46 protein-coding genes (2 of these 46 only partly in view) are annotated in these 57,671 nt (G+C 32.0%); 19 read left to right on the top strand and 27 right to left on the bottom strand.

All coding sequences use genetic code 11. The features are described from left to right. The 4 genes from ACKTTR_RS03695 to ACKTTR_RS03680 all read right to left on the bottom strand — a co-directional run. A protein-coding gene (locus tag ACKTTR_RS03695) for a RagB/SusD family nutrient uptake outer membrane protein (protein WP_408026581.1) crosses the window boundary here: on the bottom strand, positions 1-1,406 show its 5' portion. 91 nt of this gene lie to the left of the window's left edge; only the first 1,406 of its 1,497 coding nucleotides appear in the window; it begins with the start codon at positions 1,404-1,406; its stop codon lies beyond the left edge, outside the window. Between the two features lie 4 nt (positions 1,407-1,410). Beyond that, positions 1,411-4,521: a SusC/RagA family TonB-linked outer membrane protein gene (locus ACKTTR_RS03690; RefSeq protein ID WP_408026580.1), complete on the bottom strand. Its 3,111-nt coding sequence runs from the start codon at positions 4,519-4,521 to the stop codon at positions 1,411-1,413. Positions 4,522-4,965: 444 nt separating this feature from the next. Beyond that, positions 4,966-6,459, bottom strand: coding sequence for a RagB/SusD family nutrient uptake outer membrane protein (locus tag ACKTTR_RS03685; protein WP_408026579.1), 1,494 nt, complete (start codon positions 6,457-6,459; stop codon positions 4,966-4,968). Positions 6,460-6,471: 12 nt separating this feature from the next. Continuing rightward, positions 6,472-9,687 (bottom strand): SusC/RagA family TonB-linked outer membrane protein, encoded by a 3,216-nt coding sequence (locus ACKTTR_RS03680; protein ID WP_408026578.1) that lies wholly within the window; start codon positions 9,685-9,687, stop codon positions 6,472-6,474. 397 nt (positions 9,688-10,084) lie between these two features. Here ACKTTR_RS03680 and ACKTTR_RS03675 point away from each other — a divergent pair, with 397 nt between their 5' ends. Next, positions 10,085-10,855: a LytR/AlgR family response regulator transcription factor gene (locus ACKTTR_RS03675; protein ID WP_408026577.1), complete on the top strand. Its 771-nt coding sequence runs from the start codon at positions 10,085-10,087 to the stop codon at positions 10,853-10,855. 34 nt (positions 10,856-10,889) lie between these two features. Then, positions 10,890-11,648, top strand: coding sequence for an ABC transporter substrate-binding protein (locus ACKTTR_RS03670; RefSeq protein ID WP_408026576.1), 759 nt, complete (start codon positions 10,890-10,892; stop codon positions 11,646-11,648). Here ACKTTR_RS03670 and ACKTTR_RS03665 read toward each other — a convergent pair. The 5 genes from ACKTTR_RS03665 to ACKTTR_RS03645 form a co-directional block, all read right to left on the bottom strand. Next, the gene (locus ACKTTR_RS03665; RefSeq protein WP_240628324.1) at positions 11,631-11,846 is read right to left on the bottom strand and encodes a hypothetical protein; all 216 of its coding nucleotides are present in this window, start codon (positions 11,844-11,846) and stop codon (positions 11,631-11,633) included. The two genes, ACKTTR_RS03670 and ACKTTR_RS03665, sit on opposite strands and share 18 nt — an antisense overlap. Positions 11,847-11,994: 148 nt before the next feature. After that, complete coding sequence (locus ACKTTR_RS03660) at positions 11,995-12,702, bottom strand: DUF4197 domain-containing protein (protein WP_408026575.1); 708 nt, start codon at positions 12,700-12,702, stop codon at positions 11,995-11,997. A gap of 59 nt (positions 12,703-12,761) precedes the next feature. After that, positions 12,762-12,926: a DUF5522 domain-containing protein gene (locus tag ACKTTR_RS03655; protein WP_408026574.1), complete on the bottom strand. Its 165-nt coding sequence runs from the start codon at positions 12,924-12,926 to the stop codon at positions 12,762-12,764. Between the two features lie 82 nt (positions 12,927-13,008). Continuing rightward, on the bottom strand, positions 13,009-13,536 hold the full coding sequence (locus tag ACKTTR_RS03650) for a DUF4136 domain-containing protein (protein ID WP_408026573.1): 528 nt from the start codon (positions 13,534-13,536) through the stop codon (positions 13,009-13,011). Between the two features lie 11 nt (positions 13,537-13,547). Beyond that, on the bottom strand, positions 13,548-15,542 hold the full coding sequence (locus ACKTTR_RS03645; protein ID WP_408026572.1) for a urocanate hydratase: 1,995 nt from the start codon (positions 15,540-15,542) through the stop codon (positions 13,548-13,550). 300 nt (positions 15,543-15,842) lie between these two features. Here ACKTTR_RS03645 and ACKTTR_RS03640 point away from each other — a divergent pair, with 300 nt between their 5' ends. Further along, on the top strand, positions 15,843-16,166 hold the full coding sequence (locus ACKTTR_RS03640) for a hypothetical protein (RefSeq protein ID WP_408026571.1): 324 nt from the start codon (positions 15,843-15,845) through the stop codon (positions 16,164-16,166). A 70-nt stretch (positions 16,167-16,236) separates the two neighbouring features. Beyond that, entirely contained in the window at positions 16,237-19,662 is a 3,426-nt protein-coding gene (locus ACKTTR_RS03635; protein WP_408026570.1) for a methylmalonyl-CoA mutase family protein, read from the top strand. Positions 19,663-19,721: 59 nt separating this feature from the next. On the opposite strand, the gene ACKTTR_RS03630 is transcribed toward ACKTTR_RS03635, so the two are convergent. From ACKTTR_RS03630 to ACKTTR_RS03605, 6 genes are all read right to left on the bottom strand, one after another. After that, complete coding sequence (locus ACKTTR_RS03630) at positions 19,722-20,426, bottom strand: YqjF family protein (protein WP_408026569.1); 705 nt, start codon at positions 20,424-20,426, stop codon at positions 19,722-19,724. 90 nt (positions 20,427-20,516) lie between these two features. After that, positions 20,517-20,900 (bottom strand): hypothetical protein, encoded by a 384-nt coding sequence (locus ACKTTR_RS03625; protein WP_408026568.1) that lies wholly within the window; start codon positions 20,898-20,900, stop codon positions 20,517-20,519. Positions 20,901-20,925: 25 nt separating this feature from the next. Continuing rightward, a complete protein-coding gene (locus ACKTTR_RS03620) occupies positions 20,926-21,411 on the bottom strand; it encodes a hypothetical protein (protein WP_408026567.1) in 486 nt (161 codons plus the stop codon). Next, positions 21,380-21,763 carry a hypothetical protein gene (locus ACKTTR_RS03615; RefSeq protein ID WP_408026566.1) on the bottom strand — a complete coding sequence of 128 codons (384 nt, stop codon included), beginning with the start codon at positions 21,761-21,763 and terminating at the stop codon, positions 21,380-21,382. Before ACKTTR_RS03615 ends, ACKTTR_RS03620 begins: the two co-directional genes overlap by 32 nt. After that, positions 21,760-22,125 (bottom strand): hypothetical protein, encoded by a 366-nt coding sequence (locus tag ACKTTR_RS03610; RefSeq protein WP_408026565.1) that lies wholly within the window; start codon positions 22,123-22,125, stop codon positions 21,760-21,762. Before ACKTTR_RS03610 ends, ACKTTR_RS03615 begins: the two co-directional genes overlap by 4 nt. A 38-nt stretch (positions 22,126-22,163) precedes the next feature. Further along, positions 22,164-22,670 (bottom strand): GbsR/MarR family transcriptional regulator, encoded by a 507-nt coding sequence (locus tag ACKTTR_RS03605; protein ID WP_408026564.1) that lies wholly within the window; start codon positions 22,668-22,670, stop codon positions 22,164-22,166. 122 nt (positions 22,671-22,792) lie between these two features. Between ACKTTR_RS03605 and ACKTTR_RS03600 the strand changes: the two genes are divergently transcribed. Then, positions 22,793-23,275, top strand: coding sequence for an RNA polymerase sigma factor (locus ACKTTR_RS03600; RefSeq protein ID WP_099215997.1), 483 nt, complete (start codon positions 22,793-22,795; stop codon positions 23,273-23,275). After that, positions 23,259-23,879: a hypothetical protein gene (locus ACKTTR_RS03595; protein WP_408026563.1), complete on the top strand. Its 621-nt coding sequence runs from the start codon at positions 23,259-23,261 to the stop codon at positions 23,877-23,879. Before ACKTTR_RS03600 ends, ACKTTR_RS03595 begins: the two co-directional genes overlap by 17 nt. A gap of 25 nt (positions 23,880-23,904) precedes the next feature. On the opposite strand, the gene ACKTTR_RS03590 is transcribed toward ACKTTR_RS03595, so the two are convergent. Further along, positions 23,905-24,633, bottom strand: a complete 729-nt coding sequence (locus tag ACKTTR_RS03590) for a hypothetical protein (RefSeq protein WP_408026562.1) — start codon at positions 24,631-24,633, stop codon at positions 23,905-23,907. Positions 24,634-24,639: 6 nt separating this feature from the next. Beyond that, positions 24,640-26,742 carry a DNA helicase RecQ gene (recQ, locus tag ACKTTR_RS03585; protein ID WP_408026997.1) on the bottom strand — a complete coding sequence of 701 codons (2,103 nt, stop codon included), beginning with the start codon at positions 26,740-26,742 and terminating at the stop codon, positions 24,640-24,642. 147 nt (positions 26,743-26,889) lie between these two features. Between recQ and ACKTTR_RS03580 the strand changes: the two genes are divergently transcribed. Next, positions 26,890-27,498: a TonB-dependent receptor plug domain-containing protein gene (locus ACKTTR_RS03580; RefSeq protein ID WP_408026561.1), complete on the top strand. Its 609-nt coding sequence runs from the start codon at positions 26,890-26,892 to the stop codon at positions 27,496-27,498. Positions 27,499-27,543: 45 nt separating this feature from the next. Here ACKTTR_RS03580 and ACKTTR_RS03575 read toward each other — a convergent pair whose 3' ends face one another. From ACKTTR_RS03575 to ACKTTR_RS03540, 8 genes are all read right to left on the bottom strand, one after another. Further along, on the bottom strand, positions 27,544-30,711 hold the full coding sequence (locus ACKTTR_RS03575; RefSeq protein WP_408026560.1) for a S41 family peptidase: 3,168 nt from the start codon (positions 30,709-30,711) through the stop codon (positions 27,544-27,546). Between the two features lie 66 nt (positions 30,712-30,777). After that, complete coding sequence (gene trpA, locus ACKTTR_RS03570) at positions 30,778-31,548, bottom strand: tryptophan synthase subunit alpha (RefSeq protein ID WP_408026559.1); 771 nt, start codon at positions 31,546-31,548, stop codon at positions 30,778-30,780. 30 nt (positions 31,549-31,578) lie between these two features. Continuing rightward, positions 31,579-32,757 (bottom strand): tryptophan synthase subunit beta, encoded by a 1,179-nt coding sequence (gene trpB, locus ACKTTR_RS03565; RefSeq protein ID WP_408026558.1) that lies wholly within the window; start codon positions 32,755-32,757, stop codon positions 31,579-31,581. A 60-nt stretch (positions 32,758-32,817) separates the two neighbouring features. After that, the gene (locus ACKTTR_RS03560) at positions 32,818-33,429 is read right to left on the bottom strand and encodes a phosphoribosylanthranilate isomerase (protein WP_408026557.1); all 612 of its coding nucleotides are present in this window, start codon (positions 33,427-33,429) and stop codon (positions 32,818-32,820) included. 22 nt (positions 33,430-33,451) lie between these two features. Beyond that, on the bottom strand, positions 33,452-34,240 hold the full coding sequence (trpC, locus tag ACKTTR_RS03555) for an indole-3-glycerol phosphate synthase TrpC (protein ID WP_408026556.1): 789 nt from the start codon (positions 34,238-34,240) through the stop codon (positions 33,452-33,454). A gap of 122 nt (positions 34,241-34,362) precedes the next feature. Further along, positions 34,363-35,349, bottom strand: a complete 987-nt coding sequence (gene trpD / locus ACKTTR_RS03550) for an anthranilate phosphoribosyltransferase (protein WP_408026555.1) — start codon at positions 35,347-35,349, stop codon at positions 34,363-34,365. A 72-nt stretch (positions 35,350-35,421) separates the two neighbouring features. Beyond that, complete coding sequence (locus ACKTTR_RS03545) at positions 35,422-36,000, bottom strand: anthranilate synthase component II (RefSeq protein ID WP_408026554.1); 579 nt, start codon at positions 35,998-36,000, stop codon at positions 35,422-35,424. A gap of 83 nt (positions 36,001-36,083) precedes the next feature. After that, the gene (locus tag ACKTTR_RS03540) at positions 36,084-37,475 is read right to left on the bottom strand and encodes an anthranilate synthase component I family protein (RefSeq protein WP_408026553.1); all 1,392 of its coding nucleotides are present in this window, start codon (positions 37,473-37,475) and stop codon (positions 36,084-36,086) included. Positions 37,476-37,858: 383 nt separating this feature from the next. On the opposite strand from ACKTTR_RS03540, the gene asnB reads away from it, so the two are divergent. From asnB to ACKTTR_RS03525, 3 genes are all read left to right on the top strand, one after another. Next, positions 37,859-39,520 carry an asparagine synthase B gene (asnB, locus tag ACKTTR_RS03535; protein ID WP_408026552.1) on the top strand — a complete coding sequence of 554 codons (1,662 nt, stop codon included), beginning with the start codon at positions 37,859-37,861 and terminating at the stop codon, positions 39,518-39,520. Positions 39,521-39,755: 235 nt separating this feature from the next. Continuing rightward, positions 39,756-40,286 carry a hypothetical protein gene (locus tag ACKTTR_RS03530; RefSeq protein WP_408026551.1) on the top strand — a complete coding sequence of 177 codons (531 nt, stop codon included), beginning with the start codon at positions 39,756-39,758 and terminating at the stop codon, positions 40,284-40,286. Between the two features lie 149 nt (positions 40,287-40,435). Further along, entirely contained in the window at positions 40,436-41,530 is a 1,095-nt protein-coding gene (locus tag ACKTTR_RS03525; RefSeq protein ID WP_408026550.1) for a helix-turn-helix domain-containing protein, read from the top strand. A gap of 72 nt (positions 41,531-41,602) precedes the next feature. On the opposite strand, the gene ACKTTR_RS03520 is transcribed toward ACKTTR_RS03525, so the two are convergent. After that, on the bottom strand, positions 41,603-42,781 hold the full coding sequence (locus ACKTTR_RS03520; RefSeq protein ID WP_408026549.1) for a DUF3103 family protein: 1,179 nt from the start codon (positions 42,779-42,781) through the stop codon (positions 41,603-41,605). A 430-nt stretch (positions 42,782-43,211) separates the two neighbouring features. On the opposite strand from ACKTTR_RS03520, the gene gyrB reads away from it, so the two are divergent. From gyrB to mdh, 4 genes are all read left to right on the top strand, one after another. Further along, positions 43,212-45,149, top strand: coding sequence for a DNA topoisomerase (ATP-hydrolyzing) subunit B (gyrB, locus tag ACKTTR_RS03515; protein WP_408026548.1), 1,938 nt, complete (start codon positions 43,212-43,214; stop codon positions 45,147-45,149). A gap of 91 nt (positions 45,150-45,240) precedes the next feature. Then, positions 45,241-46,266: a DUF6588 family protein gene (locus ACKTTR_RS03510; RefSeq protein ID WP_408026547.1), complete on the top strand. Its 1,026-nt coding sequence runs from the start codon at positions 45,241-45,243 to the stop codon at positions 46,264-46,266. A gap of 121 nt (positions 46,267-46,387) precedes the next feature. Continuing rightward, positions 46,388-48,244 carry a PQQ-binding-like beta-propeller repeat protein gene (locus ACKTTR_RS03505; protein WP_408026546.1) on the top strand — a complete coding sequence of 619 codons (1,857 nt, stop codon included), beginning with the start codon at positions 46,388-46,390 and terminating at the stop codon, positions 48,242-48,244. A 147-nt stretch (positions 48,245-48,391) separates the two neighbouring features. Then, positions 48,392-49,318, top strand: coding sequence for a malate dehydrogenase (mdh, locus tag ACKTTR_RS03500; RefSeq protein ID WP_408026545.1), 927 nt, complete (start codon positions 48,392-48,394; stop codon positions 49,316-49,318). Positions 49,319-49,526: 208 nt separating this feature from the next. Here mdh and ACKTTR_RS03495 read toward each other — a convergent pair whose 3' ends face one another. Continuing rightward, positions 49,527-50,210, bottom strand: a complete 684-nt coding sequence (locus ACKTTR_RS03495; RefSeq protein WP_408026544.1) for a cell division ATP-binding protein FtsE — start codon at positions 50,208-50,210, stop codon at positions 49,527-49,529. A gap of 124 nt (positions 50,211-50,334) precedes the next feature. Here ACKTTR_RS03495 and ACKTTR_RS03490 point away from each other — a divergent pair, with 124 nt between their 5' ends. The 5 genes in view from ACKTTR_RS03490 to ACKTTR_RS03470 are tightly spaced (at most 49 nt apart) and all read left to right on the top strand, a layout consistent with a single transcriptional unit that may run on beyond the window. Next, entirely contained in the window at positions 50,335-53,355 is a 3,021-nt protein-coding gene (locus ACKTTR_RS03490) for a tetratricopeptide repeat protein (protein WP_408026543.1), read from the top strand. A 39-nt stretch (positions 53,356-53,394) separates the two neighbouring features. Further along, complete coding sequence (locus ACKTTR_RS03485; protein ID WP_408026542.1) at positions 53,395-55,176, top strand: TonB-dependent receptor; 1,782 nt, start codon at positions 53,395-53,397, stop codon at positions 55,174-55,176. 49 nt (positions 55,177-55,225) lie between these two features. Further along, positions 55,226-56,665, top strand: a complete 1,440-nt coding sequence (locus tag ACKTTR_RS03480; RefSeq protein ID WP_408026541.1) for a M20/M25/M40 family metallo-hydrolase — start codon at positions 55,226-55,228, stop codon at positions 56,663-56,665. Positions 56,666-56,668: 3 nt separating this feature from the next. Next, positions 56,669-57,028 carry a DoxX family protein gene (locus ACKTTR_RS03475; RefSeq protein WP_408026540.1) on the top strand — a complete coding sequence of 120 codons (360 nt, stop codon included), beginning with the start codon at positions 56,669-56,671 and terminating at the stop codon, positions 57,026-57,028. Further along, positions 57,028-57,671 carry the 5' end (the start) of an amidohydrolase gene (locus tag ACKTTR_RS03470; RefSeq protein ID WP_408026539.1) on the top strand. 970 nt of this gene lie beyond the right edge of the window, so 644 of the gene's 1,614 nt are visible here — the first part of the coding sequence; it begins with the start codon at positions 57,028-57,030; the stop codon falls past the right edge of the window. The genes ACKTTR_RS03475 and ACKTTR_RS03470 overlap by 1 nt, the downstream gene beginning before the upstream one ends.

The raw sequence follows: 57,671 nt of genomic DNA, 5'->3' as shown, positions 1-57,671 counted from the left end.
AACACATTGCCTGCTAAAGCTGCACTATGATTAGCCCCAGTTCTATCTAAAGGTAAATTCAGTCTTTTTAAATCTAAAAATCTGAATCCTTCTCCCCAAAGTTCTACTCTCCTATGAATCATAATCTCATCAATTAAAGCTTGCCCAGTATTAGACGATAAAGTATAATTTGGATCTCTAGTTATAATCAAATCATACAAAGTTTGTGCTGCTAACCCATCTTGATTATCTCTGGCGAGTGCTTCTGCTTCTATTAAATACATTTCGGCTGCTCGCATATGTGGTACATCAACTCTACTATCTGAAGCGCTGACAGCTAAAAACTTTTGACTTGTGTAAGGATATCTTGCATGACTAGATGAAATTGAGTATCCTGATGGAAGATCATTATGTTGACCTGTAGGATCCCATAATGTTTTTCTAACATCCGTACTAGAAATTTGATCATATAATAATGAATTAATAGACCTAGGATTTCCTCTTATTGCAGAGGAACTAAAGTTTCTTGACATATATCCACCAAAAGAACCAAATCTGTCATTTTGATCTTCAGCTATAATACTTGCCCACATGAATTCTGGGTTTGATGCAGCATTAATCTGAAAGCCATTTTTATAGGTATCAAAATCCATTAGAGTATAACCTTGTCTAGCTAAAGATGCCATATTTGCTGCTTCAGCCCACCTACCTTGTGTTAACAGTACTCTTGCCTTAATCCCTCTTGCTACTCCTTCCCCTAGATTAGATTTTTTATCTCCTCCATAGTTTAAACCATTAAGTAGGGCAATAGCATCATCTAAATCATTATTAATTTCTGTATAAACTTCTTCTACAGTATTTCTAGGTAGCTTCTCTTCTAATTCGCTTTTCTTGTAAGGAACGCCTAACTGAGAATTACCTCCTCCTATTTTATACCTTTCTCCGTATACTTGAACCAATTGATAGTGTGCCCAAGCTCTATAAACCAAGGCCTGTCCTTTAATAGCTTTCTTATCTTCATTAGATCCTTGTGCATTATCTACTCCATTTATTAGAACATTTGCATTTGCAATAATTCTATAATAAGTTCTCCAAGGAAATTCACTGTAAAAATCTGTATCACTCCTTCCTGCTGTCCACTTATAAACTCTATTAAACCACTGTTCTCTATGCACAACTTGATCTTCACCCATACAATCTAAATGTATGTAGTGTCCACCTATTCCTGCATTACCTTGAATATCATTCCATCTCTGATATAAAGATCGATGAACCCCGTTTAAAACAGCATATGCATTGGTTGTTGTTTTTACTGCTTCAGAAGCTGCTACTTCATCTGTTGGAACAGTATCTAAAAAATCATTCTCACAAGATTGACTCGTAAAAACAAAAAATCCTAATATCAATATATAAATAAATTTTTTCATTTTTTTAAAGTTTTAAGTTTAAACCAAGAGTAATAATTCTAGATGGTGTATAAACATTAGAAGTATTACCATTAAACTGTTGTTGAACATTTAATCCTTTACGAGCATTTATTGAAAATAAATTTTCAGCACTTATATACATTCTCAATCCTGCTAACCCTATACGCTCAATTGCATCAGACTTAAAGTTATATGAAAGATTAACTTGTCTTAAATTTAAAAATGAAGCATCTGTTAACCATCTATCTGATGTTCCACTCCATTGACTAGACAATGCTGCATCCATTCTTGGTACATCTGTAACATCTCCTGGTTGCTGCCATCTATTTAAAATGTCAATACTTTTTGCTGTACCATAACCTCCAGACTCCATTATTCCTGCATAATTAAGATCTAATGACTTTCCTCCTATTTGATATGTAAATAACGTCGTTAAGCTAAACCCCTTATACTTAATATCGTTTGAAAAAGAACCTGTTAAGTCTGGAATAGCTGACCCTGCATAATGAAATCTTGCATTATTAGAAAAAGGAGTGACGGCTACACCGTTTATGGTTCTTACACCTGATGCTTCTGGATCTTCAGCTACAAATAACCCTGATCCATCTGAAGGATCAACCCCATACCAATCTCTAATCCAATAATCAAAAAGACCTTTTCCTACTTTTAACTTTTTAGTCCCATTAATAATTTCTTCTTGTGGCAATTTTGTAAACTCATTTTGAAGCGTTGCTGCATTAACATTGAACGTCCAAGTAAAATCTTTTTTCTTAAAAATATCATAAGATAAGCCTACTTCAACACCTCTATTAAATAAGGTCCCTATGTTCTCTTTCTTACTATCAGCTCCATCAGAAAAAGCTACTGGTACATCAAAAATTAAGTTTTGAGATTCTTTATTATAATATTCTACAGATCCTCTAAGTCTATTAAATAACTCAAACTCAATAGCTACATCAAAATTAGCACTAGTTTCCCAAAGTAAATCTGGGGCTCCTAAACTTGATCTAATAATTCCTGGTTCACCAAGATTATTATTATCCAATGCAAACAATGCTAAATGAGGATAGTACCCTATTCCTCTGTTATTCCCTAACTCACCATACGATGCTCTAATTTTCAACAAATTAACCCACTCTACATCAGACATAAAACTTTCTCTATCCATACTCCATGATCCTCCTAACGACCAAAAAGTCCCCCATCTTTTATCTTGAGAAAATCTTGAAGATCCATCCCTTCTTACTGAAGAACTTAAGTAATACTTATTATTGTAATTATAATTAACTCTTCCAAAATAACTCTCATCATTATTCTCATCTCTTTCAGAGCTTAAGTCAGTAGTATTCACGTAATTAATCAACTCAAAATTCCCTGCTGCAATTTGTTTTGTTCTTGTTCCACTAAAATCATCAATCGCCAAACTCTGACTTTCATGACCTGCTAAAAACTCAAAATTATGTTCTTCAAAAGATACATTATAATTTAAGAGTTGATTAAACCCTATTGTCGCTGTTCTAACATATTGTTTAAAACCTAAACCATCAGGAGCTCCATCTCCTATAATTTTATTCCAGAAAAAAGTATTATATCTGTCTTGTTCTTCATAACTTAAGTTAGTTCTAAAGTTCAATCCTTCAGCTAAACGAAAATCAGCATATGTTTTCAAATTAACTGCTGTAATTTCATCAAAATCTCTATCTAATTGCCTTTCTACAACAACATGTCTTCCTGTGCTTGCTCCACTTGGTCTGTTATCTTCAATATCAAAAACCTTATCTCCATTCTCATCTAATATAAATGCTCCAGTCACAGGGTCATGAGCATATACAGGATAAATTGGCCCCATGTTTCTAGTAAACCTAAAAGGGTTTCTAAAACTATTACTACCCCCTAAATTTGATTGATTTCCTTCCGTTAAAGCTCCTGATATATTTGCTCCTAACTTTAGCCAATCCTTCGCTTGATAATTTACATTTACTCTTGCTGTTATTCTCTGGTAATCTGAATTTATTAAATACCCCTCCTCGTTTAAGTACCCTAATGATGCATAAAAATCAGCCTTATCGGATTTTCCTTGATAACTTAAATCTATGTTTCTTCTTATACCTGTTCTAGTAACAGCTCCTTCCCAATCAAAATCATTGTATAATAAACTTGCATTGGGATTTAAGTTACCATCAACTCCAACTATATTATCATTAGGAACATTAAAAGGGTTGTAACCTAGAACTCCAAAAATATTATTTGTAGCTGACTGATTAGCCACTGTTAAATCTGCAGATGTGTCAACTCCTGGTATTGCCATTGAGTTCCTTAGAGATTCCCACATAATTGGATAATATTGTTGCGCGTTTATTCTATCATACTCAGGAATAGCCCTTTCTACAATACCTGTAGAAATACTTAAATTTATCTCACCTACTTGACTTCTTCCTGTCTTTGTAGTCACCATAACAACCCCATTTGTTGCTTTGTTTCCATATAATGCTGTTGATGAAGCATCCTTTAGTATTGTAATACTCTCAATATCGTTAGTATTTATATTACTTAAATCTCCATTAATAGGAATACCATCTACAACATAAAGCGGTGCATTTGAAGCTCCAAAAGAACCAAAACCTCTTATTCTAATACTTTGACCTGAACCTGGCTGACCACTAGCAGCTGTTGCAATAACCCCCGGGGTAGCTCCTTCAATAGCTGCAGACAAATTTGCTGTTGGTCTTGTCTCTAGAGATTCAGAACTAATTTTAGCTACTGACCCTGTCAATGCCTCTTTAGAACTTGTACCATAGGCTACAACTACTACTTCGTCTAACAAGTTAGTATCCTCTTCCATTTTAATATTTAAAACAGAAATAGCACCAATCGTTCTTTCAATAGTTTTGAGTCCCACAAAGCTAAAAACAAGTATATCTCCTCGATTTGCTTTTATGGAGTATTTACCATCAAAGTCTGTTTCGGTACCTCTATTAGTACCTTTAATAATCACACTAACTCCTGGTAATCCCCCAGTTTCATCAGTTACTGTTCCTGTAACCTTTTTTTCTTGTGCTAAAACTGAAATGCTTATTAGTATAAACATTAGCATTAGATAATTTTTTAATTTCATAAATTATTTTTTAAACTTAAAATTCTCATTGCAAGAACCTTAAAATTGACATCTTATAAAAATAACAAAACACCAAGATAAATCTTAAAAAATATTTTTTTTAACAAAAAAACAATTAAAAAAACAACAAAAACACAAGAGAACAAGATAAAAAAAACAAAAAAAGCACTTATTAAACAAAATAATGCATAAAAAAAAGTCAAGGTTAATGACTCCCTGACTTTATAATTAATTCAAATAATTACACCAATGAAAACAAAGTTGGTATAAGTTGGCACAAATGTATCAAGCATAACTCTTCATTATTATAACTTTGATTTGAATTACCTTTTTTTTGAATTGAAAAACTATTACTTTAAGATGAAAAGGGCTGAGTTTTGTAAACTCAGCCCTTTCTTTTAGGGGAATGTCTATTCCTATAAGAAAATTGTTTTCCTAAAAGAATTAATTTATAAATGGATTGTTCTGAACTTCAGATTGTGGAATTTCTAGGGTAATTCTATTATCATTATACTTAATAGATTCACCTGCTAAATACACATGGTTTTCTCCTCTTGTTAATGTTTCTTTATTACGCTTTAAGGCTAAATAGCTTTTACCTTCTCCCCATAATTCTATACGAGTTTGTAAATAAATTTCATCTAAAAGGTCTTGACCAGATAAAGCATCTACGTATGCATAATCAGCTGCATCATCAAATCTTTGACCTAGTATATCTTTTAAACGGTTTTTAGCATCAGCTTCTAAACCTTCTTTTGCAGCCATTTCAGCTGATAAAAGATACATTTCGTCAACTCTCATGTAAATATAATCTGCCTCGATATTTCTTTGACCTCTAAATTGCTTGTTTACATCATAAAACTTATTTATTGGCATTAAATAGCTACCAGATACTGGGTCATTGTCAAATTGAGATTTTCTTACATCAGTTGGTTTAATTGCATCATATAAACCTTTATCTATTTGTTTTTTATCTCCAAAAGACTGATAACTGAATGTATAATAATCCATTTGTCCCCACCATGATACTAAGTCTAATCCGTTATCTAAAGTAATATCTACTCCCCACATCCAACTTGGATTAGTATAAACATCATTAAAACCTCCAACTACTTGAGTTTTTGAGGTAATAGGGTATTTACCAGAGTTAATAACATTTTCTGCTAATTCTCTTGCTCTTGTGATATCTGCAGCCTCACCTCTTGCTGCATATACATAAGCTAATAAACCTTCTGCTACTTCTTTATTAATTTGATATTTTCCACTTGGGGTAAAAGAATCTAGTAAAACTACTGCTTCTTCTAAATCTTTAATCATTAGTTCATAAACCTCAGCTGTAGTACTTTGCTCTTTTGCACTTGAATTTGCTACTGTGTATATAGGTAAAACCTTAGAGTTTGGTTCATACTCTTTAATATACAATTGGCTTAAATAAAAATAAGCATAAGCTCTCAATGCTTTAGCTTGCCCCATAGCATCTCTATTTGCATCGGTGATAGTAGCATCATTTCCTCCTAAAGACCTTATAACAAGATTACTACTATTGATTATTCTGTAATAATATCTCCATGCTATGTAATTTGGAGTATTAAAAGTGAAGTCTTCTGTAGCTAATAACTGAGCAACACCACTATACCTGTTATATACATTAGCTGCTAAAGCAAGGTCACCTGATAACATATCAGACACCACATCATATCCTTTTTGTCCATAATCTTCATGAGCTTCAGTCCCACCAGTCTCAGTTTGAAACATTGTTTCGTATACACCTCTAAGCGCTCCTTCAAGAACATTAGGATAGATTTCACCTGTTTCTGCAACATCTTCAACAGAAATATCTTCTGATGGTGTTTCTATTAAAAGTTCGTCGCCACAGCTAGATATTGTAAAGGCTAAAGCTGTTATAGCAACTGATTTTATATATTTTTTTAGTATCATATTTCTATTTTTTTAAAATTTAGCTCTTACTCCAAAAGTTATTGTCGTTAATGGTTGATAACGGTAAACATCTGAAGAACCAGTTTCTGATGTAGTTGGATTGAAACCATCTCTTTCGCTTAATAAGAATAAATTATCTCCAGATACCCAAAAGTTTAATGACTTAACTCCAGATTTTTCTATTAAGTTAGAAGGAATTGTATATCCTAACCTAACATTACTTAAAGACAAATAGTCTGTAGATGTAATAAATCTTGAAGAACGAGAATTTACTTGTACATTTCTATCACTAATTAATCTTGGAACATCAGTAACATCCCCTGGGTTCTTCCAACTATTTCTAATATCTGTGTGCCAGTTGTTTGCTCCTATTTGATCGTTATCCATTAAACCAGCATATACATTATCATAAGAATATCCTCCTAAACTATAACCAAATAATGTACTAAGTGTAAAATTGTGATATTTAGCATTGAATCTAAACGCACCTCTTATTGTTGGAATAATAGATTTATCTAGATACTTTTGAGTAGCATCACTATATTTACTAGTTGTTGTTTTACTTATAGACTTATCTGGGTTTAATGTTTTATATTCATATAAACTTCCAATACCTTCTCCATCATCTACAGTTCCATTATTGTTAGCATCATGATAATACTGTGTCCATAAAGGATTACCCGTTTGAGAATCAACTCCAGCCCATTCTCTCATGTAGAAATCGTAAATCCCTCTACCTTTAGCTCTACCGTAAGCTCCAGAGATATCTAATAATTTTCTTTCATTATTAGCTGGATCAATTGGCATTTGTGTTAACTCGTTGTCATACATTTCGCCGTTAACCCCAAAATCTAATTTAAAGTTTTCTTTTTCTACTAAATGAGCAGTGATATCAAATTCTAAACCTGAGTTTCTTAATTTACCATCATTTACATCTAAAATAGCATTACCTGTAGATGGAGCTAACCTAGTTTCAAAAATTAAGTCTTCAGTATTTTTAATATAATAATCTACAGAACCATCAATAATATCGTTAAATAATGTAAACTCTAAACCTGTTTGAAACATTTTTGATGTTTCCCAAGTTAAGCTAGGGTTTTGAATTGCGTTCGGACGTAAAGAGATTTCTCCTCCTAAGTTACCAATTGTATAAGTATCTTGACCTGAATAAATATCAACACCTGCTTGATCTCCTAAAATACCATAACTCGCTTTTAACTTTAAGAAATTAACGAACTCAACATTATTCATGAAATTTTCCTCAGACACTACCCATGAAGCTCCTACAGAACCAAATGTACCCCATTTTTTCTGGAAGAATCTAGATGAACCATCTCTACGAATAGCTCCAGATAAATAGTATTTTCTTAAATAATTATAAGAAACTTGACCAAAATAACTTTCTAAAGCTGTTTTTGTTTTATACCCTGTTGGCGGAGAAGATACATTAATATAATTATTCGCATCTGTTATCCCATTTTGTAAATTAACTATAGTATTTTTACTTAATGTACTTATCTCATATTCTCTTTGATTAGTTTCATGAGCTGCTAATGCTGAAATGTTATGATCTCCAAATGATTTATTATATCTAAAAATATTTAAAAAGTTCTGTGTCAAAGCACTTGACTTCGTTTGATAAAGAGTACCATTTTGTTTAACTGCAAAACCATAAAAAGGATTTTGAACATTATTATAAATTCTACTATAATGTTGAGCTCCATACTGAGTTTCAAACTCCAAACCTTCAGCTAAATCTACTTTAAAAGAGAAATTTCCGTTTAAAGAGTGACGTTCAGCTCCAACATAGTTGTACATGGCATCACCAATAGCATTGGTACCTCCACCAAAACCTCTATCTCTGTAGTCATATTGATTACCTCCATATTTAGAATCCTCAATAAAATCTCCATTAGCATCACGTTTAAACAAAGGATAAATAGAAGGAATGTTATCTGCATACCAGAAAATACTTCCAGAATCTTCTGATTGTCCATTCTGAATACTTTTACTTAAAGTATAACCTACATTAGCCTTGGCTGTTAACCACTCTGCAGGCTTATGTGTTAAATTTAACCTTGCAGCATATCTCTTATAACCAGAGTTTACAGAATAACCTTTATCATCCAAATATCCGAAAGAACTAAAGTATTTAGTTTTATCATCTCCTCCACTCATTTTAATGTTAGCTTCTGTTCTTATAGAAGGTTGAAAAGCATAATCATTCCAATCTTCAGGAGTATACTTTCTTGTTAAACCCGGTCTAACCTTACCTGTAACTGGATCTATAATTTGAGATACATCTGTTGTATTAAAATAGTTAAAATCAGCAGGTATCCCTATTCTATCTGAAAATAAATTTGCATTTGCATAAGCTGCTGCGTCTGTAGTAGGATCTATATCTAAACCTCTATTAGCCATAGCGTGCCATGATAATTCTAAATACTCATCTGGCGATTTAATTACATCATACCTTGGTAAAAACTGAAAGTTAACACCTGTTTTTAAATCAATTTCTACAGATGTAGCTCCTGATTTACCTGATTTAGTTGTAATCATAATTACACCATTTGCACCTCTAGAACCATAAATAGCAGTTGCAGAAGCATCTTTCAATACAGTAGTAGATGCAATATCTGATGGATTAATTGAGTTTATTGAACCTGAAAAAGGTACTCCATCTACCACATATAAAGGATCTCTATTTCCATTAACCGAACCAAATCCACGAATACGAATAGTAGCTACTGTTCCTGGTTGACCTGATGTATTAATAACATTAACACCAGCTACCTCTCCTGCTAATGCTTGAGAAACGTTAGATACACTTTTTGCTTCTAAATCTTCGGTCTTTACAACTTTTGCTGTACCTGTAAAAGATTGTTTTGTCGTTGTACCATAACCAACAACTACAATCTCATCTAATATATTAGTATCTTCTTTCATTAAAACATTTAGTTCTGAAGCTGCTCCCACAGTTCTTTCAGTTACTTGCATTCCAACGAAACTAAAAACTAAAACATCTCCTGTTTTTGCTTTTAATGAATACTTACCATCAAAGTCTGTTTCAGTACCTATAGTTGTACCCTTTAAGATTACATTTACACCAGGTAAAGGTCCTGCACTATCAGACACCACTCCAGTGATTTTTTTCTCCTGCGCACTCATATTCAGTAAAAAACCAAAAAAGAAGAATACACAGATTACATTTTTCCAATGTAGATTCATAAATTATTAAATTTTTATTAATTAACAGTTGTAAATCTAAAGGCTATAAGTTTTTGCTAACACTTATTTGAAGTTAACAACCTTTAATTTGATGTGAAAAAACAATTTTAAGAAGTCAACAACACTCTCATTAAAAACAGTCAAATATTAATTAATGTTAACTTTTTAAAAAACCTTTATTTTTATTGGTTTCATGAGCTGTTCTTCATTATTTTTGCCACTCGTTTTTATTTAAACAACAAATAAACAAATCCCTTCTATTTACTAATTATAGTCAGTATTATAAGTTTCAACAAACAACTTAATTTTTAATATTTATTTAACTAAACTTTAATAAATCATAAGTTAGGGTATCTCCTAGTTTTAACTGTTATAGCTGTTGGAAAACAAAATGCAAATGAAAGTATCAATTTTAATTGTTGACAATGAAAAAACTGCTCGATCTAGATTTAAAAAACTAGTAAGCGATTATAATTTTATAGAAATTGTTGGTGAATGTTCAGATGGTTTAGACGCTATAAAAAAAATCAACAACCTATCTCCTGATGTTGTTTACCTTGACACTAAGATAAACAATATGACTGGGTTTGATATTATAGAAAAAATAACTTTACCCAAAAAACCTATTTTTATTTTTACAGCTTCTTCTAATGAACATGCTGTAAAAGCTTTTGATTATTTTGCCTTTGATTACCTTTTAAAACCCCTAGAAGAAGACAGATTTTACGCTTCAATTAAAAAGGTTATTGACTACAAAAAAATAGAAAAGCTTTCTAGCTTAGACAACATCTTAGATTTTGTAAAAGACAGAACCCCTATAGAAATGCCCGTAAAAGGGACCAAGATCAATATTAAATCAGGGAACAAAATAATCTTCTTAGAGCGAAACACTATTAAGTATATTTCAGCGTCTGGATATTATGTAGAAATTTTTACTACGGATAATAAAAAGTACTTACTAAGAGAATCTCTATCTAGTATAATTAAAAGATTAAACTCTAACCTTTTTGTCAGGATTCATAGGTCTACTATTATCAACTCTAACTTTATTGATGAGATTATCACTTCAAATTATGGTGAAACAGATGTAAAAATTAATGATAATAAAACTTTCAGAGTAAGTAAAAGTTATAAAAAAGATTTTCAAGAGCTAATGGGAGTTAAATAATAACTCTTTATTTTTGAATCCTTACTTTTGCTTAATGAATATTGATAAAAAGTACAAAAGGATAATTTCTTTAGTTCCAAGTCAAACAGAACTTTTAGTTGACTTGGGACTTGAAGATAGTATTGTGGGAGTAACTAAATTCTGCATTCACCCAAAACATCTTTTAAAAACAAAAACAGTTGTTGGTGGTACAAAAAACATAAAAATAAATAAAATCAAGGAACTTCAACCTGATATTATTTTATGTAATAAAGAAGAAAATACTAAAGAAATAGTTGAAGCCTGCCAACAAATAGCATTTACTCATGTTTCTGATATTTTTACACTTACCGATTCCTTAGAATTAATTTCTCTTTACGGGAGTTTTTTTGAAAAGCAAGTTGAAGCAAAAAAAATGATTGGTGAATTAGAATCAAAAATATTTGATTTTAAAAAGTTTATTGTAAATCAAAAAAATAGAAAAGTTGCTTATTTTATTTGGAGAAATCCTTGGATGATTGCTGCAAATAATACTTTTATAAATCATTTGCTAGAATTAAATAAGTTTGAAAATATTTATACCAATGAAGTAAGGTATCCTGAAGTTAACTTAAAAGATATCCATAAGAAAAACCCAGAACTGATTTTACTATCTTCCGAACCTTTTCCTTTTAAAGAAAAACATATTATTGAAATAAAACAGTACACAAACAATAGCACTCCTATCTTAGTTGATGGTGAATACTTTTCTTGGTACGGTAGTAGACTGTTAAAAGCTTTTGATTACTTTAAGGAGTTACACAACAGGATTTGACATATCTTCGTCTAAATATTTTATTCTATTTAGCTTTTCTAATATCTTCATTGCTTTGAATGCTGAGCGGTCACTTTTACACTCATCTTCATACTTATAATCATTAGCCGTCTCAACCAATCTACGATATCTTTCTTCAAGATGTTTTCTGTATCTACGTAATTGATTAATTCTTGACATTTCTAATTGGGTTAACACGGATTATAAATATACATATTTATTTGATTTACAACTATATAAAATATTAATTAAATATAAAATGGGGAAAATACCCTTAACCCTTTTGTATAAACACAAAAAAAACTCTTGACTTCAAGAGTTTTTTTATTATAAGCAATAATTTATACTACCTATTATCTTGTAACGCAAATACCTGACGCAATAATGCTGTATTACGTAATCCTACTTTATTACGTATTCCTTTTTCTTCAACAGCAATCATAGTAAATACACCATCCAACGCTTCAGTTGTTACGTAGTCTGTTAAGTCTGGATTCACTTTTTTTACAAATGGAATACTATTGTACTTTGAAATTAAATTCGACCAAATTTTATCAGCACCTACTTTCGAAAATGAGTTTTTAATCACTGGATTAAACTCAGCATATAATGCAGAAGTTGTTTTTCCTTCTAAATAAGAAGTTGCAGCATTATCAGCCCCTAATAAAATATTCTTTGCATCGTTAAATGTAATTTCTTTAACAGCATTTACAAAAATTGGAGTCGCTGTTTTTACAGCATCTTCAGCAGTTCTATTAATTGCTTTTAAACCTTCATCTGCTAAATTACCTAAGCCAATCTTACGCAATCCTTTATCTACAGCCTGTAATTCTTCTGGTAATAAAATTTTCACCAAGTCATTCTTATAAAAACCATCTTTTGAAGTTAATTTTGTTACTTGATGCTGAATACCATTATCTAACGCTTGGCGCAAACCATTACCAATTTGCTCTTGTGTTAATATTCCTCCTTGTGGTAATTGATTTACTACTTTTTGTAATTCTGCACACCCCATAAAAGTAAGTGCAATAAAGAATACTGTAATTTTTTTCATGTCTACTTGTTTGATTTTATTTATATTTTTTAGAAACAATAAACTAATTATTGTCACATTTATTTGAAACTATCGGTATTTTTATCATATCCATACGGACAATGTTTACAGCCGTTTTTACAACAATACCCGCGGCGTAAATGGTACGCTTCTTTAAAAACCCTATATCCTTGTTCATTAGTATAATATTCTTCAGGAGTGGGTTTTAATATCTTATTTCTCATGCTACAAATATCATAAAAAAATACGTTAAACAGACTTTATGTTTCTGCTTAACGTATTTGTATATCTTAAAAAATTTAAATCTTACTTTTTAGCATTAGGTGGATACTCCGCCATAATTTCAGCTACAAATTCTTTAATACGTGCCTCTTTTCTTTCTACACTACTTGTACTTAAAGCTCCTGTTCCTATTCCTTGCCATACTAACTCTTTTTTATCAGCATCTAACAAATCAATAAACAAAGTTCCTTCTGTGTATTGAGAAACGGTTACAGGGCTTGGACCATAATACCATGGATAATAAAATCCTCCATAGTAATTATCGTTCACATTTATACGCTCTCGTGATTTGGTAAATAAACTTACCAATACATCAGGCGAAGCTGATTTAGTCATTCCTTTGGCCATCAACTCTGCTTCAATAGCACGCATAATACGTTTTTTATCCAAATCAGAGATTGGAGCTTTGTCTATGCCTGTTTTATAAAACGCAAATGTTTTATACTGATTAAAATCAGTTTGTGTATCATAATCCGTTACAACCCTTACCGAACTACACGAAGTAATTAGTAAAGCTACAATTGGCAAAAAAAGTAATTTTAAATTTTTCATTTTCTTAGGGTTTACATGTTTTCTAATAACGCATCGTCCACTAAGTTTGGAAGTGTAACTTTTAGTTTCTTTTCAACCTCCATTGCACGTTTAATAGCAAAAACAGCTTCGTCATTTCGTGCCCAACTACGTCTTGCAATTCCGTTATTCACATCCCAGAAAAGCATTGATTTTAAGCGCCTTGATGCATCTTTAGAACCATCAAGAAGCATGCCAAATCCACCATTAATTACTTCTCCCCAGCCTACTCCACCTCCATTGTGGATAGAAACCCAAGTAGCTCCTCTAAAACTATCTCCTATTACATTATGAATTGCCATATCTGCTGTAAAACGAGAACCATCATAAATATTAGAAGTTTCACGGTAAGGTGAATCTGTTCCAGAAACATCGTGGTGATCACGACCTAACACTACTGGACCTATTTTTCCTTTCTTAATAGCCTTATTAAACGCTTCTGCTATTTTCATACGTCCTTCAGCATCTGCATATAAAATACGCGCTTGTGAACCTACTACTAACTTATTCTCTTGCGCTCCTTTAATCCACTGAATGTTATCCGCCATTTGCTGTTGGATTTCTTCTGGAGATTTTTTCATGATTTTCTCCAACACCTTACAAGCAATAGCATCTGTTTTCGCTAAATCTTCTGGTTTCCCTGATGTACATACCCAACGGAAAGGACCAAAACCATAATCGAAACACATAGGTCCCATAATATCTTGTACATAACTAGGGTACTTGAACTCTCTTCCTAAAGTCGGATTTGGACTCATTACATCAGCACCTGCTCTACTCGCTTCTAATAAAAAAGCATTACCATAATCAAAGAAATAGGTTCCTTTTTCAGTATGTTTATTGATTGCTTTAGCGTGACGACGTAAAGTTTCCTGTACTTTTTCTTTGAATAACTCAGGATTATTCGCCATCATTTCGTTTGATTCTTCAAACGATATATCAACTGGATAATATCCTCCAGCCCACGGATTGTGCAGCGAAGTTTGGTCTGAACCTAAATCGATATACACATCTTCTTCAGCAAATTTTTCCCATACATCAACTACATTTCCTAGATATGCTAAAGAAACTACTTCTTTGTTTTCTTTTGCTTTACGAACACGTGCTACCAATTCATCTAAATCAGTGATTTTTTCATCAATCCAACCTTGATCTAATCGAACCTGAGTTATTTTTGGATTCACCTCAGCACACACTGTAATACAACCAGCAATATTTCCTGCTTTTGGTTGCGCTCCACTCATTCCGCCTAAACCAGCAGTAACAAATAAGTTTCCTTCTGGTGATTTTCCTATTTTTCTAAATCCATTTAACACAGTAATTGTTGTTCCATGTACAATTCCTTGTGGACCTATATACATGTAACTTCCTGCTGTCATTTGCCCATATTGAGTTACACCCAAAGCATTAAACTTTTCCCAATCATCTGGCTTTGAATAATTAGGAATCATCATACCATTAGTCACCACCACTCTTGGAGCATCTTTATGTGATGGAAATAATCCCATTGGGTGCCCTGAGTACATTACTAACGTTTGTTTATTTGTCATTTCAGACAAGTACTTCATGGTCAACAAGTACTGAGCCCAATTAGAAAATACTGCTCCATTCCCCCCATAGGTAATTAATTCGTGAGGATGTTGCGCTACTGCGTAATCCAAATTATTTTGAATCATCACCATAATAGCCTTTGCTTGTTCAGATTTCCCTGGGTACTCCTCGATAGGACGCGCATACATTTTATAGTCAGGACGGAAACGGTACATATAAATTCGTCCGTACTTTTCTAACTCTTCAGCAAACTCTGGTAATAACTCTTCGTGATGTTGTTTATCAAAATAACGCAACGCATTACGTAAAGCCAATTTTTTTTCTTCATCAGTTAAAATTTCCTTACGCTTTGGTGCGTGATTTATTGTAGTATCATACTCCTTTTTTGGAGGTAATGCAGTTGGTATTCCTTGTTTTATTTGTTCTTTAAAAGTCATTTTATACGGTTTTTTAGTTTTCAATAAAAAGTTGAAAACTTGTTAAGTTTAAATCTGTTGATAATCGTAAAAATGAAAAAAACTATGGATAACGGATATCTGCTCGGTGATACTGAGCTTCAATCCTCTTTTTATATTTTAAAGTTAAAAAATCCATCTTCTTTGAAGTTTGCACAAATATAAGTCTATACTGTTAAAAACCGTACTTTTAAAAAGTATAAATTTTATCCTTATTTTATTTCTTCTTACATTCCTAACAATAAATTGTACCTTTGGTAAGTTTATTGCATAAACAGGTTTATGATATTTATTTCAAAACATATAATTCCAAAAGGTTTTGCTGGAATGACATTATACCCTTTTATCTTTTTAAAAAGAGAAGATTTAAAAGGAAATCCTGTTTTAATAAACCATGAAAAAATTCATTTAAAGCAACAGTTAGAATTATTAATTGTTTTCTTCTACCTATTTTATTTTCTAGAATGGTTTATCAAACTGCTAATTTATCGTAATACTTCAAAAGCTTACAGCAATTTAAGTTTTGAACGAGAGGCTTATCAAAATGAGCATAATTTAGAATATATCTCTACTCGGAAGAGATGGGCTTTCCTTTCTTATTTATAATTGTTAAAACATCCGTCTATTTTTTAAGATTTCCGTAAATTGCGTACCCGAAAATTAAGACAATTTACGAATGGAACAAATAACTCCCTATAAACCTAAACACAAAGTACGAATTGTAACTGCGGCTTCTTTATTTGATGGACACGATGCTGCCATTAATATTATGCGCCGAATTATTCAATCTACTGGGGTTGAAGTAATTCACTTAGGACATGATAGAAGCGTTGAAGAAGTAGTAAACTGTGCTATTCAAGAAGACGCAAATGCAATTGCTATGACTTCGTACCAAGGTGGACACAACGAGTACTTTAAGTACATGTACGATTTATTGCAAGAAAAAGGAGCTGGACATATTAAAATATTTGGTGGTGGTGGTGGAGTAATTCTTCCTGAGGAAATCAAAGAATTGATGGACTACGGAATTACTCGTATTTACTCTCCTGATGATGGTCGTGAATTGGGATTACAAGGAATGATTAATGATTTAGTTCAACAATCAGATTTTGCCATTGGAGATACATTAAATGGAGAAGTAGATAAATTAGCCGATAAAGAAGTTGGTAGTATTGCTCGTGTAATTTCTGCTGCTGAGAACTTCCCAGAAGTTGCTAAAGAAGCTTTAGAAACCATTCATAAAAAAAATAAAAATTCTAAAACCCCTGTTTTAGGAATCACTGGTACAGGTGGTGCTGGTAAATCGAGTTTAGTTGACGAATTAGTTCGTCGTTTCTTAATTGATTTTCCAGAGAAAACTATCGGATTAATTTCTGTGGATCCATCGAAAAGAAAAACAGGTGGTGCCTTATTAGGTGACCGTATTCGTATGAATGCGATTAATAACGAACGTGTATATATGCGTTCATTAGCTACACGTCAGTCAAACTTAGCATTATCAAAATATGTGAATGAGGCTGTAGAAGTTTTAAAAGCAGCGGAGTTTGACCTAATTATTTTAGAAACTTCAGGAATCGGGCAATCAGATACCGAGATTATTGAACATTCTGATACTTCTTTGTATGTAATGACTCCTGAATTTGGTGCAGCTACTCAGTTAGAAAAAATCGACATGCTTGATTTTGCTGATTTAGTAGCCATCAACAAATTTGATAAAAGAGGTGCTTTAGATGCCTTACGCGATGTAAAAAAGCAATACATGCGTAACAACAATTTATGGGATGTTCACATGGATGACATGCCTGTTTTTGGAACGATTGCATCACAATTCAACGATCCAGGAATGAATTCGTTGTACAAAGCAATCATGGATAAGTTAGTTGAAAAAACAGGAGCTGATTTACAATCTACTTTTGAAATTACAAAAGAAATGTCTGAAAAGATATTTGTAATTCCACCTAGTAGAACTCGTTATTTATCTGAAATTTCAGAAAACAACCGCGCCTATGATAAAACGGTTAATGAGCAAGAAAAAGTAGCTCAAAAATTATATGGAATTTTCAAAACTATTGAAAGTGTTTCTGAATCTGAAATAGTACTAGATAAATCAGGAATTGAAGAAACTTCTATTAACAAAACAGAAGAAAACAAAGATTTTCTTAAGCTTTTAATTGCCGAATTTGATCGTGTTAAAATGGATTTAGACCCTTATAACTGGGAAATCATTTTAAACTGGCAAGAGAAAGTAAAAAAATACAAAGATCCTATCTACTCATTTAAAGTACGTGATAAGGAAATTAAAATAGAAACTCATACAGAATCACTTTCACACACTCAAATTCCGAAAGTAGCCTTACCAAAATACCAAGCTTGGGGTGATTTATTACGTTGGAATTTACAAGAAAATGTTCCAGGTGAATTTCCATATGCGTCAGGATTATATCCGTTTAAGCGTACTGGAGAAGATCCAACGCGTATGTTTGCTGGTGAAGGTGGACCTGAACGTACTAACCGTCGTTTCCACTATGTAAGTTTAGGAATGCCAGCAAAACGTCTTTCTACAGCTTTTGATTCGGTTACTTTATACGGTAACGATCCAGGACACAGACCTGATATTTATGGTAAAATTGGTAATGCAGGAGTATCTATTTGTTGTTTAGACGATGCTAAAAAATTATATTCTGGTTTCGATTTAAGTCATGCTATGACTTCTGTTTCTATGACTATTAATGGTCCTGCTCCGATGTTATTAGGATTCTTTATGAATGCAGCGATTGATCAGAATTGTGAGAAATACATCAAAGAGCACAAATTAGAAAAAAAGGTTGAAGCGAAACTTAAAGAATTATACGACGACAAAGGAATTGACAGACCAAAATACAACGGTGATTTACCAGAAGGTAATGACGGATTAGGTTTGTTATTACTAGGTGTTACTGGTGATCAAATTTTACCTGCAGATGTTTATGCTGAAATTAAAGCAAATACTTTAGCACAAGTACGTGGTACGGTTCAAGCTGATATTTTAAAAGAAGATCAAGCACAGAACACGTGTATTTTCTCTACGGAATTTGCTTTGCGTTTAATGGGAGATGTTCAAGAATATTTTATTGAGAAAAATGTTCGTAATTTCTATTCTGTATCTATTTCAGGGTATCATATTGCAGAAGCTGGTGCAAACCCTATTACACAGTTAGCATTAACCTTAGCAAACGGATTCACCTACGTAGAATACTACTTATCAAGAGGAATGGATATCAATAAGTTTGGACCAAACTTATCGTTCTTCTTCTCTAATGGTATTGATCCTGAATACGCCGTGATTGGTCGTGTAGCTCGTAAAATTTGGGCAAAAGCTTTAAAATATAAATATGGAGCTAACGCTCGTGCTCAAATGTTAAAATATCATATTCAAACTTCTGGACGTTCATTACACGCTCAAGAAATTGACTTTAATGATATTCGTACAACTTTACAGGCACTGTATGCTATTTACGACAACTGTAACTCGTTACATACGAATGCATATGACGAAGCAATTACAACGCCTACAGAAGAATCTGTACGTCGTGCGATGGCAATTCAATTAATTATTAATAAAGAATTAGGATTGGCTAAAAACGAAAATCCAATCCAAGGCTCATTTATCATTGAAGAATTAACTGATTTAGTTGAGGAAGCAGTATTAACTGAGTTCGATAGAATTACAGAACGTGGTGGTGTTTTAGGAGCGATGGAAACGATGTACCAACGTTCTAAAATTCAAGAAGAGAGTTTATACTATGAAACCCTAAAACATACAGGTGAATTCCCAATTATTGGAGTAAACACCTTCTTAAGTTCTAAAGGTTCTCCAACAGTTACTCCGCAAGAAGTGATTCGAGCTACTGAGGAAGAAAAACAATTCCAAATCAAAACGAAAGAGAACTTAAATAAAGCTCATGAAGATAAAATAGAGCAACTTTTATCTGAAATGCAATCGGCTGCAATTAACAATCAAAATCTTTTTGAAAAGTTAATGGACGCTACCAAAGTTTGTTCGTTGGGTCAAATTACTGCTTCATTGTTTGAAGTTGGTGGTCAATACAGACGAAACATGTAAACAAACAATGTTTGCATATAAATATCAAAGCCTCACTTAAAATTAAGTGAGGCTTTTGTTTATAAAACTGTTTTATTCTCTACACTAATTTTAGAACCTTCTAATAGAAATACCGAAGCAGGTTCTATGCTCTTTAAAAAAGAAAAGCTTTCTCCATAAGTTGCTTTAAAATCAATGTCAATTGTATAATTAACTACTGGATAATATTTCCATGTAGGGTGCTTTACTTCATATTCAGTTGTTCTATTTTTATCTTTTGCATAACCCCAATAATGTTCTGCTATAAATTCAATTTTGGTATTGGGTTCAATAGCAACTAACTTTGATTCACTTTCAACAGCAATGGTATTAGATTCTCCATTTACTTTCCAATGATAAGACACCTTGATTTCTTTTTCGTTAAAATGCCAATTATGCCTCATTGGTAATGTTTGATAATTTTCTTTATAAACAGTGTTTGCAATGAAAGTAATAGCAGGCTTGGGTACAATTTCTTTAATAAAAACTACTCCCCTTTTATACTTATCTCCTTCTTTTCTTTTTACATAAAACCGAAGATTCACTTCTTCAAAATTTGTATGAAAGGGTACTTTTACTCCTAATAGTTTTGTATTTATAAACATAAACCCTACTAAACTCACATAACATTTATCATCATAATAATCTAACTCTGTTCCTTTGGGTACAAAAGGCAGTAATACTTTTGGGTTAACTTCGTAATTTGACATCACCAGTTTTCGCCATTCAGCTTTTAAAAAACTCATCTAATTCTATTTTTAATCAATTCACAAACCTCATAGGTAAATACTTATGAGGTTCACTTTTTCTTTTTCTAATATGTTAAGCAACTTCCCCTAACTATTTTCTTGTCTCTTTAATTTTATGTTTTCTATTTTACTTGCTTTTCTACCCTTCAAAAAGAAGATAATAAAGAAGATCATAACAGCCCCCAAATAAATAGAAAATCCTCCAATTTTAGCGCTCAGCGCTTCTACCAAACCCTTATAATCTGTTAATCTATAAACTTGAATAATTCTTAATGCGAAACCTATGTTTAGCAGATAAAAACCTATTTTAAATAACTTGTTTGTAGCAAATGCAATTTCTTGTTTTTGATTAAAAATATCTAACATAAATATTTTACTATTTTTAAATAAGTGCTGTGATACAAATGTTGTTAATCCGATGCTCACAGGTAGATAGATTAAATACGCTACTAATTCTAATGAAGTATTCATGATTTACTTTTTTATTGATTATTACTTATAATTCCCTAGTCATTTGTCCTAGGTTTATTTTTTCGGCCTTTGTAAACTTTATGTCTCTAACTAAAGACATATCTTTCCATAAATATGTGTGTCCTTTAAGACCTTGGGTTATTCTTACTCTTCTTTGCATGGCTCTTTTTTCAATTTCAGTTGCCTCCCTCCTTTCACCTAATTCTCCATATAATTTTACTCCTGGATAGCTAGAAAATTTACCTTTGAACAAAGATCTCAACCAAAACCGTTTGCTATTATTCACCGCTATAACACATATTTTATTGTTTGTTTTTGCGTGTTTATTAAGCTTTGTTGCAAACTTTTCAAAATAAAATCCTGTTTGATTTTTGTTAAAGAACAGAGATCCAATAGGTGTTACTGTAGGTTCATTTTGATCGTTTACTGAAGCTATTGCTAAAAACATGTTTCTTCTTAGGCTGTTTTTAAAATGGCTCTTAATACTTTTCCAATTTGTTTTTATATCCATAATCATGAGATTTTTGTTTTAATTTCTTATGTAATACGCTAACCATATAAAGGTTACTAAAATGAAGAATGCCAATAATAATTAGAATAAAGCTTACTCTTGAACATAGTTCTACTACCACTTCTTCTATACTCATAATTTTATTAATTGATGCTAAACTCCAAACTGCTAATCCTATATTTAAACAGTAGTAGGCTACCAGTAAAATATTATTAATTCCGTTAGCTAATTCTTGCTTATGCGGAAAATAGCTTCTTATATAAATCTTTCCGTTTTGGAAACAGTAATTACCAACATATAAAACAATGACAATAGAAATTACTAAATAGAGTGTGTAAGTAATTTGAATCATGTTAATCTAATTTTTATTTTTTCCAGAATAAATGTCAAATACGCCGCTAAAGACATTGGGATGATAATTATCCAGATGATTGGTATATAAAAACTATCAGTATTTCCTGTTATATTAAGCAAATACCATAACGTAAAGTATAACACAACCATTATTACATAAGAAGCTATTCTTTTTACCTCAACATCATTCAGTTTTGTCCAAAAGCCTAGCAGAACTAATGTTGCTAAAACATGAAAAGCTCCTAATAAAATTTCAGCATACATTCCATAAAGAGATAAGTAAAAAGAAATTAACAATCCACAAGTAAAAAACATTAAAAGTCTATTTATATAAGTTAATATTTTAATTGTATTTTTCATATTTTCAGAAATTTTTGAAAGTTTATAAGCAAATTTTTTTACTTTTTTATCATTTTAGTAAAGTTTGATAACAACCAATGCTCATCAGCTTTGATAGCATTTTCTAAAATACCATTTACCGTTTTGGTTACGGACGATAAATCGTTCATCACCTTTTTAAATGCTTCAGCTTCTTCCGAAGTGTCTTTAACATCTTCTTGTAATTCGTCTAACACTTTTAAAACTGGCTCTATCTCTCTTTTTTTACGCTCTTTTGTTATTTGTTTAAACAGTTCCCAAATATCTTTATCGGCGACAAAAAACTCCTTGCGCTCACCTACAACAAATTCTTTACTTACAATTCCCCAATCAATCAAAGCACGAACATTCATATTTACGTTACCTCTAGAAATTTTTAAAGTTTCCATAATTTCATCAGCAGAGAGCGGTTTTGTTGAAACCAATAATAAAGCATGTACTTGCGCCATCGTTTTATTAATTCCCCAATTAGTGGCTAAACTACCCCAAGTATGAATATATTTTAATTTCGCGTCTTCTAGTTTCATACCAGAAATATATAACAAATTATTAAACTTTCAATAATTACTGAAAATAAAATATTTTAAAAATTTATCTATTCTCTTGTAATAATTTTACTTTTCAGAATACCTATCAAGAAAACCAAATTTTGAGTAACGATTTTTATATAACATCCATTTTACCACATGCTGGTATTATTATTAAAATATGCAGAGCTTATACGGACTCTCAAGAGGATTTTGAAGACTTTTATCAAGAGGCCTGTTTACAAATATGGAAAAGTAGAGATGCATTTCAGAACAAATCTAAATGGTCTACTTGGATTTACAGAATTACGCTAAATGTTTGTTTAACCTTAGCAAAGAGAAATGCTAAAAAAGAATATTCTTTAGAGAAAACTCCCAATTTATCAGAGGATAATAAAGCTTTTCAAAACGAAGATTTAAACTTGTTATATGATGCTATTAAAAAATTATCTGAAGTCGACAGAGCGATAATTTTACTGCATTTAGAAGAAAATCCTTACAAAGAAATTGCTGCAATTATTGGAACTAGCGCTAACAATATTGCAGTACGCATTAACAGAATTAAAAAACAATTAAAAATATTATTAGATGGAAAAATCAATTGAAAAAAGATGGAATGAAGCTTTTATTAATGAACAATCATTAATAGCTCCAAAAATCAACGATATATACAACCAGAAATCTAAATCGGTTATTAATAAAATTAAAAGAACCTACGAGTTTGACAATAAAGGATTGCTACCTATGGCAGGAATTGTAGTTATTGGGGGAATTCTCTTATCTGAAACTATTATTGGTGCATACGGTGCTTTTTTAATCTTAAGTTTGTATTTCTTTAACTCGAGATTACTAAAAAGGTTTAACTCTATCGATGTAAAGTCCGATAATTTAACTTATTTAAAAAACTATAGAAGCGTAATTAACTCAGTATCTAAAGCCACAAAAAAGTTATTTGTTTTTGCAATTCCATTAGCTATTGTATCAATTTTTGCTCTGGCTTATGCTGTTAAAGAAAAAAGCTTTCTATCTAACTATATTTCCAGTGACTCTTCATTCTTAGAAATTATAGGAGTTGGGCTCATTGTAGCAATTGTAACTGGAATTATTGGTTTCGTGGTATACAACATCTCAACTCGAATTTTATATCATAGTCTTATATCAAAACTCGATGATATTATTAAAGAGATGGAAGAATTAAAAACCTCTTAATTAATCATAAACCAGAATTATTCTTTTATAATTCTGGTTTATTTTTTGTCCTAGTTCGTTTGCGAAGTTTAAAAATCCTATCGTCATAATAGGCTTTTAGTTCGTCAACAAACGACATAGGATTTTTGTACGTTGTTAAAACTTTGTAGGTATAACTATCTAACAAATCAGTTAATTGTTTTTCTAAACGTTCAATCTCATTTTTTAAATAAGTGGCATTACTAGTTGTTTTCTTAACTAATGAAATATCTTTATTAAAATTCATCATCGTATTACCTCCAAAGATATGTGCATGAAAAGCTTCTAACTCTTCCAAGCTTCCGTTTTGATATATCTCTATCAGTTTTGTTGTTGTTTCTAATGCCTTTTGTTGCTCTTTTTCTTGCATTGAAAATTTATCAGGATGCACATACAACATTGCCTCTTTATATAATCTTTTCTTCTCTTTTTGATTTGTTTTTTCTGCTACTTCTTTTTTTGAAATGGGTACAATACCTGTAGGTTCTTTGTAATTTTTACCTTTCCGCTTTTGCTCTAACCTTTTCTCTTTTTTAGCTTTCTTTTGCTCCTTATATAAAACTGTTAATTCTCTTTCTTCTATTAACAAATCGGCAATTTCATTTCGTAACGATTGTTCAAAAGGAAATAACTTAGTCTCAATTGCTTCAATCTTAGTTTTTAATGCATTAATTTTCTCTTTTAAGTTTAAAATAGCGTCTGAATCAGCATCGACAGGAAAATGGTTCTCACTCATAACAATCTATCTTTTCCTTTGTAAAATGGTCAACCCAACTCGTATTTTTTCATACGAAACTTTCTCTCCCAAAAACTCAAAATAGGGCTTTAAAGTAGTTTCATTTTTCAAAACTTTTTTGGCATTTGCTACCAAAGCTAACGTATCTGCCTCAATAAACTCATCCAAACTCACATCTTTTCCTTCTAGGTATAACTTAGATAAGTGAGAAAAAATAGTGGCAGGTTTTAGTCCACGGTTTTCAGCTATCTCTTCGACTGTAAAACCTTCTTTATACAACTTAAAAGTCTCTAAAGTAGTATCTTTTTTAGTTCGCTTCTTCTCGTTTAAAAAAGTTTTAATCTCTTCCATAAACTCAGCTCCATACACTTCTAATTTTCGTTGTCCTACTCCGCTTATTGCCAAAAACTCTTCATCGGACTGTGGCCTTTCTCTTTCTATTTCTTTAAGGGTAGCATCATTAAACACCAAATAGGCTGCTATATCTTCTTCCTGAGCAATACGATAACGTAGTTTTCGCAAACGCTCAAATAATGTATCTTTAACCGCTTTTTTCTTCTTCTCTTTTGTTACTGTTTGTACTTCTTTCTGAAATTCAACTGGAGTAGTTAACTGTACTTTTTCTCCTTCAAAGAGCACTTTAGTTGAAAAATCGGTAAGTTGTAAGCTATTATTTAAATGAAAAGCGATTTGACAATAACCTTGGTTTGTTAACTGTATTAAATAATACTGCCAATCTCTCCACGAAATATCTTTTCCTACTCCATAGGTTTTTAACGTTTGATAATTCTTGTCTAAAACCCCAGCGTTTTTGGCTCCTCTTAGCACATCTATTACAGTTCCCATAGCCTCTTTTCCTTGTAATCGATAAATAGCTGATAGTCCTTTTTGCGCGATAACAGTACCATCAAAAAACTGTGGCGGGTTCTTACACACATCACAATTTCCACAGTTTTCTTCAATTAATTCTCCAAAATAACTAAGTAATATTTTTCTTCGGCAAACCGTAGCTTCAGCAAATTGCTTCATACGTTCTAATTTTGCCTCTTGCACTTCCTTATTTCCGGTATTCTCTATAAACTGACGCAACTGAATAACATCTGCATAACTGTGAAATAACAAGGCTTTTGCAGGTAAACCGTCACGACCTGAACGTCCAATTTCTTGATAATAACCTTCGATATTTTTAGGCATATTATAGTGAATTACCCAACGAACATTAGATTTATCGATTCCCATTCCAAAAGCAATAGTAGCACAAATTACCTCACAATCATCTTTAATAAAAGCCTCTTGAGTTTTAGCTCTTTCTTCAAAAGGTAATCCCGCGTGATAAGCCTTTGCATCAATATTGTTTTGTTGCAGTTTACTAGCTAATTGTTCCGTAGCTTTTCTACTTAAGCAATAAACAATTCCTGCTTCATTAGGTCTCCTCTGAATAAACTTTATAATTTGTTGTACTCTATCGTTTGCAGGACGAACTTCTAAAGCAATATTCTCTCTATTGAAAGAACTTATAAATTGAGTAGCATTTGGCACTGCTAACTGCTCTAAAATATCTTGTTGCGTTGCTTTGTCTGCCGTAGCAGTTAACGCTACAATAGGAACTTCTGGTAACGATTTTTTTAAAAATGCAAGTTGTTTATAGGAAGGGCGAAAATCGTGTCCCCATGCAGAAATACAGTGTGCTTCATCAACAGCAATACAGCTTATATAAGATTGATTTAACACATTTTGGAGTAATGATAAACTTTCAGGAGCAACATATAGTAGTTTTATACTTTTTGAAGCTATTGCGTCAAACACTTGTTGTTGCTCTTCTGTTGATTGACTACTGTTAAAAAAAGTTGCAGGAATTCCGTTCGCTTTTAAGCTATCTACTTGATCCTTCATCAATGCTATTAATGGAGAAATTACCAACGTAACACCTTCAAAAAATAATGCTGGTAATTGGTAACAAATAGATTTCCCTCCTCCTGTTGGCATAATAACCAAGGTATCTTTTTTTGCTAAAATATTTTCAATAATAGCTTGTTGCTCTAAACGAAAGCTATCATATCCAAAATTTACTTTTAATTTTTCTAACAATTCTTGTTCTGTAATCTGCATCATTTGGCAAAAATAGGAATAAAAAAAACCTAGAATGGTTACTTTTTAGGTTTCTTCTCTATGATTTCAGTAAAAAAAGACTAAATACATTATCAATAATAAAGAATTTACTTTTTTTTTCTATATTGGGAAATAAAAACAGATTTCATGAAAAAAATTATACTCTTATTCGTTACTCTGCTAGTTTTTAATTTATCTGCTTTTTCTCAAGCAAAGAAATTATCTATCCTCGTTAAAGGACCTGATAACAAGCCTGTTTCTGGTGCAGTAATCCTTCTTGACAATGTAAAACAAAAAAGATGGACTAACGCCAAAGGTGAGTACAAAATAAAATTAGAAAAAACTCCTAAAGAAATTAGCGCTTATTCACCTAAAATAGGAATTATTAAGGTTCCATACAACGGACAAAAAAAAATAACACTTAAAATAAAGGAAGGTAATCACCATTATATTTCTGGTGATGCTAGAAGCAAAAATATAAACCCTATTCAATACAGAGATATCTATGATTACCTTAGAGGTCAGGTTCCAGGTGTTAATGTATCAGGGGCTAATAATATTAATATAAGAGGCTACAATAGTGTAAATGGGAGTACTGTTCCATTGTTTATATTAAATAACACTGCAGTAGATAAAACTATTTTTAGCAACATTGTTCCTACTACTATTAAATCCATAAAAGTACTTAAAGGTCCTGAAACCTCTGCTTATGGATCTAGAGGTGCCAATGGCGTTATTATAGTTGAAACACGTTAGAATAAAATAAAAAAAGCTGAGTTTTAAAACTCAGCTTTTTTTATTTTATTCTATATCTTGTAACAATACTTCGACTGCTTTTTTTAATTGAGCATCTTCTCCTCTATCCTTCCATCCTGGTGCATTTTTCACCAAATAATCTGGTACAGCTGGTGCTTCATTCTCCATATTCTCACCTGTTTTTTTTACATACCATGCTCTAAATGGCATACGAATCATTCCATTTTGTAAACGTTTTCCTCCTGTAGAAATCACCGCTCCAAAAGTTGGTTGCCCTACTAATTTCCCTAATCCTAAATTTTTAAAAGCATGAGAGAAAATTTCAGCATTTGAATAACTATTTTCATTACATAAAGCTACCATTGGTTTTGTGTTTACTGATAAGATGGCTCGTTCATTAAACGGATAGTTTCCGTTGAACTTCTGATGATTTTTTAAGCTTTTTGCTGCTCCTCTTGGAACTGTATAAGCATGCTGATCTACATTAAGCACTGCCATTAATCGGTCAGTTGTCCAACCACCACCATTGTAACGCACATCAATTACAATTCCTTTTTTACCATAACCACTTGCTTTTAATTCACGTTCAAAACGCTCAAAACTTGGCATATTCATTCCTTGGATGTGAATATATCCTAATTGATCGTTTGAATACTCTTCTACCAATTTTTTTCTAGAGTTTACCCATTCTTCATATTGCAACCTTCTTAAGGATCTTTCTGGACGTAACACTACTTCTTTACCATTATCTAAACTCAATAAAATCTCTTTCGATTGCGTATTCTTTAGTAAACTGTAGAAATTTGTATTCTTTTTAATTTCTTGTCCGTTAACAGCTGTGATAATATCTCCTACTTTTAACTTACTGGTTGATTTGTCTGCTACTGAATTTGGTAACACATAAGAAACCTTTACTCCTTTTTTAGTGTTCTCTACTTCCAAACCTAATACTCCAACTTTATCACTTGTATTTCTTGGCGCACTACCACGATACCCCATATGACTAGCATTCAACTGTCCTAACAATAGATTGAACATATAGGTATAATCTTGATGTGTAGTTGCCGATAATACCCAAGGCTTGTACTTCTTTACTAAAGCATTCCAATTATATCCGTGAAATTCTGGATCGTAAAAACCAGCCGTTAAAGCACGAATTCCTTCTTCAAAAACTTGTTGATATGTTTCCGCTCTATTAGTAGTATAAGTTGCACTGTGTGGTAACTTCGTTACTTTATCTGATTTTGTGTTTAATTCAGCTAACTTTCCTCTTGAAGTGAAATAAATTTTTCCTTTGTTTTCAGTAAAGTTTCGTGCATTGATAACTCCTTTTACTAATTTTGGCTTGCTACCATCCCATTTAACTTTGTAAGTACTTCTTTTTTCTGTAGCAGGATTGGTTGCTGAAAAATAAATAAAATCACTATCCGCACTAAATACTGGGCTATACTCGTTATCTTGTAAAGAGGTAACTTGTACCAAGCGATCATAAATTTTATCTTCATCTATTTTTACAACTACTTTTTTCTTCTTTTTCTTTCCTTTTTTTGCGTCTTTCTCTTTAGACGGTTCTTCCTTCTTCTCAGGATAATAAGATCCTTCTTCGTGGTCTAACTTCGATTTTTCCCAATCTGATTTTTCTAACCAAACCATCCAAACATCGTAATTGATTCCGCTTCTGTTTGATAAAAATGCTAACTTTTTTCCGTCAGCACTCCAAACTGGGTTACGGTCACTTCTAGGATGCATAGATACATTCATTTTGGTAGATGGTTTTTCTACAGATTGAATAAAAATTTCGCTATCAAAATTTAAGTCTTCTTGAGAATACGCTATGTACTTACTATCTGGACTCCACGAAACTCCTTCAGCAGCTGCCCAAGAATTAGAGTACTCTTTAGCATTTGTTATCTTTCCTTTTTTAATATCAGCAATCATTAAAATTCCTCTTCCTACCTGGTAAGCTATCTTCTTTCCGTCAGGAGAAACTAAAGAATATTCAATATCTTCTTTACTATTGGTTAGTTTAGAAACTTTTGTTTTTAAACTACGGTGTAACCCCACCAAAGTATCTGTAGAAACTGCACTATACAATTGATAAACTCCATCTCTATCTGAAGAAAAAACAACTGTTTTATCGTCTAACCATTGTGGATTGATATCTCTATACGGGTGCTTACTCACATTGTTTGAGCGCTTCTTTTCTTTATTATTCTCCTTTACAAAGATTTCTCCATTAATTTCTAGTGCTATATTTTTTCCATTAGGTGAAACTGCATAATTACCAATATCTCCTGAAACTGTTTTAGTTTCTTCTACTTCGAAACGATTATCTGAAACAATATCTAAATTAATTTTTTGAGTTTTTCCATTTTCTAGCTTGAAAGTATCTGCTCCACTAGTATACACAATCGTCCCGTTATTACTTACTGAAAATGTTTGTACACCATCTTTTGTTTGACTCGTTAATTGAGTAGCTTTACCATTAGCTGTTCCATTTGCAGAAATTGCTTGCTTATAAATATTATAACGTCCACTTTTTGCTCCGATGTAGTATAAATTCCCCGTTGCATCCCAGACAGGAGAGTGATCATTCTTGTTACTCGTCGTTATTTGATGATACTCATTTGTTTCAGCATTATAAACCCAAATATCACGCTGTGCAGAACCTGAATAATCTTCACGAGCAATACGACATGCTCCTTTGGTAAAAGCGATTAATTTTCCATTTGGAGATACGGAAGCCATTTCTCCATAGGCAGTTAATAATCGACGAGGCGTTTCTCCCTTCTCATTAACTACATACATTTGTTTATCCCACTCCGGACCTCTTAATACACGACTTGTGGTAAATACAACATCTCCCTCTTTTGTCCAATCTGTAGGAGTATTAGCTGTTGGATAGTATGTTAACTGTTTAGGAACTCCCCCTTTTACAGAAGTTACAAATACATTATCATTTCCCTTTCTATCAGAAGAAAAAGCAAGTTCTGTTCCATTGTCATTCCAAACAGGGTTGCTTTCATACCCTTTATGAATGGTTAATCTTTTTGTTTGCTGATTATTAAAGTTATATAGCCAAATATCGCCATAATAACTAAATGCCATTTGAGAAGCATCAGGGCTTATCACAGGCTTACGAATTAATGTATGTTGCGCAAATAAAAAATTACTTGCTAATAAAGCCACCCCTAAGAATATCTTTTTAGTCATGTTATTTGATTTTAAACCACCAAATTACTTCATTACGACTAAAACTCTGATAAAATTAGGAATACATTAACAATTCTTAACAGTTTTCACGAAATTACCAATCCCTTCTACTCCGTCTTTATCTAAAATCTTTATAAAAGCAGATCCTATAATAGCTCCATTCATATAATCACAAGCTGTTGTAAAAGTTTTGTTATCTGAGATACCAAAACCTACAATTAACTTACTTTGTAAATTCATAGCTTGAATTCTTTTAAAGTATTTTATTTGTGCTGATGAAACCTCTCCTTTAGCACCTGTAATTGATGCCGAAGCAACCACGTAAATAAATGCACCTGTTAAAGAATCTATTTTACGAATGCGTTCTTCAGAAGTGTGTGGTGTAATTAAAAATACGTTTGTAATTCCATATTTTTCAAACAACTGCTGATAGTGACTTTCATATTCTACCATTGGTAAATCTGGAATAATTACCGTATCAATGCCACAGTCCTTTACTTTTTGACAAAATTTATCTTCTCCATATTTAATAATTTGATTCAAATAGCCCATTAACACCAAAGGAGTTTCATTTAAACCTTTAATCGATATTAATTGTTGAAAAACTACGTCGAGATTCATACCATTTTTCAGCGCTACATCACTACTATGCTGAATGGTTGGTCCGTCAGCTAACGGGTCAGAATAAGGCAACCCTACCTCTATAAAATCTACTCCGCTATTACTTAACTCCCCAATAACTTTTGCAGTATCTTCTAATTTTGGAAAACCTGCTGTAAAGAATATTGACAGTAAATTGTGTTCTTTTTTATTGAATATATGTTGAATTGAGTTCATTTCTAATAGCTTTTAGCCATTAGCCAAAGGCTAGTAGCTTAAATGTTTAATATACGTTTCTAAATCTTTATCACCTCTACCTGATAAATTCACCACAATTACTTGATTTTTTTGTAAATCCATTTTTGGTAATACTGCCAAGGCATGTGCACTTTCTAATGCTGGAATAATTCCTTCTATTTTTGTCAATTCATAAGCAGCATCTAGTGCTTCTTTATCCGTAGCATTCATAAACTTTGCTCGTTTTGTTTCGTGCAAATAGGCATGCAAGGGTCCCACTCCAGGATAATCTAACCCTGCAGAAATAGAATAAGGCTCTACAATTTGCCCATATTCATCTTGCATTAAAATTGTTTTGCTTCCGTGAATAACACCTACTTCCCCTAATTGTGAAGTTGCAGCACTTTCTCCCGAATTCACTCCTAATCCTGCTGCTTCAACTGCTATCAATTCAACTTCTTTATCGTCTAAATAATGATAAAAAGCACCTGCAGCATTACTTCCTCCACCTACACAAGCAATAATTGTGTCTGGATTTTCATTTCCTGTTTGTTCTTTTAGCTGTACTTTCATTTCTTCAGAAATTACAGCTTGTAAACGAGCCACCATATCAGGATATGGATGTGGACCTACCACAGAACCTATTAAATAATACGTATCTGGATGCTGAATCCAATAACGAATTGCTTCATTCGTAGCATCTTTCAGAGTTTTACTTCCACTAGTTGCTGGTACTACTTTAGCTCCCAACATTTTCATACGGGCTACATTCGGCGCTTGACGTTGAATATCAGTTTCTCCCATGAAAACAACGCACTCTAATCCCATTAAGGCACATACTGTAGCTGTAGCCACTCCATGTTGCCCTGCACCTGTTTCTGCTAAAATTTTAGTTTTTCCTAAATGCTTTGCTATTAGAATTTGACCAATAGTGTTGTTTACTTTGTGTGCCCCTGTATGATTTAGATCTTCTCGTTTTAAATAAATAGTTGCTCCATACTTTTCTGATAACCTTTTTGCTAAATACAGTGGACTTGGACGTCCAACATAATGCTTCAATAAATCTTTATATTCTTTTTGAAAAGATTCAGATTCTATGATTTGTACATAATTATCTTCTAACTCTTTTACGTTTGGATATAACAATTCAGGAATAAATGCTCCTCCAAATTGTCCGTAATATCCATTATTGTCTGGTTGAAATTTCATTTTCTTGTCGTTTATTATTTAGCCATAAAAAGAGATTCCTCACTTCGTTCGAAATGACACTTAACTATTTTGACTAATACTTTTTTTAAACTTCTTTAATTCTTTTACTGATTTCACTCCTGGTTTGGTTTCAAACTTACTATTCACATCAATTGCATAGCAGTATTGTGATTCTTTTCTTTTAAGAAAGGATTGTAATTCACCGACTTCTTCTAATCCTATTCCTCCACTTAAAAAGAAAGGTTTTGTTGAGTTATAATCTCTCAAAGCTTGCCAGTTAAAAGTTACTCCGTTTCCTCCTCGCTCTTTCCCTTTGGTATCAAACAAAAAGTAATCTACCACCTCTTCATAAGATTCTAAAACCTCAAAATTGAATTCGTCTTTAATTCCAAATACTTTGATAATTTCTACTTTTGGCAAATATTCTTTTAATTTTTGAATGTATTCAACAGGTTCTTCTCCATGCAACTGAACTGTTTCCAGCTGATATTCTTCAATTAAAGAAACTACAATCTCCAAATACTCGTTTACAAAAACACCTACTTTTTTGATTCCTTTTGGCAATTCTGGAATGATTCCCTCAAAATTTCTTGGTGATTTTTCATAGAAAATAAACCCTAAATAATCAGGTTTCAATTCAGCTACTTGCTGAATATTTTCTATAAACTTCATTCCACAAACTTTTAGTTTCATATTATCTAATTTGATCGATAAACTCTTGACATGCCTGACCTGGGTTCTCTGTCTTCATAAAGTTTTCACCAATTAAAAAACCATGAAAACCATGTTCTTTTAATCCAGTTATAATTCTTGGGTCAGAAATTCCACTTTCAGAAACTTTTACTACCGTATCGGGTATTTGACTTGCTAAGTTTATTGAATGTTCTAAATCAACTTCAAAAGTTTTTAAGTTTCTGTTGTTAATTCCTATAACTTTATTATCCAAATCTCCAATTTTATCTAAATCTTCCTGCGTATGGATTTCATACAAAACTTCTAACCCTAAATCTGTTGCTAACTGACCGTAATTCTTCAACTGTTCAGCTGTCAAACAAGTAGCGATTAACAACACCACATCAGCACCAATTGCTTTAGCTTCTACAATTTGAAATCCATCAACAATAAAATCTTTTCTTAAAATTGGTTTTTGCTCATTGATAGCTCTCGCTTCCATCAAATCTGCCATCGTACCTCCAAAAAAAGAAGTATCGGTTAAAATAGATTGTGCTGCTACATTGGCGTCTAAATATCCATTAGTTACTTCGGTAATCGTTGCTTTGTCATTGATAATTCCTTTAGAAGGTGATTGACGTTTGAACTCTGCTATAATTCCCGTTGAATAAGGCTCTAACAACGATTTTTTTAACGAAAGAGTTTCCCTTTTAAAGTTTGGGCTTTCTACTAGTTTTTTAACAGCAACTTCAGCTTTTATTTTTGCTACTTCCTGTTTTTTAAAGGCTATTATTTTATCTAAAATAGTCATCTTGTATTCTTTTTGTTATTGCGAACAAAGTGAAGCAATCTAAATTATCTTCTTTACAGAAAGATTCCTTCACTACCACTTCGACTACGCTCAGTGTCCGTTCGGAATGACGGTTTTTTATTTTAATTTACTAATTTTTCTAACGATTGTTTTGCTTTTAACCCTAATAACGAATCTTTTGCTTCTTCAAATGCAGTTTCAAAACTCTTATTTTTATTAAAAGTTTTTAAGGCAAATGCCGCGTTAGTTAATACCACATTATTTTGCGCTTCTGTTCCTTTTCCGTTGATTATGTTCACAAATATATCCGCAGCTTCTTTAACTGTGTTCCCTCCAAAAATAGCTGATGGAGCAATTTGTTCTTGTCCTAAGTCTGATGGAGAAACTTGTTGCTCTGCTTCTTTAGTAAACAATTTAAAATCTCCTGTTAATGAAATTTCATCATATCCGTCTAATGCATGTACCACACCATAGTTTACATTTGATTGTTGTAGCATGTAATTATACACTCTAGCAACCTCTAAGTTAAATACGCCTACCAACTGATTTTGTGGACGACTTGGATTTACCAATGGACCTAACATATTAAAGAATGTTTTCACGCCTAATTCTTTTCTAATAGGAGCTACAACTTTCATCGCCGGATGAAATAACGGTGCGTGTAAAAAACAAATATTTGCTTCTTCTAACTGACGTTTTAGCGTGGTTTCATCATTCGTGAAATTGTATCCTAAAAACTCTAACATATTAGACGATCCCGATGCAGAAGACACTCCGTAATTACCATGCTTTGCTACTTTATGTCCTGTTCCTGCTACAATAAATGACGTTAACGTTGAAATATTGAAGGTGTTTTTTCCATCTCCTCCTGTTCCACACAAATCAATTGTGTTAAAATCAGACAAATCTACTTTTATAGCCAATTCTAATAAAGCTTCTCTAAATCCTGATAATTCATCTACTGAAACTGGACGCATTAAAAACACCGTGATAAATGCAGCTATTTGTGAAGCATTGTATTTTTCTTGTGCGATGTTTATCAATACTTCTTTCGATTGTGCTTTGGTCAATCGTTTTTGTTCAAATAGGGTATTTAGTATTTTTTTCATTTCTTTTATATTTTCTATAGAATAATAAGTTTGCTATCTTCTAAAGGACTTCTCACTTCGTTCAAAATGACGTTAGTTATTTACACTTTCTATAAAGTTCTGAATCATTTTTTTTCCTTCTGGAGTTAAAATACTTTCTGGATGAAATTGTACCGCTTCGATAGGAAACTCTCTGTGGCGTAATGCCATAATACTTCCACTTTCATCAATTGCTGTTATTTCCAATTCCTCTGGAAAATTCGTATGAGAGGCAATCCATGAATGGTAACGTGCAGCTTCAAAAGTTTCTGGAATATCTTTGAAGGTAATCGTGTTATTTTTAGTTACTTTCATTTCGGTAGCTACTCCGTGAAATACATCATTCAGGTTTTCTAACTCACCCCCAAAAACTTCCGTTATTGCTTGCAAACCCAAACACACTCCAAAAATTGGAATTTTACCTGCATAGGTTTTTATAGTTTCCTTTAAAATACCTGCTTCATCAGGAATTCCTGGTCCTGGAGACAAGATAATAGCATTGTATTTTTTAATTTCTTCTACTGAAATTTCGTCGTTACGATATACGTCAGGCAACTTTCCTGTAATATCTTCTACATAATGCACCAGATTATAGGTAAATGAGTCGTAATTATCTAATATTAATATCTTCATATTTATAGTATTGAGTATTGAGGTTTGAGTATTGATAAAACATGTATATCCCACATCTAAATACTAACATCTCAATTCTAATTTTATATTTCTTCTGCTAACACCAATGCTTTTTTGAGTGCTGCTAACTTATTATTTACTTCTTGCAGTTCGTTTTCTTCTTTTGAATTGATTACAATTCCTGCACCTGCTTGATAATACAAGGTGTTGTTTTTACTTACAAAAGAACGAATCGCGATGGCTTGATTTACATTTCCGTTCAGTCCAATAAAACCAACACATCCTCCATAAAATCCACGAGTTTGATTTTCGTATCTATCTATTAACTCCATCGCTTTGTATTTTGGGGCTCCACTTAAGGTTCCTGCTGGAAATGTATCTCCTACAATTTCTATCGGGTTTCCTGTAATCTTTCCTGTCACTGTTGACACCAAGTGAATTACATGGCTAAAATACTGTACCTCTTTGTAGGTTTCAACTGTTACATTAGTTGCATGTTTACTTAAATCATTTCTTGCTAAATCAACCAACATTACATGTTCTGCATTTTCTTTCGGATCATTTGCTAACTCTTTTGCCAACTCTCTATCTTTTTCATCATCACCTGTTCTTCTAAAGGTTCCTGCAATTGGATTGATTACTGCTTGACCTTCATCTATCTTAATTTGTGCTTCTGGCGAAGACCCCATTAACTTAAAACTTCCATAATCAAAATAGAATAAATAAGGTGAAGGATTTATAGATCGTAACGCTCTGTATACATTAAACTCATCCCCTTTAAATTGTTGTTGAAATTGACGTGATAACACCAATTGAAAAACATCTCCTCTTTTACAGTGTTCCTTTGCTTTGGTTACACTTTCTTTAAACTCTTCATCTGTAATATTAGATGTTTCTTCTCCTTCAAAAGCAAAGTCATATTTAGCAAAAGATTGAGAGTTTACTAAGTTTTCAATTTCCAATAATCGAGACTCTTCTCCTTCTGGAATATTTTCTATCAAAATCATTTCATTTTTAAAATGATTAATCGCTACGATAAATCGAAAAAAGCTATACTGTAATACTGGAATTTCTGAAGGAGTTTTATTTGATTTTAACTGAATTGTTTCGAAATACTGAACTGCATCAAAAGTAGTATAACCATACAGTCCATTAAATGATTTTATTTCCTCTGAACAGTCTACCGAAATGACATTGCTATATGTATCAAATTTCTCGTAAAAATTTCTTTGAATAGACTCTCTCATCAATTCTTCTTTTTGATAAGACAATACCAACTCATCATTCTCTGCTTTGATGGTCATCAAAGGTTCTATACACAAAAACGAATAGCTATTTTCTTTACTATGATAATCTGAACTTTCTAGTAGTAAACTATTCGCATACTTATCTCTTGTTCTTAAGTACAAGCTAACCGGCGTTATCATATCTGCCAATTGTTTTTTTGCTATTGTTTTAAAGGTAATTTTTTTCATTTCTTTTAATATATAAAAACAAAAAAGGCTTATCATGAGATAAGCCTTTTCGTTGTATTATAGATATAACAAGATGGTCTCACTAACGTAAGTTATGAGTTTTCCACCACCAGTTATTTAATTGTTGTTTCATCATTATGCTACAAATGTATAAAGTGATTTTGATTTTACAAACTTTTCTTTCAAATTATTTATTACAACTAAAAAATAGTAAGTCTCTATGAGTAAATAAGCTAAAATAAGTTTCATTTTAATACAAAAAACAATTTTAAAATTACATTTTATAACTATAATTAAATTTTACCTTACAATTAAAAAACATTCCTTTGTTATTTGTACCAGAAATAAACCAAAAAGAATAAAATTTATAAAAAGATATTATTATGTGTGGAATTGTATGTGCGTTTGATTTAAAACAACCCTCAGACAAACTGAGACCTCAAATCCTAGAAATGGCTAAAAAAGTTCGCCATAGGGGTCCGGACTGGAGTGGAATTTATAGTGATGAAAAAGCAATTATGGCACATGAGCGATTAGCAATTGTTGATCCTGCTTCTGGACAACAACCTCTGTTTAGCCATGACCGTAGATTTGTGTTAGCTGCCAATGGAGAGATATACAATCACAAAGAAATAAGAAAGCAACTTAAGGAACAACATGAGTTTTTAACTAAATCTGATTGTGAGGTTATCTTAGCTTTATACAAAGAAAAAGGTGTAGAATTTTTAGATGATTTAAACGGGATTTTTGGTTTTGCTGTGTATGATTCAATTACTGATGAATATTTAGTGGCTCGTGACCACATGGGAATTATTCCTCTATACATGGGATGGGACAAACATGGCACTTTTTATGTGGCTTCAGAATTGAAAGCTTTAGAAGGAGTTTGTAACAAAATTGAAGTTTTTCCTCCGGGACATTACTACACTCGTGAAGATGGTTTACAAAAATGGTACTCTCGTGACTGGATGGAGTACGAAGCTGTTAAAGACAACCTAACCTCTATTGATGAAGTACGTGATGCTTTAGAAGCTGCTGTACACCGTCAATTAATGAGTGATGTACCTTATGGAGTTTTATTATCTGGTGGACTAGATTCTTCAATCACCTCTGCTATTGCTAAAAAATATGCAGCTAAACGTGTAGAGTCCGGTGATAAAGACGCTGCTTGGTATCCTCAATTACACTCATTTTCTATAGGTTTAGAAGGATCTCCTGATTTAGCTGCTGCTAAAAAAGTTTCTGAATATATTGACACTATTCATCACGAAATCACTTTTACTATTCAAGAAGGACTAGATGCAATAAAAGATGTAATTTACAACTTAGAAACCTACGATATTACAACTGTTCGTGCCTCTACTCCTATGTATTTAATGGCGCGTGTTATTAAATCTATGGGAATAAAAATGGTATTATCTGGTGAAGGTGCTGACGAACTTTTTGGAGGGTACTTATACTTCCATAAAGCACCAAATGCTGATGAATTTCACAAAGAAACAGTGCGCAAATTAGATAAACTATATCAATACGATTGTTTACGAGCGAACAAAAGTTTAATGGCTTGGGGAATTGAAGGTCGCGTCCCTTTTTTAGATAAAGAGTTTATGGATGTTGCGATGCGTATTAACCCAGAAGATAAAATGATTAATGGTGAACGTATGGAAAAATGGGTATTACGAAAAGCTTTTGAGAGTTACTTACCAAAAGAAGTCGCTTGGAGACAAAAAGAACAATTTTCAGACGGGGTTGGATACAACTGGATTGATACCTTAAAAGAAGTTGTAGAAGCTGCTGTTACTGATGAAATGATGGCAAATGCCTCACATCGTTTTCCGACTCAAACACCAAGAACAAAAGAAGAATATTATTATCGTTCAATATTTGAAGAACATTTCCCAAGTGAAACTGCTGCTTTAACAGTTCCATCTGTTCCTTCAATTGCTTGTAGCACCCCTACAGCATTGGCATGGGATAAAAGTTTTCAAAACCAAAACGAACCTTCTGGTAGAGCTATCAAAGCTGTACATGAAGACGCTTACTAAGAAAAATTCTTAGTTTTTTTCAAATTTTAGTTGTGATAAAAATCTCGCTTTGGCGGGATTTTTTTTATACTAAAACTTAAAACTTTGTTAAACTAAAATTTTTGAATCATTTCTTATAGTAATAAGAACAATTTTGATAACACTTTCATTTTTTTGAAAGTAATTTTGTTCTTCCTCAAAACCGAATTATTACTCATACTCCTCGTTTTTTTAACAACCACTAAAACTTAGTATTATGAAGAAATTTGTATTTGGTTTACTTTTCCTGGGTCTAACCAGCCTAGTACATTCTCAAAGTAATGGAGTCGCTAAAAATATCATTTTAGAGCCTGTAACCATTAAACCTTTAAACCTAAACTATCTTAAGGAAGTTCAACACAAAGACACTCCTGAAATAGTCAAAAATCTAGAAAATGAGGCCGCTAGATATGACATCACAGAAGATCCTGTTTTCGATAGAGAATTTGAAGCTTATGAAGTTATATTCAGAACAAAAAAAGAAGGAGGGACAAGTGGATTAATCACCGCTACTTACGATTCTAATGGTAAAATTATAAGCTCTATTGAACGCTATAAAAATATACTATTACCAAAAGTTGTAAGAACTGCTATTTTAAACAAGTATCCAGGTTGGGCTATACATAAAGATGTTTACCTTGTAACTTATAGAAACAATAGTAAATCAAAAAAAGTATTTAAAGTTCAAATTAGAAAAGACGGAAAACGAAAAAACCTAAAACTAGATTATGAAGGTAACATTCATTAAAAAGTAAAGTTTCAATCTCAACAACATAAAAAAGTATTTTACATATCAAGTGAAATACTTTTTTAAGGTTTTTTCCCTATTTTCTTGAAATTTACCTTATTCTACTCTAAGTTAACCACTTATCAAGTTTCTATTTGTTAACTTTACATATGTCAGTTTATTTGATTCAACATATAACCAATAACAACACTGCTATTGATTTAGCAATTACCTTTTATTCTAAAATTCAACAAATTCTTCTTAAAAAATGCATTAACTGTTGGATTGATCATAAAAAAAACAGTGTTTTTTTTCTAATAAAAGCACCTAACAAAAGCTCAATACGAAAATTATACTATAAATCCATTAACCTACGTCCTTACAAAATAACACCTGTAAACAACCATTTAGTCTTTGCTTTCTTGAAGAGTGTACAGCAACTTAAGGCAATACAATCTAGATCACTCTACACACCACAAAAACATTCAGTCTTTTTTTTAGCCAAAACATTTAATAAAAAAGTATTCTTACTAAATAGAGCAAAAACTATTGAATCTTTATCATTCAAAAAAGCTATTATTCAAAACCTAATAACTTCTTACGAAGGACATCAAATAGAAGCTAACGAAAATATTATAGCTTCATTTCATTCTATTAAAAACGCTTTAGGCTGTACTGTTTCTATACTAGACAAACTTAACAAAAGAACAGATAACAGTTCTACTAAAATTATTTTATACACATCTATACATAATGATAATAAAACCACTTTTTCTGAAATAATTCCTAAACTAACAGAACTCCTTTACCTTGTAAAAAAGAAAGAACAACTTATTATTTCTTCAAAAAAAATAAATATGCACCCTTCACTTTCTAGCTTAAAAAAAATTTACTGGCTAGACCCTGAAAAAGAATCCTTCATACTTTCTTTAATAGATATACTTTCAAAAAACTACCATAAGCCTAAATTTAAAGTTTCAGACATTTGCTCTTTAATGATGATGTCCAAAACTAAATTATACAGAAATTGTAAAGACATTACTGGTAAATCCATCAACCAACTATTAAAAGATTTTAGACTTTTAAAATCCATAGACTCAATAACAATGGGGTCGTCTGCTATAAACCAAATTTCGACAGATGTTGGCTTCAACAGCAGCTCTTATTTTTCTAATTGTTTTAAAAAAAAGTTCGGCATGTGTCCTAAAGAGCTTTCAAAACAAAAATACTCCCTAGGTTTTCCACACAACATACAACTCTCATAATTAAAACCCTTTAAAGTAAAAAAAGCATCCTGAAAAATCAGAATGCTCTTTCATTTACTTATCTTTTACTTTTTAATTTGGCGCAACATAAAAAGGAGATAAGTTTATCTTAGCGTTTCTTCTAGCACCGTAGTAATTGTAGTAACTCTTATTTTTTTCAATTGTATAAAATGAATCTACATAATCATCATTATTAGCATACCAACTATCTGGCATAGCTTGAATTATAGCTCCTGCAACTTGCCCTAAAACACTAACCCAAGGTTGTGTTGAAACTGTTCCTATAATTTGAAAAACTCCATTTACAATAGCCGAAACTAAGTCTTTATAATTGGTATTATCATCTTTTTCAAACAGCTGAATATTTGCAGCTTGATATTGATAATCATCCCAGAACAATAATATTTGATTTGGATAATAATCCGTATCATCATGATCTAAATAATACATAGGTATTACCTTAATTTCAGGATTGTTTTTATCATCTTTAATACCTGATGTTATTGCATATACCTCAGCAGCACCACTAATCCACGGCTCTTCATCATCATTTAAGCTTATTTTATCTAATTTTGTGGTTTCCAACCCAGCATTTCTAGCAGATTTAGCACTTAAATCTAATGAAGACTTTAAAAACCTGTTATTTTGAACTCCGCTTTCTTGAAGATACTTATTCATATAAGTTACCTCTCTCTTTAAAGTTTCAAAACCATCAGTTTCAAGAACAATAACTGTTTGACTTGGTGCTTCTTTAGGGTCAAGATAAACAACTTCTTTATCTATCGTATAAGCTTCAACTCTCTTCCAAGTTTCCTCATCTCCTTCAGGAGCAAAAGAAAATAACACATTAGAAAAATCTTCTATCCTCTCTCCATTGTGCATCCAAACTTCTATAATCTCTATCTTTTCTGGAGCAGCTTCTTTAGATGCCTTACCTTCTAACGTAGTTGTTTTAGACATTAACTTTTTATACGATTCGTCATGACTCACAAACTCAGAAGTTTGTTCTAAAATTTTAGACATGGCTACACTTGGTTGCTGATTATTCAACAATTCAAGAGTCTTTTCTTTAAAACTTTGATTTTTCATCAAGTCAATAAATTGAAAAGTAACTTCTTTCTTATTTACTAAATCAGAAGTTTGTTCTTCTATTAAACTTTCAGGACCAGTAACTAATTCTTCAGAATTGTTGCAGCCAACAAACAACATTGAAGCCAATAAGGCTCCTAATAAAATTCGGGGGGTTTTCATTTTTTAAAAATTTTTAATTTATTAATACTAGATTCAATATTAATAAAAAACACAACAAAAACCTTAAAAAATGTTAATTTTTTACATTAACAAAAACAAAAAACCATAAAACACAATATTTAATACATTTTTTTAACATTAAATAAACAATTTCATAACTTTACTTTCATGAAACGAATTTAAAGCTATATAAGCTATTTTATAAAAGAAAAAATCTTAAAAACCACTCTCTTTACCCTAACTTTTAATTTAACAATGTTTTTAGCCTTTTTAAGAGCTTTTTTATCAACCAAGCGATTGTTGATAAAATATCTCAAAAATCGCTTAAAAACTTTATTTTAAGTTTTTAAAATTGTAAATTTGTAAGATAACAATAATCGCTTTCGAGCGATTTTTTTATGACAAAGACTTTAATTTAATTCTCTTTATAATGAGCGAAGAAAAAAAACATAATTATTCTGCCGATAGTATTCAGGCACTAGAAGGAATGGAACATGTACGCATGCGCCCTTCTATGTATATTGGAGATGTTGGAGTACGTGGTTTGCACCACTTAGTATACGAGGTTGTAGATAACTCTATTGATGAAGCTTTAGCAGGACACTGTGACACAATTGAAGTTACTATTAACGAAGATAACTCTATTACCACAAAAGATAACGGTCGTGGTATTCCTGTAGGAATTCATAAAAAAGAAGGTGTTTCTGCTCTTGAAGTTGTTATGACCAAAATTGGTGCTGGTGGTAAATTTGATAAAGATTCATATAAAGTATCAGGTGGGCTACACGGTGTTGGGGTTTCTTGTGTTAACGCACTTTCTGATCATTTAACTGCAACCGTACATAAAGAAGGTAAAATTTGGCAACAAGAATACGAAAGAGGTAAAACTTTATACCCTGTAAAAACTATTGGAGAAACGGACTTTACAGGAACTATTGTTACGTTTTTGCCAGACAAATCTATCTTTCAACAAACAACAGAATACAACTACGATACCTTAGCTACACGTATGCGTGAATTAGCGTACTTAAATAAAGGTATTACCATTACATTAACAGATAAACGTAATCAGGACGATGAAGGAAATGTCATTTCTGAGGTATTTCATTCAGAAGAAGGTTTATCTGAGTTTGTGAAGTTCTTAGATGGAACAAGAACACAAATTATTCAAGATGTAATTTCTATGGAAGGTGAAAAGAATGGAATTCCTGTAGAAGTTGCTATGGTGTACAATGATTCATATGCTGAGAATTTACACTCATACGTAAATAACATTAATACACACGAAGGAGGTACACACCTATCAGGTTTCCGTCGTGGTTTAACTCACACATTAAAAAAGTATGCTGATGAATCTGGTTTACTTAAAAATGTAAAATTCGAAATTGCTGGTGATGACTTCCGTGAGGGATTAACAGCAATTGTATCTGTAAAAGTAGCTGAGCCTCAATTCGAAGGTCAAACAAAAACAAAATTAGGTAACCGTGAAGTAAGTGCTGCTGTATCACAAGCTGTATCTGAAATGTTAACGGATTACTTAGAAGAAAATCCAAATGACGCTAAAACCATTGTTCAAAAGGTTATTTTAGCTGCGCAAGCACGTCATGCAGCACGTAAAGCTCGTGAAATGGTACAGCGTAAAACAGTAATGAGTATTGGTGGTTTACCTGGTAAATTATCTGACTGTTCTGAAACTGACCCTGCTCAATGTGAAATATTTCTTGTTGAGGGAGACTCGGCAGGTGGTACTGCAAAACAAGGTCGTGATCGTAACTTCCAAGCAATTCTTCCTTTAAGAGGTAAAATCTTAAATGTAGAAAAAGCTATGCAACATAAAGTTTTTGAAAATGAAGAAATCAAAAACATGTTTACCGCATTAGGAGTTACTATTGGAACAGAAGATGACCCTCGTGAATTAAACTTAACCAAATTACGTTACCATAAAGTAGTTATTATGTGTGATGCCGATGTAGATGGTTCTCACATTGCTACTTTAATTTTAACATTCTTCTTCCGTTACATGCGTGAAATGGTTGAACAAGGATATATTTACATTGCTACTCCTCCTTTATATTTAGTTAAAAAAGGACAAAAACGCGAGTATGCATGGGATGACAATCAACGTGATTTAATTGCTCAAAAAATGGGTGGCTCAGTAACTATTCAACGTTATAAGGGTCTTGGAGAGATGAACGCAGAACAATTATGGGACACTACCATGAACCCTGAGTTTAGAACACTACGACAAGTTACTATCGATAACTTAACTGAAGCTGATAGAATCTTCTCTATGCTAATGGGTGATGAAGTTCCTCCACGTAGAGATTTTATAGAAAAGAATGCAAAATATGCGAATATTGATGCATAAAATATTTTCTTAACTTTAAAAAAGCTCAATAATATTATTGAGCTTTTTTTTATTTTATATTTTTACCGCTTAAAACAACACCCTCATAATTATGAAAAAAATTCTTTTACCACTTTTAACTTTAATGGTAAGCTTTAGTCTTAAAGCTCAGGAATTAGAAACTATTTTATTAGCAAAAGAAGATGCTAGCAAATTAACGAATGCTTATTTAGATCCTGCTATGAAAGGCTTTGTTTATAGCATGAATAATGGTTGGTATCACACTGCTAAAGTTCATAAAAAATTTGGTTTTGACATTTCTATCGGAGCAAACGCATCTTTTATCCCTTCTGAAGATGAAATGTTTAATCTAACAAAAATAGGATTATCTAGTAATACTACATACAACCAGAACACTACAGCTACAGTTGCTGGAAGCAATTCTATAACTCCTGCCGAATTAACATACACTACTACTATAGACGGACAACAAGTTGAAGCTAACTTCACAATGCCTGAAGGTATTAAAGAAGATTTACCTGCCAATGCTGTACCTGCTCCATCTGTCCAAGTAGGTTTAGGACTTCCTTTTAAGTTTGAAGCAATGCTTAGATACTCTCCTAAAGTAGGTTCAGATGATGTAAAAGGTGGATTATTTGGTATTGGTGTTAAAAAAGAAATCACTGATTGGTTTGGACCAATGGATAAAACTCCTTTACATGTTTCTTTATTAGCCGCCTACACAAATATGAATGTAGATTACACTATTGGCGATGTAAATGGAGACATTGAAGCTAGAAATGCTATTACTGAATTTAGATTAAACTCATATACTGTTCAAGCTATAGCCTCTTTAAACTTCCCTATAATCAACATTTATGGAGGTATTGGATATAATGGAGGTAATACAAGTTTAGATATGAGAGGTGATAGCTTTTACGCTACTTACACAACCCCATTAGGAACAACTGAGAGAGAGAACCTAGGAACAAATCCATTATCACTAAGCTCTAGCTCTGGTAGTTTTAACACCACATTAGGTGCTCGTTTAAGTTTAGGTTTCTTTAAAATCTTCGGAAGTTACACCTTACAAGAGTACAACTCTGTTAATGCAGGTATTGCTTTTAGTTTTAGATAAGACTCACTTTATAAAATGCATAATAAAAAATCCTATTTCGTAAAATAGGATTTTTTTAATATCTATATTCGCGACTAATTTTTAATTTAACAAAATTTTAACCTCTTAATTTTTAAGTGTTATGAAAACAAAATTATTCTTATTATTTTTCTTAACTTCTATGTTCGTTTCCGCTCAAAACGAAATTTGGAAAAAAGATCTTAAGAAAGAACTTTATCAAGTTGGATGGATTAAACAAACTAGTGACGGTAATATTATAGCTTCTGGAGCAAAAGGACTATTAGCCATGAATAATAATACAGGAGAAATTCTATGGCACAACAAAGAATTAAAAGCGGTTGACAAAAACACTTTTTTAAACATCGATGGCTTACCATTCTTCTACGTTGAATATGCTCCTATAGTAGGAAAAGTTAGAGGAATTGTACTTAATTCTAGCAACGGTGAAATTGTTTTCGACACTAAGGGTAAAGGTTACAGAATTAAAGACTACACCTTACTTCAAGACAAAGGAATAATTCTATTTGAATTACTTGATAATAAAAAACAAAAACTTATGAATTTCGATTTAGTTAAAAGTCAACTAAATTGGATTATTGACCTAGGGGAAGTTGGTAATATTTTCAAAAAACTAGCAGGTAGTTCATTTATTAATCATGGGCCTTTTTTCACCTCTTCTAATAACTTAGTTATTGGTATTAAAGACAAAATTTTTGCTATTAACTTCTCTAACGGAGAAATTGTATGGAAACATAAAACTAAAAAGAAAGTTAATGCTCTAGTATACTCAGAAAAAAATAACAACCTATATGTTGGTATAAAAAAATCTAGCAAATTACTAGTATTAAATCCAGACAATGGTACAGACATAACTCCTGGTAAATTAAAATTAAGAGGAGAATTAATCGACGTTACATCTAATAGTAATGGTGATTTAATTTTAGTAGAAACAGAAGGTTTTAACATTATAAACCCTGAAACTAATTTATTTAAATGGAAGAAAAGCTTTAAAATAGATTATTTAAATGAGGTAATACCTCATGAAAAAGGTTTTATAGCTATTGGAAAAGACGAAAAGAAAGGATCTATTGCTCTAGTCTCACCTGAAGGTAAAAAAATATGGAATACTAACGTTAATGGATATGCTTACTACATAACCCCTACTGAAAAAGGAGTTTTATACATTTCAACTGAGAGGTCTAATATTTTAGACTACGAAAAAGGAAAAGACGTTTGGAGAAGAGATGTAAAGTTCAAATCGATTCCTGCTGTCACCTATGATGAAAATGAAAACAAAGTGATTCTTTTTGAAAATAGAAAAGGATATAAATTCGATTTAGAATCTGGTGAAATTAATCAGTTTGCTGATGATATTAGACTAGAAGAAGTAAAAAGAAAAACTCCTTTAGTTGCTGAATATATAAAAGGAGAAGGATATTTATTATACACTGACCAACACATATCTTTATTAAAACCTGATGGAACAATTAAATATTCTAATTACTACAAACCTGCCTCTTCAATACAAGGATTAACTAGAGTAGCACAACTTGGTCTGGCGTTTGCTGGTGTTGATTTTGACATACAAGGTTCTTTAGATAATATTGAAATGTTAAATGATTTATCAAATGGAGCTTACAGAACCTCAAAAGACCAAACTGATGGAACCTCAGAAACCTCTACGATAGCAAGTTTACATATAGGAGCTGGTGATGGAAATATGCACGAAATCTTTAATATAACTTCAAAACGTTTTTATAACTCTAAAGTTATTAAAAATAGTCAGTTTATTGTCACTAAAGTTAAAAGACAAGACCTTCCATCAATTCATAAAATTATTAAGGTTGATAAGAAAACTGGTGCCATTGATAAAGAAATAGACCTATTAGACAAAACACCAAACTACGTGATAGACAAAGTAGATAATATGGTATTTATCAACGAAAACAATACATTAATATCTGCTCACAAATTTTAATCAAAATCTAAGTATAAACAACCTAAAAAAGCTTCCTTAAATTTAAGGAAGCTTTTCTTTTATATCCATAGCCAAATCGCTATTTTTGTGCATCTTGTGCGGATTCCGCACTTATAAATATAATTAATTACAAAAAACATATATAAAATGAAAGTAACGGTTGTAGGAGCAGGTGCTGTAGGTGCAAGTTGTGCTGAGTACATTGCTATTAAAAATTTCGCTTCTGAAGTTGTTTTAGTTGATATTAAAGAAGGTTTTGCTGAAGGTAAAGCAATGGACTTAATGCAAACTGCTTCTTTAAATGGTTTTGACACTAAAATCACAGGAACAACAGGAGATTATAGCAAAACTGCAGAATCAGACATCTGTGTAATTACTTCAGGAATTGCTCGTAAACCAGGAATGTCTCGCGATGAGTTATTAGGAATCAATGCAGGGATTGTAAAATCTGTAGCTGCTAGCTTAGTTGAGCAATCTCCTAACACAATTATCATTGTAGTATCTAACCCAATGGATACTATGACATATTTAGTACACAAAGCAACTGGATTACCTAAAAACAGAATTATTGGTATGGGTGGAGCATTAGATTCTGCTCGTTTCAAATATCGTTTAGCTGAGGCTTTAGAGGCTCCTATTTCTGATGTTGACGGAATGGTTATTGGTGGTCACTCTGATAAAGGAATGGTGCCTTTAACTCGTTTGGCAACTCGTAACTCTGTTCCTGTATCTGAATTCTTATCAGAAAAAAGATTAGAGCAAGTAAAACAAGATACTAAAGTTGGCGGTGCTACTTTAACAGGATTGTTAGGTACTTCTGCTTGGTATGCTCCAGGAGCTGCTGTATCTGGTTTAGTACAAGCAATTGCTTGTGACCAAAAGAAAATTTACCCTTGTTCTGCTTTATTAGAAGGAGAATACGGTTTATCTGATTTATGTATTGGTGTACCAGTAGTATTAGGTAAAAACGGAATAGAAAAAATCGTTGAAATTAACTTAAGTGAAGAAGAAAAAGCAGCTTTAACTTCTTCAGCTGAAGCCGTTAAAAACAACAACACTGCTTTAACTTTCTAAGAAGTTAACAGTCTCAAATATTTAAAAACCTGAGTAATAAAATTACTCAGGTTTTTTTTATAAACTTTTGTTAAAATTCCAATTACTGTGTAAGATTTTCCTAATCTAAACGTCTTTATAGTAGAGAAGCATTAGTAGTGTTTCTTTTCATAGTTTTTCATAGCAATTTTCCCACTTCATTCTTGAAGTGGGTTTGTTTTTTATAATATTAAACTGCTTGTTGTACTACTTCAAACAATTCACCACCCTCACATTTAATCACTTTTTGTTTAAACTTTACAATCAATTGATAATCGTGCGTAGCCATTAAAATTGTCTTTCCACTTTGATGTATTTCATTCAATAACTCCATCACTTCTAATGAAGTTTTTGGATCTAAATTCCCTGTAGGTTCGTCTGCTAAAATTAATTCAGGATCATTTAATAACGCTCTGGCAATTGCTACACGCTGCTGCTCCCCCCCTGACAATTCAAAAGTTTTTTTATAGTATTTCTCCTTCATTCCCACCTTATCTAAAACTTCATGAATTTTATCTTTCATTTCATTTTTATCTTTCCAACCAGTGGCCTTTAATACAAATTCTAAATTCTCATAAACATTTCTATCGTTTAATAATTTAAAATCCTGAAAAACAATTCCGAGTTTTCTTCTTAAAAAAGGAATGTCATTTTCTTTCATTTTCTTTAAATCGAAGTCAACTATACTTCCTAAACCACGTTGTAAACGTAAATCCCCATACAAGGTTTTTAACAAACTACTTTTCCCGCTTCCTGTTTTTCCGATTAAATAATAAAAATCACCTTTATTCAGGGTAAAATTCACTTTTGACAACACTAAATTGTCTTGTTGATAAATATCTGCGTTTTCAAGGTGTAAAACAGGATTTTCCATGGAATGTAGTTTTTTACAAATCTAAAATTTTATAACGTAATTCTGTAACATTTCTTACTTTTGATAAAATATCTCCCAACAAAAATAAAAAACTAACGTTATAGTTTCTAGATAACTAAAAAATATGAGATTTAACTGTTTCAAAAAAAGCTGCTACTTATTTCTTTTTTTAACCATTACAACAGCGGTAATAGCACAAGAATCGGCTATAAATACTGATGCAAATGCCGATTTTCATAAAGCAATACGTTTATACAACAACAAAGCATATGCTGCTTCACAAGAACTTTTTCGTGAAGTTTCTGTAAACTCTGAAAAACATCATAACTTAAAAGCTGATGCTGACTATTATGATGCTATGTGTGCAATAAAATTGCAGCAAGATGACGCTGATTATAGAGTTAATCAATTTGTTGAGAACTATCCGTACAACAATAAAAAGGAGAAGGCATTTTTAAATGTTGGTAATTATTATTTTGCTAACAGAAAAGCTGCTCATGCCCTAAAGTGGTATCAAAAAGTAAATGAGAAACTATTGAGTTTAGAAGAAAAAAATGAACTCAATTATAAAATGGGGTATGCACTATTAGTTTCTAATTACTTAAGAGATGCCAAATCTCGTTTTCAAACCCTGTTAGGAAATCCTATTTATGGTAATGACGCTCGTTATTACTACGGATACATTGCCTACAAGCAAGAAAATTTCGGAGAAGCTGAAGACAATTTAAGTCAACTAGCAAACGATGCTACTTACCAAGCAAAAGCAAATTACTATATATTAGACATCAGTTTTAAAGCTGGAAGATTCGATAAATCAATTCAAATTGGAGAACAATTATTAAAAACTACGAAAGATCAAAAAGAGATTTCTGAAATTTCTAAAATTGTTGGTGAAAGTTATTTCAATCTTAAAAAATACGAGAAAGCAATTCCGTTTTTAAAAGCCTATAAAGGAAAAAATGGCCGCTGGACAAATACCGATTACTATTATTTAGGCTATGCTTACTATCAACAAAAAGATTATGAGACTGCTATTAGCAACTTTAATAAAATTATAGGAGGTAATAATAAAGTAGCACAAAATGCTTACTACCATTTAGGAGAGTGTTATTTAGAGTTAGATAAAAAACCAGAAGCTTTAAATGCTTTTAAAAATGCCAGTGAAATGGATTTTGATGCTCAAATTACTCAAAGCTCTTCTTTAAATTATGCGAAGTTAAGTTACGAAGAAGGAAACCCGTATGAAAGTGTTCCAGATGTTTTAAAAGGCTTTTTAGCTAAATACCCAACATCTCCAAATGCTGCTGAAATTAGTAATTTACTAGTTACCTCATACCTACATCAGAGAGACTATCAAGGTGCTTTGGACTTTTTAAGCACTTCAGAGACTCCAGAGAGTAAAAGTATTATCAATGAAGTTTCTTTATACAGAGGTATTCAATTATACAACGAAAATAAAATAACAGAAGCTAAGCCATACTTTATAAATGCAACTCAATCAGAAAATACTACTGTGAGTAATAAAGCAGCTTATTGGTTGGCTGAAACCGAATATTCTTTAGGAAATTATCAAAATGCTCTTAAACACTTCTTATCTGTTACTGACAAAGATATTAACGAAGCTAAGATGCTAAATTACCAAATTGGGTACACAAACTTCAAACTAAAAAGTTATCCTAATGCTGCTAAATACTTTCAGCTATTTTTAGAACAAAATCTTGATGATAACGATTTAAATGATGATGCTTCCAATCGCCTAGGAGATTCTTTTTATGCTTCAAAAAGCTATACAAATGCTATAAAGGCATATAATAAAGTGATTCAAGAAGGTGGTGTAGGGTCTGATTACGCACAATATCAAACAGCTATGAGTAATGGCTTTTTAGGAAAAAACGATACTAAAGTCCAAGATCTTGAAACTTTAATTAATGATTATGATGGTTCTCAATTAAAAGATGATGCTTTATTTCAGTTAGCGACGACTTACACAACCATGAATAATGCTTCAAAAGCACAAAAAACCTACGAACGTTTATTAAAGAATCATCCAAAAAGCAACTATATTCCAAATGTATTATTGCGTCAAGGATTATTATATTATAGCAACAACAATAATAGAAAAGCTATTGAGAAGTATAAAGAAGTAGTTGCAAAGCATCCTAATTCTAACGAAGCAAGACAAGCAGTAACCAACGTTAAAAATGTATATATCGATATCGGTAAAGTAGATGAATACGCCGCTTGGGTTAAAAATGTAAGTTTTGCAAATGTTACTAATGCTGAACTAGATAACGCAACTTATCAATCTGCTGAAAATAAGTTCTTAGAGAACAACAACACTAAGGCTATTGAAGGTTTCAATAAATACTTACAACAATTCCCTAATGGAATTAACGTATTAAAAGCTCATTTTTACTTAGCTCAAGCTTACAACAACACAAAGTTATTTGATAAAGCTATTCCTCACTACACATACGTAAACAAGCAAACTAAAAGTGAGTTTACAGAAGAATCTTTAACCAAGTTAGCTAACATTTATTTACAAAAAGAAGATTGGAGCAACGGTATTTTAGTGCTTCAACAATTAGAAAAAGAAGCTAATTATCCGCAAAACATCATTTTTGCTCAAAGTAATTTAATGAAAGGATACTATAAAAAAGATGATTATAGTAATGCTATCAACTATGCAGAAAAAGTGTTAACCAAAGGAAAAATAGATACTAATATTGCTGAAGATGCTAAAATTATTTTAGCACGCTCTTCTTTCAAAAACAATGACTTTTTAACTGCTGAAGAATATTTTAATGAAGCTAGTAAAAAAGCTACTGGTGAACTGAAAGCTGAATGTTTATATTACAATGCTTTCTTTTTACATGAGAATAAAGAATACGAAGCATCTACCAAAGCTGTACAAGATTTAATTGCTAACTACTCATCATATAAGTACTGGGGAGTTAAAAGTTATATAATTATGGCTAAGAACTATTATGCTTTAAAAGATGCGTACCAAGCAACATACATCTTGGAGAACATCATCAAAAACTTTACACAGTATAAAGATGTGATTGAAGAAGCAAAAAATGAGCTTCGTACCATTAAGAATAAAGAAGCAAAAACAAACGAATCAGTAACTACCCAAAACTAAAATTTGTTAATAACAAACGAAAGTTAAATGACTAGATCGATGAAAAAGCACTTAAGTTTACTTGTTTTATTTGTAATAGCATATGCAAATGCACAAGAGAAAAACGTCACTAATAAAGCTAAAGACACTATTATAAAAACCGAAGTTGTAAATGTTGTAACTTCATATGTTCCTAAAATTACTGATGCTTTTAAAATAAAGCAAAAACCCGTAATTGAACACACTAAAGAAACTCAGAAAAAAGCTTTAGAATATCAAATATTTTCGGTTCCTGTTGCCTCTACTTTTATCCCAAAAAGTGGAACAATGAAAAAGGTAGATTTAGGTAAAAAAGAAAGGCTATACCCTAACTATGTATCGGTTGGATTTGGGAACGTCCTTTCACCTTTTTTAGAAGCTTATGTAAGACGTAGCGAAAGTTATAATAGCGAATTAGGAGCGCATTTAAAGTTTTTATTATCATCTGACCCTGTAGCAAACACAGAATTAAGTAGTACTTTTTACAATATTGATCTAAACTTAAACTACACACAACAAGAACGTTATTTTCAATGGTCAGCAGGTTTAGATGCTGAAAAAGATAAGTATAACTGGTATGGTTTACCTACAAACATTACGTTTACAGAAGCTACTTTAAGTGCCATTGAAGAAGCTCAAAGCTACAATCATATTAAAATTTTTGGTCAAATAAAACCTGATGATTCGTTTTTAGAAGAAGCTAATGGAGCAATCGCCTTTTTCTCTGACTCATTTGAAAGTGCTGAATTTTTAGTTGATGGTAATGCACAATTTCGTTTACCTTTAGATAATTTTCATCGTCAATTAAACGATTTGTATGTAAATACCACTATTAATTATTTAGGAGGTTCATTTGCTTATGCATACGATGCCATTACTCCGATAGATTACAACTTTATCACATTAGGTGTACATCCAACTTATAAATTTAACGTACAAGATTTAGCTGTTCAATTAGGAGCAAAAAGTTACTTTTCAATGGATACAGAAAATAGCGAAAATAACTTTTTCATCTATCCCGATGTAGAAATTTCATATTCTATTGTTAAAGAACTAGCAAATGTATTTGTTGGTGCTTCTGGCGATTTAACCACAAATATGTATCAATCTTTTACAGATGACAACCCATATTTGTCTCCTACTCTTGACATGAGACAAACTAATAAAAAGTTTGATGCTTTTGGAGGAATTAGAGGTAAGCTAAACCATCAATTTAGTTATAATGTAAAAGTAAGTTATGCCGATATTGAAAATAATCCATTTTTTGTACTGAATCAATCAAAATCAGAAGGTGATAACATTGCTGGAACTAACGGTTTTACTTTTTACGGGTATGAATATGGAAACTCTTTTAAAGTAATTTATGATGATATTAAGTTAATGACCTTTTTTGGTGAAGTTTCTTTTGACGGTATAAAAAACTTAACTATTGGAGCTAATGCTCAGTTTAATAAATTCACGTTAACTAACGAAACAGAAGCTTGGAATACACCTAAGATAAAAGGTGAAATTTTTGGAACCTATAAAACCAATAAATGGTTTGCAGGTGCTAACTTATACTTCGTAGGAGATCGTAAAGGAAGAGTTTACGATGCTTTACCTGCTGAGACCTTTACTTCAATAGACTTAAAAAGTTATTTTGATGTAAACTTTAACGGAGGCTATCATTTTGATGATTCTTTCTCTGTATTCTTAAACTTAAACAATGTTTTAAACAACAGCTATCAACGATTCAATAACTTTAATGTACAAGGATTTCAAGCAATGGGAGGTTTAACTTGGAAGTTTGATACGTTGTTCTAAAAATTAAAATATAAAACTTACATTTAGGGTGTTAAAACTAATACCCTAAATGAAAAAACTAACCTTTTTACTACTTACAAGCATTGCTTTCTTTGCTTGTAAAACAGAACAAAAACAACCTACAACCGCTTCAAATACTTACACTGAAGCAAATTACAAACAAGATTCTACACAAATAAAAAAACTGTTCAGTACTGCACTTACCCAAGGTAAATCGTATGAATGGCTACGTGATTTAACACAAAATATTGGAAGTCGTTTATCTGGTTCAGAAGGAGCAGCCAAATCAGTTATTTGGGGAGAAAAACTCATGAAAGAAGTTGGTTTAGACTCTGTTTGGTTACAACCTATTATGGTACCTCATTGGGTTCGTGGAGAAAAAGAAGTAGCTAATTATGAATTTAACGGAGAAAAAATAAACGTTCCTATTTGCGCTTTAGGAGGTTCAATAGCAACATCAACTAATGGAATTACTGCAGAAGTTATTGAAGTTAAAAACATTGAAGAAGCCAAAAAGTTAGGAGATAAAGCCAACGGAAAAATTGTGTTCTTTAACGGTGCTTTTGACAACACACTTATTAATACCTTTCAAGCTTATGGAGGTTGTGTAGGACAACGCTATGGAGGAGCTGCTATAGTTGGGAAATTTGGAGCAAAAGCAGTCATTGTTCGCTCTATGACTAATGGAATTGATGATTATCCACACACAGGTTCTATGGGGTACGGTGATATTCCAAAAGAAGAATACATTCCTGCAGCTGCTATTAGTTCTCGTGCTGCTGAAAATTTAAGTAAGCATTTAAAAGAAAAACCTAACTTACAGTTTTACTTTAAACAAAGTTGTAAAAACTTACCTGATGCCCCTTCACACAATGTTGTAGGAGAAATTAAAGGAAGTGAATATCCTAATAAAATTATGGTTATTGGTGGACATTTAGATTCTTGGGATTTAGGAGAAGGAGCACATGATGATGGAACAGGAATTGTACAATCTTTAGAAGTTGCTTATCTATTAAAAAAGAATAATATTCAACCAAAAAACACAATACGTATTGTATTTTTCATGAATGAAGAAAACGGTTTACGAGGAGCAACTGAATATGCTCGTTTGGCCAAACAAAATAACGAACTACATATTGGAGCTTTAGAATCTGATGCAGGTGGTCATACCCCTAGAGGTTTTTCTATCGATGCTAATGAAAGAAACTTACAACTAGTTCAAAGCTGGAAAAAGCTTTTAGCTCCTTACGGATTACATGATATTACTGCTGGAGGTGGCGGTGCAGACATCGGCCCTTTAAAAGACGACCATGTTACCTTAGTTGGCTACCGACCAGATTCACAACGCTATTTTGATTACCATCATGCCGCTACAGATACGTTTGACAAAGTTAATAAACGTGAATTAGAATTAGGGAGTGCATCTATGGCTAGTATTATATACTTAATGGACACATATTTATACAACGAAGAAGCTTTAAAACCTTAATTCATGGATACTCTTATCATAGTATTAAGAATCATATTAGGAATATTTTTCTCCTTTGCAGGTATTATGCACATTGTAAAACCTAGGATTTTCAATCGTTTTATCCCTAATTTTCTCCCAAAATTAGTTGTAAACTATATAGCTGGTTTATTAGAATTGGCAATTGGTATCGGACTACTAATTAATCAAACTTCCAAACAAGCAGCCTTAGCAATGTTTATATTAATGTTAATTTTCTTACCTATTCATATTTGGGATGTTTTTAGAGAAAAACCTGCAATTGGATCTAAGAAAATAGCTATTATAAGAGTGCCTCTTCAGTTTTTACTGTTATATATTGCCTATTTAATTTATACGTACTAATGAAAAAAACACTACTCTCTCTACTCGCTTTTAGTTTCCTGTTTTCTTGCAAACAAAAAGAAAAAGTAGACACTATTGTTATTAATTCCAATACCTATACGGTAAACTCTAATTTTGACACCTCTGAAAGTTTCGCTATTAAAGACGGAAAATTTATAGCCATAGGAAACAATAAAGAAATACAAGGAAAATATACAGCATTAAACATTATTGATGCTAAAAACAAACCAATATATCCAGGATTTATTGATGCACATTGTCATTTTTACGGATTAGGTTTACAACAGCAAAAAGTAGATTTGGTAGGAACTGAAAGTTATGATGAAGTACTACAACGCTTAATTGATTTTCAAAAAGAAAAAAACACAAGTTACATTACAGGTCGCGGTTGGGATCAAAACGATTGGGAAGTAAAAGAATTCCCTACCAAAGAAAAATTGGATAGTATATTTCCAAACACACCTGTAGCCATTCGTAGAATTGATGGTCATGCAATGTTAGTCAATCAAGCTGCTATTGATTTAGCTGGAATAACTCTTGACTTAAAAATTAACGGAGGAGAATTTATAAAAAAAGACGGCAAGCTAACAGGAGTGCTTATTGACAATGCAATGAATTTTATTAATAATCCAAAACCATCAAA

The organism is Tenacibaculum litoreum (assembly GCF_964513915.1).
GTDB lineage: Bacteria > Bacteroidota > Bacteroidia > Flavobacteriales > Flavobacteriaceae > Polaribacter > Polaribacter litoreum.
Note: the sequence above shows the minus strand (reverse complement) of the source record. Positions and strands in the feature narration are given on the sequence as shown.

Bases quoted from the DNA above. Each gene is read 5' to 3' on its own strand.
- ACKTTR_RS03690 (WP_408026580.1), bottom strand. From the start codon at position 4,521: ATGAAATTAAAAAATTATCTAATGCTAATGTTTATACTAATAAGCATT.
- ACKTTR_RS03685 (WP_408026579.1), bottom strand. From the start codon at position 6,459: ATGATACTAAAAAAATATATAAAATCAGTTGCTATAACAGCTTTAGCC.
- ACKTTR_RS03680 (WP_408026578.1), bottom strand. From the start codon at position 9,687: ATGAATCTACATTGGAAAAATGTAATCTGTGTATTCTTCTTTTTTGGT.
- ACKTTR_RS03675 (WP_408026577.1), top strand. From the start codon at position 10,085: ATGAAAGTATCAATTTTAATTGTTGACAATGAAAAAACTGCTCGATCT.
- ACKTTR_RS03670 (WP_408026576.1), top strand. From the start codon at position 10,890: ATGAATATTGATAAAAAGTACAAAAGGATAATTTCTTTAGTTCCAAGT.
- ACKTTR_RS03660 (WP_408026575.1), bottom strand. From the start codon at position 12,702: ATGAAAAAAATTACAGTATTCTTTATTGCACTTACTTTTATGGGGTGT.
- ACKTTR_RS03655 (WP_408026574.1), bottom strand. From the start codon at position 12,926: ATGAGAAATAAGATATTAAAACCCACTCCTGAAGAATATTATACTAAT.
- ACKTTR_RS03650 (WP_408026573.1), bottom strand. From the start codon at position 13,536: ATGAAAAATTTAAAATTACTTTTTTTGCCAATTGTAGCTTTACTAATT.
- ACKTTR_RS03645 (WP_408026572.1), bottom strand. From the start codon at position 15,542: ATGACTTTTAAAGAACAAATAAAACAAGGAATACCAACTGCATTACCT.
- ACKTTR_RS03640 (WP_408026571.1), top strand. From the start codon at position 15,843: ATGATATTTATTTCAAAACATATAATTCCAAAAGGTTTTGCTGGAATG.
- ACKTTR_RS03635 (WP_408026570.1), top strand. From the start codon at position 16,237: ATGGAACAAATAACTCCCTATAAACCTAAACACAAAGTACGAATTGTA.
- ACKTTR_RS03630 (WP_408026569.1), bottom strand. From the start codon at position 20,426: ATGAGTTTTTTAAAAGCTGAATGGCGAAAACTGGTGATGTCAAATTAC.
- ACKTTR_RS03625 (WP_408026568.1), bottom strand. From the start codon at position 20,900: ATGAATACTTCATTAGAATTAGTAGCGTATTTAATCTATCTACCTGTG.
- ACKTTR_RS03620 (WP_408026567.1), bottom strand. From the start codon at position 21,411: ATGGATATAAAAACAAATTGGAAAAGTATTAAGAGCCATTTTAAAAAC.
- ACKTTR_RS03615 (WP_408026566.1), bottom strand. From the start codon at position 21,763: ATGATTCAAATTACTTACACACTCTATTTAGTAATTTCTATTGTCATT.
- ACKTTR_RS03610 (WP_408026565.1), bottom strand. From the start codon at position 22,125: ATGAAAAATACAATTAAAATATTAACTTATATAAATAGACTTTTAATG.
- ACKTTR_RS03605 (WP_408026564.1), bottom strand. From the start codon at position 22,670: ATGAAACTAGAAGACGCGAAATTAAAATATATTCATACTTGGGGTAGT.
- ACKTTR_RS03595 (WP_408026563.1), top strand. From the start codon at position 23,259: ATGGAAAAATCAATTGAAAAAAGATGGAATGAAGCTTTTATTAATGAA.
- ACKTTR_RS03590 (WP_408026562.1), bottom strand. From the start codon at position 24,633: ATGAGTGAGAACCATTTTCCTGTCGATGCTGATTCAGACGCTATTTTA.
- recQ (WP_408026997.1), bottom strand. From the start codon at position 26,742: ATGCAGATTACAGAACAAGAATTGTTAGAAAAATTAAAAGTAAATTTT.
- ACKTTR_RS03580 (WP_408026561.1), top strand. From the start codon at position 26,890: ATGAAAAAAATTATACTCTTATTCGTTACTCTGCTAGTTTTTAATTTA.
- ACKTTR_RS03575 (WP_408026560.1), bottom strand. From the start codon at position 30,711: ATGACTAAAAAGATATTCTTAGGGGTGGCTTTATTAGCAAGTAATTTT.
- trpA (WP_408026559.1), bottom strand. From the start codon at position 31,548: ATGAACTCAATTCAACATATATTCAATAAAAAAGAACACAATTTACTG.
- trpB (WP_408026558.1), bottom strand. From the start codon at position 32,757: ATGAAATTTCAACCAGACAATAATGGATATTACGGACAATTTGGAGGA.
- ACKTTR_RS03560 (WP_408026557.1), bottom strand. From the start codon at position 33,429: ATGAAGTTTATAGAAAATATTCAGCAAGTAGCTGAATTGAAACCTGAT.
- trpC (WP_408026556.1), bottom strand. From the start codon at position 34,240: ATGACTATTTTAGATAAAATAATAGCCTTTAAAAAACAGGAAGTAGCA.
- trpD (WP_408026555.1), bottom strand. From the start codon at position 35,349: ATGAAAAAAATACTAAATACCCTATTTGAACAAAAACGATTGACCAAA.
- ACKTTR_RS03545 (WP_408026554.1), bottom strand. From the start codon at position 36,000: ATGAAGATATTAATATTAGATAATTACGACTCATTTACCTATAATCTG.
- ACKTTR_RS03540 (WP_408026553.1), bottom strand. From the start codon at position 37,475: ATGAAAAAAATTACCTTTAAAACAATAGCAAAAAAACAATTGGCAGAT.
- asnB (WP_408026552.1), top strand. From the start codon at position 37,859: ATGTGTGGAATTGTATGTGCGTTTGATTTAAAACAACCCTCAGACAAA.
- ACKTTR_RS03530 (WP_408026551.1), top strand. From the start codon at position 39,756: ATGAAGAAATTTGTATTTGGTTTACTTTTCCTGGGTCTAACCAGCCTA.
- ACKTTR_RS03525 (WP_408026550.1), top strand. From the start codon at position 40,436: ATGTCAGTTTATTTGATTCAACATATAACCAATAACAACACTGCTATT.
- ACKTTR_RS03520 (WP_408026549.1), bottom strand. From the start codon at position 42,781: ATGAAAACCCCCCGAATTTTATTAGGAGCCTTATTGGCTTCAATGTTG.
- gyrB (WP_408026548.1), top strand. From the start codon at position 43,212: ATGAGCGAAGAAAAAAAACATAATTATTCTGCCGATAGTATTCAGGCA.
- ACKTTR_RS03510 (WP_408026547.1), top strand. From the start codon at position 45,241: ATGAAAAAAATTCTTTTACCACTTTTAACTTTAATGGTAAGCTTTAGT.
- ACKTTR_RS03505 (WP_408026546.1), top strand. From the start codon at position 46,388: ATGAAAACAAAATTATTCTTATTATTTTTCTTAACTTCTATGTTCGTT.
- mdh (WP_408026545.1), top strand. From the start codon at position 48,392: ATGAAAGTAACGGTTGTAGGAGCAGGTGCTGTAGGTGCAAGTTGTGCT.
- ACKTTR_RS03495 (WP_408026544.1), bottom strand. From the start codon at position 50,210: ATGGAAAATCCTGTTTTACACCTTGAAAACGCAGATATTTATCAACAA.
- ACKTTR_RS03490 (WP_408026543.1), top strand. From the start codon at position 50,335: ATGAGATTTAACTGTTTCAAAAAAAGCTGCTACTTATTTCTTTTTTTA.
- ACKTTR_RS03485 (WP_408026542.1), top strand. From the start codon at position 53,395: ATGAAAAAGCACTTAAGTTTACTTGTTTTATTTGTAATAGCATATGCA.
- ACKTTR_RS03480 (WP_408026541.1), top strand. From the start codon at position 55,226: ATGAAAAAACTAACCTTTTTACTACTTACAAGCATTGCTTTCTTTGCT.
- ACKTTR_RS03475 (WP_408026540.1), top strand. From the start codon at position 56,669: ATGGATACTCTTATCATAGTATTAAGAATCATATTAGGAATATTTTTC.